This window comes from Veillonella sp. VA137, assembly GCF_003992015.1.
Taxonomy (GTDB): Bacteria; Bacillota; Negativicutes; order Veillonellales; family Veillonellaceae; genus F0422.
In genome coordinates, this window is the sequence record NZ_RQVK01000002.1 from 1 (window position 1) to 57,671 (window position 57,671).

The following is a 57,671-nucleotide window of genomic DNA, read 5'->3' on the forward strand; positions in this document are numbered from 1 at the left end:
ACGAACTGGATACCAAAAGAGTTATCTGTAAGTTAGAACTTGCATAAGTTTATCAATTACGAGAGGTAAAATATGGCACCGACGAAAGAAGAATTCTGAAAATTAAGCAATGAAGACAAGTTGAAATGTATTCAAATATAGAGGAGACAAATGAAATGGGTGAAACACAAACGAAATTAAAATACGCAAAGATTACCATAGAGGACATTCTAAATATTGAGGAGTCTTGGGATATCTGTGATCCCATGTTCAATATGATTAAGGGTTATGAAGGATATGATAAATATTTAAAAACGTCAGAGAGATTTACTTTAGAACAAAGATATTTATGTGCTATTCATTGGTATTTTGGAGAAGTAATGAACGGGGGGCATCATCAATTTTTCTACAACTCTACAGGAATTGTTTGGGAAGATGTGTTAAATGGTTTTAAATATTTTGAAATGCTAGAGCTTGCAGCTAATTTCCAAAAAGTAATTAATTATTGTGGTGGAAAAATTTCCTTTGATAGAGAAGAACGATGGGATATGCTAGAAATGTTGGAAGAAAAATACGGAGAAGAATTTTTTAAGATATTGGATGAAGCCGATGATTTCATTTATGATTATACAGGTGAAGAAAACGAACTAAACTACATCAAATCTCATCCTGAAAAGTTTGTATTTGAAGGGGAATACGAGAGCTTTTACAATCGGCGTTAAAAAAGAAAAAGTAATGCTATTTTTGAGCGAGTGATTGGCGAGTTATTAGGCTTGAAAATATGGTATATTCCTGATGAAATTAAAATTTGGGACAGACGATTTGGCAGTTTATTTGAAACAAAATAATGGAATGAATGAAGTAGTATTTGAAAGAAAGATGAAAGAGTTATTTGAAATCAAGAAAACGTTTATGGAAATATAGAAACTTAATACAAAATTTGAAGTTTATGCGATCTACATGCATAGTGAAAAGGTAAAGTAGCAAACTGAGAAACAGGAGAAACTAAGTATGAGTTATGATTTAATGGTTTTTGAAAAAACAAAAGCACCTAATACAAAAAAACAATTTATGGTTTGGTATGATAAGCAAACAGAATGGGAAGAAGAACATGATTATGAAACGATAGGGGTATCTTCTTCTGATTTGCAAAATTGGTTTATGGAAATGAAAGAAAATTTTCCACCTATGAATGGAGAATATGCACCTAATTTTGATAATCTTGATGATGATGAAGCTGAAAAATTGGAAATGCGTATGGCTGATTACTGTATAGGATATGATGTAATTTATGTAGCTTTTCCTTGGTCTGTAGCAGACGAAGCGTATGAAGTTATGCGAGATTTAGCTAAAAAACATAATGTGGGATTTTTTGATGTGAGTGGAGAAAAAGGCGATATTATATTACCAGATGGCACTAGGATTAAGTAGTTATATTAATAAGCATTTCTTATTTAACTTCCTGAATGATAAATCGGAAACCACAGCGTGCAAGCATGAACTTTCTTGAGTGGCTTGATCTTATGTGTTAGTTAAATAGATAGTATAGAATCAAAATTGAACTTGAGTGGGGGGATTAAAATTGAAAAAATACAAACAAATGACATGGCAATTTGAAATTGCAGGTGTGGAAGGGAATGTAATTCTGTTTGATACAAATATTTTTGAGTATGACTGGCATGAAACAGGGGAATACGTATCAGTAACGGAGCCACTATATCATCAGAGTTGTAGGTTTCCTATTTATGTTGTGTATATTAACGATGAACTTCATAAATTTGCTGCTGGTGAATTTAGTAATAATGTATGGGGATTTTATATACTTAAGTATTAAAGTGATAATTTCAGTTTATTGGGAGATGGAAACAAATTTGAATTTGTGAGGGGATATGATGATGGAAGCTATAAATGAGAAGCTACTTTCCTTGGTAGAGGGCAGGGAAACCCCTGAAAGCTATCAAAATTGGTGGCTAAAACACGAACATGAATTAGAGAGGGTTTTAAATAGGGGAGAATTTTTAAGACTTAAGCCAAAAGACCATGATTTCCTCTGGGTGCCGATTTTAACAAGCCAAAAAGGAGCCATAGCCATACTGGAGAGGAAAGGGCTACCTTTTTCTAAAAGCAATCTGTATCAAGAGAAATATTTAGAGGAGCTGGATGTCTATTGTAAGGATAAGAAAAAAAGAGAGCAAGAAAAGAAAAAGAAGGTTAAAGAAGAGCATCCAAATTTGTTTGAGCATTATCCAAAGTTTACAAATGCTTTAGTGAAATCTCTTGATGAAAATGACGTTATAAAACAAGGTGCTACACAAGAGGAAATTCGGAAAGCAGAAGAAAAATTAAGTTTTGCCTTTCCTGAACAAGTACAAAGGTTTTTCTTAATCACAAGCGGCATTGATCTTTCAACTGGCATAAAAGTTGTGCTAAACGAAATGTTTTCAATGGAAATAAAAGAGAAGCAATATTTGGTTCTTGGAGAGTTTTGGAAAGAGGCAGACGGAGATCAGCTATTGCTTTGTCATGATGAAGAAACAATTTGGTACTATGCCCATGAACAGAATAAAGTAAAGAAGCTTTGCAATGATATGAATGAATTTCTTGAGAAGAAACTATCTAGGTATCTGAGCAGGTAAAGACAAATATGGAGGAATTTATGGAAATCGTAAGAGTAGGGTCTAAATCTAAACCAGTTAAAATCATTGATGTAGACTTTGATACACTCGTTGATATTAACAAGGACCATAGGTTTTATGATCAAGAGGAAAAGGCTATTTTGCATTATTGGTCTGATGGAAAAACAGTGTACTGGAGGCATAGACTTGTCTCTAAAGATGTAGAACATTTTCAAGTGTTTAATGGCACATTTGCAAAAGATAGTAAATCTTGTTATCTATATGATACCAAACTACGCGGTGCTAACAATGAGACATTTAAAGCCTTGAACTATAGCTATGCTTTTGATGGAAAGACTGTATGGACTATATCTGGCCGTTTTGAACCAGCAGATCCTAAAACTTTTGATGTGTGCGACGATGGTTTTTGGCTATCTGAAATTAAAATTACATTGACTGATGGCAAGGAATATACTGAAATTCTTCATATTCCTTATGGCTTTGCGAAAGACAGCAAGCAGGTTTATTACGAAAACTATGAAGGTAAGATTAAAATTTTAAAGAAAGCTGATCCTGAAAGTTTTGTGTCTAATAAGGATGGATATTTTGGTTGGGACAAAAGCAATGTCTATTATGGGAAAAATCTTTTGCCAGGGGCTTCGCCAAAGAACTGGCGGGTCATTGATGATAAGAGAAAGATTTCAACTGATGGAAAGTATTTTTATAGATTGAATAAAAAGATTTCTGAGGAAGAGGCCTATGAGTGGATAAATAATCCACGTTTGTGAAATCATGATTTGAAAAGGATAAGAGAAAGAGATGTAAAACAGGTTTAGAATATCGTTCAAAAGTTGAAATATCACCGGATGATGTAGAGACTATTTGGGAGGAATTTAATACATTTTTTGAAAAAACATATACGGCAGATATTGAGCGTATTTCGACTAATGAAGAAATAGGACGATATGAATTTATGGCGACAAATTCTAAGGGGGATAGAATTCAATGTATGATTTATTTATCTGGTGAATGGAATATACCTTTGGTGTATCTTTCGGCTTTTGTTACAGCCAGATATAAAAATGTGGATTATGTATGATAAATCTCAGCTTGTTGAGCAGATAGCAAAGCCAGCCGAGCCAGTCAATGGCAATCTGAAAAATCCAAATCCACAGCGGGGACGGAAGTAAAGAACAATACGGTAAAATATGGAGGAAAAATAAATGGGATTGATTGCAAATTATCAGTCAACTACTGACATTGAATTAGAAAAATGTATGTGTCTTGATGATGTGGAAGAAGCACAGGATAATGAGAACTTAGAAATATGTGATATAGATAAAATGTGGGACGCACTTCATTTTTTGTTGACAGGAAAATCTGCCGGCGAACCGATTAAAGATAATTTAATCAGCGAAGCGATTGTAGGCCAGTTCAATATTTCTGGGGAAGAAATTGAAGAATTTATATCTGGAACGAAAACTGATAGAGTGAAAGAAATTGCAAAGGCATTGCAAGAGCTTGATTTTGAAACATATATTGATAAATTTGATATGAATGCGTTTCACCAAAACGATATTTACCCTAATATTTGGGAATACGAAGATGAAGCAGATGAAATTAAAGATGATTTAAGAACCTCATTTGAAAGTTTGAAAAAATTTTATGAGAAAATGGCGGCACAAGAGAGCGCCGTTTTAGTGTCAATCTATTAACTGTTCAACTTAGAAAAATTTGTATAGGGAGGGAGTTGCAATGTTTGAAAACAGCAAAGACAGGTAATGTAAATGTAAGAATCCATGAGCATATCAAACAACAAGCGGAACAAATTTTAGAGACTATAGGCATTTCTCGTGCGGCCGCTATTGATATGTTTTATAGACAAATTATTTTAAATAATGGTATTCCGTTTCCCTTAACAATACCTAAAGAGTTACCGATACATGAGAATATGGATGAAAGTACATTTAATGCTTTAATGAAAACAGGGTACTCCCAGGCACTACGAGGGGAAACGTATTCTGTTGCAGAAGTATTTGAAGAGCTAGAACGAGGACTATAATGGAAACGTATAGAAGTGGTTATCATCGCTGTAGTTTATGTAAGAATGGATCAGCTGAAATAGTTAGAAAAATAGAACTTGATAATTAGTTGTGGTAGATATACGATTTAGTCATGAAACTAGTTCAGGAAACATTTGAGGCTTTGGGTATCTGAGACATTCTGTAGAAATGATGACGTATTTAATAACGCTATGATAATTAAGCGAGCAAACAAAGTGAGAGTACCAACTTATATTAAAGAAGAAAATTACAATATAATAAATATAGATGATACATTTACAAGTATTAGTATTTGCAACAACTTAGAAAGTGGAGATACCAACGAACTGTATGAAATTTATTTTTATGGTTCACTTTTTGAAGAACATATGATTTGTGGTATGTATGATGAAAAAAATGAGATTAGCGATCCTTGCATGATAGTAGCAAAATGTATACATACAGGAAAAGAAATTTTACTCTATGATGGAGGTAAATATGGATACAACCCTATGTTCTGTGATGAGATACATTTAGAAGATATCAAAAAACGTTCACTTTCTAAATTAGAAATTCCAAACTCTAACATTGAAATAGATTTTGCCTATAGCATTGACTTTGATGAAGAGAAAGAAGATTTTGAATTTGATGAAGATGACTTTACAGAAACTATTAACGGAGAAAAAATTTCTTTTGAAGAAGTGAAGAGAAATGGATTTGATTATATAAAAATTACTGCTATAGACGAACTGGATACCAAAAGAGTTATCTGTAAGTTAGAACTTGCATAAGTTTATCAATTACGAGAGGTAAAATATGAAACCTCCTATTTTAACAGAGAAATATTTTGAATATATTAATTAAGAAAATGAAAATATAGAGGAGACAAATGAATGGGCGAAACAGAAAAGAAATTAAAATACGCAAAGCTTACCATAGAAAATATTAAAAGTTTAGATGAAAACTCTTATTATGATGTTGTTGATCCAATGTGGGAAACAATTAATATTTATGATGGATATGATGAGTATATTCAATCAGCGCAGACTTTCACTTTAGAGCAAAGATATTTATTAGCCATTACTTGGTATTTTGTAGAAGTAAATAATGGAGGTCATCATCAGTTTTTATATAATCCTACAGGGATAGTTTGGGAAGATGCAATAAAAGGTTTCAAACATTTTGGAATGAACGAATATGCAGGTAATTTTCAAAAAGTTGTAGACTATTGTGGTGGGACAATATCGTTTGGTAGAGAAGAAAGATATCATATGCTAGAAATGTTGGAAGAAAAATACGGAGAAGAATTTTTTAAGATATTAGATGAAGCCGATGATTTCATTTATGATTATGAAGGTGAAGAAAACGAACTAAACTACATCAAATCTCACCCTGAAAAGTTTGTATTTGAAGGAGAATACGAGAGCTTTTACAATCGGCGGTAAAAAAGAAAAAGTAATCTTCTAAAAAGTTGAGAGAATGGCGCTTGAATGAAGAATCTTAGCGTGTGAAAAAGAGAAATAATGAGAGAAATGCTTGATGGAGGAAGTGGATAAACGATATGGATGAAGTATTTGAATGGTTAACAGTACATTACCAGTATGTCTTGATAGCAGGTGGATTACTATTTTTAATCGGTGCTATACGAGATTGGAAATGGGTGTATCAAGCTACAGTCGGAGATAAGGCAAGGCACGCATTTATTTTTGAAGTGTGGGGTGAGAAAGGATATAGAGTCTTTATAGGAATATGTGGATTGTTGCTTGTCATTTGTGGGGTTATATTTTTAATGTTGGATAAACGATAAAAAGCGGAGGTAACTTAACATGAAATGGAACTCAGAAAATCGTGAAGAATTTTTTGCGTATATAGAAAAGCTTACAGATGAAGATTCATATACGGAATGTATGACAGCATTGGAAAGCATCCCTATGGAAGAACGGGATTACCAAGTATGGTATCAGCTTGCTCGTGCGTATCAAAACTTTGCGATTATCGGAAATGATGATCAAGGAACACCTAGTTTTATTGGCGATAAATTTTTATTAAAATCGATAGATATTTTGAATTCAGTTAGAGATGAGGGGCAAGATAAAGCTGAATGGAATATGCGTATGGCATATGCCTATCAATATTTAACTCATGAGGAAGAAAAAGCGATTCCTTATGCCTTGCGTTGGGCGGAGTTAGATCCTGAGGATGAAAATGCATTGGAAGTAGTAAAAGAGTGTAAAGAAGAAATAGAAAAAAGAGTAAATGTGGCTACGGAGAAAGTGATCGTTCAAGAAACTGCTGACATTGATGAAGACTGGGGCGTTTATCTATGCAACGCATTTGCTTACAACTTGCCGGCTGTGATTAGAGTCAATTTAGCTCTTAGGGATTTTGAATATACTGCAAACTATCCTAAAAGATTACATTTACAAATATTATATAAGAATGCTGATGACAGCGGGTTTCCTACAAGAGAAGAAGGGGAATATGTATATCATATAGAAGACGCTGTAGAAGAGATTGTTGAACAACATGGAGATATGTTAGTAGGCGTTGTGAAATGCGATGAACGAGCACATATTTTTGCGTATGCTAAGAATGAGTTGGGGTACGACAATGCAATTTCTAAGATGATGTCAGAAAACTTCCCTGACTATGCCTATACATTGGCAGTCGTTGAAGATGAGGACTGGGAACTGTATTTTAATGGACTGTATCCTGACAGATATGAATATCAAAGCATTATGAATATGAGGCTCATTGAGGATATTAAAAATGATGGTGATAGTATGGTGCCGAGAGTGCTTGAACATTGCCTACTCTTTAAAACAGAAGAAAATGGAGAAGCCTTTTTAGCCAAAGTAATGGAAGACGGTTTTATAAAACTTTCATCAGAAGATCTGAGCAACAATGAAGTTATAGATAAGGAACATCCATATGTACTTGTCATTGGTAGGGAAGAGGCTTTTGAAAATATCGATGGAATTGTCTGGTATCTTATGGATCTAGCAGAAGAGTTTGACGGAGAATATAGTGGCTGGGGATGCCATATTGTGAAGTAATCTATTGTCACAAATGTTTGACTACCGTAGAGATATTGCCATGAAAGTATAGCTATTTCCTTGTAAAATCCTAAAATAAAGTATATAATAGACTGTCGTAGTACGATTTGTACAAATGTTAGGAATATCCTACTTAAGTAGATAAAGGAGTATAGAATGATTCGTGAAAATCTTCGCAATGTGGCGATTATCGCCCACGTTGACCATGGTAAAACAACATTGGTAGACGCATTGCTTAAACAAAGCCATATTTTCCGTGATAATGAAAAAGTTGCTGAGCGTGTAATGGACTCTAATGACCTAGAACGTGAAAGAGGGATTACGATCCTTTCCAAAAACACAGCAGTTATGCATAACGATGTAAAAATCAACATCGTGGACACACCGGGCCATGCTGACTTCGGTGGTGAAGTAGAACGTGTATTGAACATGGTTGACGGCGTATTGTTATTGGTGGACTCTTTTGAAGGCCCAATGCCACAAACTAAATATGTATTGCGCAAAGCTTTGGAACAAGGTTTGAAACCAATCGTGGTTATCAATAAAATTGACCGTCCTGACCAACGTGTTCATGAAGTTGAAGACGAAGTATTAGAATTGTTCATGGAATTGGAAGCAGACGATGATCAATTGGACTTCCCAGTGGTATACGCATCTGCTCGTGATGGCATTGCGAAAGCATCCATGGAAGATGATTCCACAGATATGACTGCATTATTCGATGTATTGATCAAAGAAATTCCTGCTCCACAAGGCGACATCGATGGTCCATTGCAATTCATGGTAACTACCCTTGACTATGATGATTTCGTAGGTAAAATTGCAGTAGGTCGTATCGTTCGTGGCCGTATGAAAACTAATCAACAAGTGGTGTTGATGAATGGTGAAAGTACTCGTAAAGGTAAAATCGGCCGTGTGTACACATACAATGGCTTAAATCGTGTAGAAACAGATGAAGCAGGCATGGGCGACATTATCGCTTTTGTAGGTATCGATGACATCAATATCGGTGAGACTGTAGCGGATGCAGAAAATCCAGAAGCACTACCAACAATCTCTATCGACGAGCCAACATTGTCCATGATGTTCTCTGTTAATAACTCTCCATTCGCAGGCCGTGAAGGTGATTATGTAACAAGCCGTCATTTACGTGACCGTTTGTTCAAAGAAGTAGAAACTAACGTATCCATGCGTGTAGAAGAAACAGATTCTCCGGACTCTTTCAAAGTATCTGGCCGTGGCGAATTGCATTTGGCAGTATTGATTGAAACGATGCGCCGTGAAGGTTATGAATTACAAGTGGGTAAACCTCGTGTAATTTTCAAAGAGATCAATGGTCAAAAATGTGAACCATTGGAGCATTTAACTATTGACGTGCCACAAGAATTTATGGGTGCTGTAATGGAAAACTTAGGTGTTCGTAAAGCGGAGTTGATCAACATGGTTGAATTAGCTGGTTACTTACGTATGGAATTCGTAGTCCCTGCTCGTGGTTTGATTGGTTTCCGTGCACAATTCTTAACAGCTACAAAAGGTAATGGTATCATGAATCATGTATTCCATGGCTATGCACCATACAAAGGGGATATCCCAGGCCGTACTCGTGGTGCCTTGGTAGCTTTTGAAGATGGTGAAACTACACCATATGGCTTGAACTCTGTACAAGACCGTGGTACTTTATTCTTAGGTGCTAACGTACCAGTATATACGGGTCAAGTTATTGGCGAAAATGCTCGTGAAAATGACATGGACGTAAACCCTAACAAAAAGAAACATGTTACTAACATGCGTTCTAGCTCCTCTGATGAGGCAGTTCGTTTAACACCTCCACGTATCTTCAGTTTGGAACAAGCTCTAGAGTGGATCAACGATGACGAATTGGTAGAAGTAACACCAGAAAATATCCGTATGCGTAAAGCTATTTTGGATCGTTCTGCTCGTGCGAAAGCAGCAAAAGCAGCAAAATAATTACATATACTAGACTAGGAATAGTCTATGTACATAGAAATAGAGAAAGTAGTGGGATACCATGGCTTTCTCTATTTTGTTGTGTTTTATAGGGGTGAAAGCCTATAATAGATATATAAGTAATACATTAGTAATGATATAGGAACTACAGGAGATAGGATGAAAGAACTTCGCACACTGCCAGATGGCAGCATTACTTATGAACTGCATAGAAAACGCGTGAAGAACATGAATCTTCGTGTCACCACCAGTGGTGTGGTGCGAGTGTCTGCCTCTCCTCGTGTCCCCTTAGGAATGATTGAAGAATTTATCTGTCGTCATCGAGCTTTCATTGAAAAAGCACTGCAAAATCGAAAGGACAGAGGTGGACATCCGATGGTACCAGATTTAGATACAGAAATCATTGTGATGGGTAAGATGTATCGAGTAGTACTAGAAAAGCCTCACACAGTATCTGCCTACTTGGAAACATCTTCGCAGGATGGTCAATTAAGTGATACTCCGTCAGATTCTCCATTGAAAGGTAGTTCATCAAAAAGGAAGGGCGCACAAGGAAGCCTATCACAAAGAAAACTGTCGAGAGGGAACGCCTCTACCTATGCAGTAACGGTGGTAGACGACATATTGTTGGTACGCTACCCAAGTAATCACGAGACCTTGGATGCTAGCAAAGTAGAACGGATGTGGCTTAATTTTTGGAAATCTATAGGTCAGGACTTTATGGAGAAGTTATCGCAACAAGTACATGGTGAATTTCAACAAGCGGGCTATACCGTGCCGATACCGACCTTACGATTGCGGTACATGACAAGCCGCTGGGGCTCTTGTATGCCTGTAAAAGAAGTTATCACCATGAATACACGATTGCTCTTAGGCCCTACAGAGTTTGCTCACTATGTGATGGTTCATGAATTTGCCCATTTTATCGAGGCGAACCATTCGTCACGCTTTTACAAGGTTATGAGCGATGTGTTGCCAACGTGGCAGCAAGTGAAAGCGGAGATGAAGGCATATTATACATAAGCAGAGTTAGGTAATGTACAATTATAGAGATAAAGAGGTTCCTATGAAATATTTTAGATATGCCATTGATAGAGGTTTATTGCAGGTTAAAAGTCACATATATCGTATTTCTACCTATCATTATAATTGGCATAATCATATTGAGTTATTATGGGTATTAAAGGGAGCTTTAGAAGTGTGTGTAGAGGGGCAGACCTATACATTACAACGAGATGACATGATTTTGTATTCATCACAATGTGGGCATGCTACATTGGCTTTAGAAGAGGATACGATTGCTCTCGTCTTTCATGTAGAACCACAATGGTTTTTGCAGTATGATCAGGATTTTATGAAGTATCGATTTGTGTCAGTCTCCACACAAGATATAAATATTGCTGAAAGGTATAAAGAGCTTCGCCAATCGTTAGCGTATATTATGAATCATCATACTGCAGAAATAAGCATTAGTGCGCTAGAAACCATGAAGGTAGATGGTGTTATATATACAGTGTTGTCAAATGTGTATGAGATTATACTGGCTAGTCGATACGAGAATCAATTATCCACTAAGATATTGCATCAAGAAGAAAATTTTGAACGGATGGTTCATTTTATCGATGAACATTTTCGCGACCGTCTTGAGTTAGCAACGATTGCTGATGTAGGCGGATATACTGAAAGCTACACCTCTCAACTATTTAAACGGCAGCTGGGGATTACTTTTTTAGAATATGTGTCACGTATGCGATTGCGTGAGGCAGCGATACGATTGGTAAATACGGATGATATGGTTATTCATATTGCAAGTTATTGTGGGTTCCCTGACGTAAAAGCTTTTAATAGTGCATTTAAAAAGCATTTTAAACTAACTCCTTCTGCCTATCGTGAACGGGCAAAGAGAATTGAGCGTCATACAGTGTTAGAAGATTGGAAAGAATATATTAGCTCTGATGATACAGAAATTAAGGGGATATTAACAATGTATGGAAGCTGCCTTGCTAAGGAAAATATGAAGTATGAGGAAAATGAATATACGAAACAAAGCCTTGTTAGTAAGGTTCAGAGGGTTAAAGAAGAATTACAGCAGCTATTGCAGACACTAGAATGAGGTAGGTATACTTTGCTTGCATATATGCAATAATATGTATGTAGGTATATTTTTATATAATAAAAATAATGTAAATATATTAAATGATGAAAAACACTGTATTATTACATGTAATAACATGGTGTTTTTTTATATATTCTATGCTTAAAACTATAAAAATATAAGAAAAATCTACAGTTTTATAGTTTTGTATGATGATGAATATTGGATAGAGAGGAGTTGTGTAAATAGCTATAATGAGGGCATACATTGATACGGTACTAGAGATTCAGGAGGAATGGAATGGATGCAGTTAGTATTACGTTATGTTATTTAGTGTTTGCCATAGTCATGTTTGTATGGGAGAAGATACCTTTATCGATTACGGCGATGTTAGTATCAGTTGGTCTAGTCTTATCTGGAGTTTTATCTCCTAAAGAGGCCTTTGCAGGCTTTGTAGATGGTAATGTTCTTTTATTTATGGCTATGTTTATCGTGGGTGCAGCATTCTTTGAAACTGGTGTGGCACAAGTGGTAGGTAGTGTAGTTACAAAAATGGCTAGCACTGAAAAAATGCTCATTGTTGCAGTTATGCTAATTACAGGATTATTATCTGGCTTCTTGTCTAATACGGGAACTGCAGCGGTATTGATTCCTGTTGCCATTGGGATTGCACAAAAATCAGGATTTAATCAATCAAAATTTTTAATCCCCTTAGTATTGGCATCGGCTATGGGTGGTAATCTTAGTTTAATTGGAGCTCCAGGGAATATGATCGCACAAGCAGGATTAGAAAAAATTGGCTTATCCTTTGGATTCTTTGATTATGCTTTAATTGGTGGGCCAATTTTGCTGGTAGGTATTATTTACTTCTTGTTATTGGGATATAAATTATTGCCAGACAAACCAAGTCGTGCTGTAGATTCTACCTGTGATACAGTGGAAGATTATAGCCATGTACCAAAATGGAAACAATGGATGGCGACATTGGTATTGGTAGGTACTATCTTAGCAATGATTTTTGAATCTCAAATTGGTGTTAAGCTGTATGTATCTGCATGGATTGGGGCACTTATTTTAGTGGCTACGAATGTGGTGACTGAAACAGAGGCGGTAAAATCTATTGATATGAAAACAATATTTTTGTTCGTTGGTTCCTTATCTATTGCTACAGCTCTTGTGAAAACAGGTGCGGGTTCTGTAGTAGCAAATACAATTATGGGGTTATTAGGTAGCAATCCAAGCCCATACATTGTGATGGCAGTGATTTTTATCTTATCCGCTGTGTTAACAAACTTTATGTCTAATACGGCAGCCACAGCACTGTTGGTGCCTATCGGTTTGCAATTAGCACAGTCTATGGGAGCAGATCCCAAAGCGGTGTTGATGGCTACTGTTATCGGTGCATCTTGTGCATATGCAACACCAATTGGTATGCCTGCCAATACCATGGTGTACAACATTGGAGGATATAGTTTTATGGACTACGTGAAAGTAGGGGTTCCTCTCATTGTGATAGTGACAATCGTGTCATTAATTATTTTGCCAATATTCTTTCCCTTTTACCCATAATTTAGGAGGTTTCTATGAATAAAGAAGAACAAGTGTTACGAATGACAAAGATCGTTAGTGATTTTGTAGGCCATGTTGCTAAAGTATTACCTGACGATGTGCAAGAAAAAATTACAGAATTAGCAAATGATGAACGAAATCCGCTAGCGAAAACAATTTATGCGACTATGAAAGAAAATATGAAGTTAGCAAAAGAGTTAAGTCGCCCATCCTGCCAAGATACAGGGGTATTGCAATATTGGGTGAAAGTAGGTGCTAATTATCCATTGCTTGGTGAATTGGAAAGTATCTTGAGAAATGCAACGTATCAAGCAACACAGGAAACTCCGCTTCGACATAATTGCGTAGAAACATTTGATGAATATAATACTGGAAAAAACATTGGTACTTTAGCACCTTATATTTTATGGGATATCGTGCCAGATCGAGATGATGTTGAAATTTTTCCTTATATGGCAGGTGGTGGGTGTTCCTTGCCAGGTAGTGGTAAAACGTTGATGCCTGGAGAAGGCTATGAGGGAGTAGCAAAGTTTGTCTTAGATTTGATGACATCCTACGGATTAAATGCGTGCCCACCATTGTTAATTGGTGTCGGTGTGGCTACGTCTATTGATACAGCGGCATTACTTTCAAAAAAAGCGTTAATGAGACCAGTAAGTTCCGTAGCACCTAATGAACGAGCAGCAAAAATGGAACAATTGCTAGAAGATGGGATTAATTCCTTGCATATTGGCCCACAAGGTATGGGTGGAGATAAGTGCTTGCTAGGCGTCAATATTGAGCATGGGGCTCGTCATCCATCGGTTATTTCTGTTGCAGTTAATGTGGGATGTTGGAATCACCGCAGAGGTCATATGGTATTTGATAAAGATGGACAATGTACAATTCTATCGCATAGTGGGGTGACATATTAATGGAAAAGAAAGTATTAACAACGCCGATTCAGCGGAAAGATTTAGAAGGTATTAAAGCAGGGGACATCATTTATTTAACAGGTCATATTACGACCTGTCGTGACGTAGCGCATCGTCGGTTGATTGAATTAGGCCGTGAATTGCCTGTGGATGTACGGGATGGCGCCATCTTACATGCGGGGCCTATCGTCCGAGATCTGGGAGATGACACATTTGAAATGGTGTCTGTAGGACCTACTACAAGTATGCGTATGGAAAAATTTGAGTATGACTTTGTAAAAGAGACCGGTGTACGCCTTATTGTTGGTAAAGGTGGTATGGGACCGAATACAGAACGTGCTTGTAAAGAGTTTGGAGCCTTGCATCTAGTATTTCCTGCGGGCAATGCTGTACTAGCGGCTACAGAAGTGGAAGAAATTGAAAGTGCTAACTGGCGAGAGCTAGGTATGCCAGAAACACTTTGGACATGTCGTGTGAAAGAGTTTGGTCCTTTAATTGTATCCATTGATACAGAAGGCAATAACTGGTTTGAACAGAAAAAAGTAGAGTATAATGCGAAAAAAGAAGAAGTATTAGAATCTATCTACCAAGAAGTAAAGTTTATTAAATAATGTAAAGCCTATGTAGTTTGTTATACAGATTACATAGGCATTTTTATTTTGTAAGTATCCATGGATTGATAGATGACAAACGCTTTCACGGTACACTGAAATATGCAAATTATGATATAATAAAGGGAATGAAAGCATACCGTGTTACGTTAGTAAGGAGGGCCCATGAGACCATTTGTACATCTGCATAGTCATAGTGAATATAGCCTCATTGATGGCATTAGCCGATTGCCACAAATGGTGAGTCGTGCGAAAGAACTTAATATGCCTGCCCTAGCGTTAACGGACCATGGTAATATGTATGGTGCTATTTATTTTTATAAAGAGGCTATAGCACAAGGTATCAAACCCATCTTAGGATGCGAAGTATATGTGACCGAAGGCAGTCGTTTTGACCGCCCTGAAGGTAAGACCTATGAACGATTAAAGCATTTAATTCTCTTAGCAGAAACCATGGAAGGATACGAAAATATTGTAAAAATCGTGTCTAAGTCTTCTACAGAAGGGTTCTACCGCAAACCTCGTGCAGATAGAGAATTATTGGCAACATATAACAAAGGAATTATTGCCTTAAGTGCTTGTATTGCAGGAGAAATTCCGCAACTGATTTTACAGGACAACATTGAGGGCGCTCATCGAGCCCTCGAATGGTATATTGAGACTTATGGGAAAGAGAACTTTTTCTTAGAAGTTCAGAATCATGGAGACCCAAAAGAATTGCGTGTCCAAGATGTGCTAGTAGAGATGGCGGAGCAATATGGTGTAGGTCTAGTATGCTCCAATGACTTTCACTATGTCTATGCAGACGATGCGGAAGCTCATGATATTAAGGTATGTATTGCTACGGGTGCAAGGCGGAATGATGTAGATCGCATGAAGTTTTTCAGTAATGAGTTTTACATGAAAAGCGGCGATGAAATGGAAGAACTCTTTGGTCATATTCCAGAAGCTTTGGATAATACTTTGAAGATTGCGGAACGTTGCCATGTAGAGTTCAATTTTGATGCGCACCATTTGCCGAAATTTGATGTACCAGAAGGGGAAACAGCACATTCTTACTTGCGTAAAGTGTGTGAGTCCTATATTCCTCAATTCTATCCGGAGGTAACACCGGTATTACAAGAGCGACTCGATTATGAGTTAGGTGTTATTAGTCGCATGGGTTTTGAAGATTACTTCCTCATCGTTTGGGACTATGTTAAATATGCACGTGAACATGGGGTACTAGTAGGCCCAGGCCGTGGTAGTGCAGCAGGGTCTGTAGTAGCTTATTTATTAGGGATTACAGGTTTAGATCCTATTAAATACGATTTGCTCTTTGAACGGTTCTTGAACCCAGAGCGGGTAAGCATGCCCGATATCGATATCGACTTCTGCTATGAAACTCGTAATAAGGTTATCGACTATGTGACAGAAAAATATGGACAAGAGCGAGTGGCTCAAATTATTACTTTCGGTACCGAAGCGGCTCGTGCTGTTATCCGTGACGTAGGTCGTGTATTAGATATGCCTTTACCAGAGGTGAATCGATTAGCTAAGATGATTCCTAATGAATTGGGCATTACATTAAAAAAAGCCTTAGAAGTAAAAGAACTCAAAGACTTGTATGATACAGACGAATCCGTAAAAGAATTATTTGACCTTTGCTTGCGTTTAGAAGGAATTGCTAGAAACTCCTCTACCCATGCAGCGGGGGTTGTAATTTCAGCAGCACCATTAGATGAGTATGTGCCGGTACAAAATTCCAATGAAGATGGATTTGTGACACAATATGATAAAGATAATATCGAAGAACTAGGCCTATTGAAGATGGACTTTTTGGGACTTCGCACGTTGACTGTAATGGGCGAGGCACTGCGCTTGATTAAAGAAAATCACGGTATCGACTTAGACTTGGATGCCATCCCATTAGATGACAAGGCTTCCTGTGAAATCTTATGTAAAGGTGAAACCGCAGGGGTCTTCCAGTTAGAGTCAGAAGGGATTACAAAATTAGTAATGGATTTGAAGCCAGAACATTTTGAAGATTTAATTCCTTTAGTGGCCCTCTATCGGCCGGGACCGTTGGGATCGGGCATGGTAGAAGATTTTATCAAGCGCCGTCATAAAGAAAAAGAAGTGACCTACTTGCATCCTATATTAGAGCCTATTTTAGAGGATACATTTGGGGTTATCCTATACCAAGAACAAGTTATGCAGATTGCCTCCGCCATGGGCGGATTCTCCTTGGGACAAGCGGATTTAATGCGCCGTGCCATGGGTAAGAAAAAGGAATCTGTACTAAAAGCACAACGAGACTCCTTTGTGACTGGTTCTGTGAATAATGGTATCGATGAGAAATTGGCTAACGAAGTATTTGATCTCTTGCTATATTTCGCAGGTTATGGATTTAATAAATCCCACTCTGCTGCTTATGCCTATATTGCGTATCAAACGGCGTATCTGAAAGCCCATTATTTCCCAGAGTTTATGGCAGCTACTATGACTAGCTTTATGGGTAATATGGATAAAATGACGAATTACATCAATGTGTGTAAAGCGAAACAAGTGGCTGTATTAGGACCAGATATTAACCATTCAGAGCGTATGTTTACCGTACAAAATGGACAAATTCGTTTTGGTTTAGGTGGTATCAAACATGTAGGTGATAATGCGATCGAAGAATTACTAGCAGAACGTAAGGCAAATGGGCAATTTACATCCATTGTTGATTTCTGCGAACGTATACCATACCGTGTGGTCAATAAGCGTTTGTTGGAAAGTTTAATTCGATGCGGGGCTATGGATTCTTTCAAAGAAAATCGAAATCAGCTGTTACAGATTTATGAACAAGCCCAAGGAATTGGTTCTAAAGGGCAAAAAAATAGTGCTTTAGGGGCGGTGAGTCTCTTTGCGGAGGTAGAGGAAATGGAAACCATCCATGTTCCAGACTTGCCAGACTTGCCTAAAGAACTAAAGCTGAAAGATGAAAAGGAATATACTGGTTTTTATATTACGGGCCATCCTTTAGATGCCTATCGTGATGAATTGGAAGGACTATTTCAATTAGGTCGGTTAGCAGAAAATCCAGAGGATTTTGATGGCAAAACTGTTACGATTGGTGGATTGATTACAGAAAAAGTGGATCGATTAACGAAGGCGAAACAGGAAAAAATGTGCACTTTAACCTTGGAAGATTTCACAGGCACCGTACAAGTAGTAGTATTCCCACAAGGGTATCAAAAAAGTCATATGCTATTGCAACGAGATGGTGTGGTAGCTATTGAGGGACGCATTGATGCAGATGAAAAAGGTGTGCAATGCATTGCTAGTTCCGTACAGTTATTGAAAGTAGAATATGATAAAGTACGACAGATTCGTATTCATATTGATACAGCTCATGATACACCGCAAGTGAGCCAACAATTACAAAAGCTGTTGCAAGAATTACAAGGAGATATACCAGTTACTCTATTCTTGCAACGTCAAAAGCGCAGCTTAGCGGTGAACCGTAGTTTTTATTTCACCCCATCGAAAGAGTCTATTGGGCGTGTGCAAGCCTTACTAGGGGCCAATGCAGTAGAGTTACTATAAGGAGATAGAAATGAATAAAAAGACAAAGATTGTTTGTACCATGGGACCCAGTACAGATAGTTTAGAAATGGTAGAATCCTTATTGCGAGCAGGTATGAACGTAGCACGTTTTAACTTCTCTCATGGTTCTCATGAAGAGCAAGCAAAACGTATGGAGCTCGTTCGCTTAGCCTCTACTAGAACGGGGATTCCAGTGGCATTAATGCTAGATACAAAGGGACCTGAAATTCGCCTTGGCTTATTTAAAGAAGGCAAAGTGTGCCTAGAAGAAGGACAAGCTTTCACGTTGACGACAAGAGATGTGGAAGGAACGAAGGAGATTTGCTCCGTGAATCATGCAGGATTGCCAGAAGATGTGAAAGAGGCAAAACAAATTCTCTTATCTGATGGATTAGTGACATTGCGTATTGATTCTATCGAGGGTACGGAGATTCATACGACTGTTATGAATACAGGTATGATGAGCAATCGCAAACGAGTGGCTGTGCCAGGAGTATCCTTATCCTTGCCGCCAGTGTCGGAACAAGATGAAAAAGATTTGGTATTTGGTTGTGAAATGGGTGTGGACTATGTAGCAGCTTCTTTCATGCAACGGGCCAGTGATGTAGTGGCAATTCGTCGTATTTTGGAATCCAAAGGGGCAGATGTTCGAATCATTTCTAAAATCGAAAATGAAGAAGGGCTTAATAATTTAGACGACATTTTAGAAGTCTCTGATGGATTAATGGTGGCTCGTGGTGACTTGGGTGTAGAAATTCCAGCCGAAGAAGTACCTGTATTGCAAAAAATGATGATTCAAAAATGTAATGCCGCCTCCAAGCCTGTTATTACAGCGACTCAGATGTTAGAGTCCATGGTAACCAATCCAAGACCGACAAGAGCAGAAGCTAGTGACGTTGCGAATGCCATATTAGATGGTACGGATGCGGTCATGTTATCTGGGGAAACTGCAGGTGGGGACTATCCATTGGAAGCGGTGACCACTATGGCTCGTATTGCTAAAGTAACAGAAACATCTGATTTATATGTGAATAGTAATCATACAGTACCGTTAGAAGAAGCGAAAACCACAGATGCTATTTGTTCTGCTACTGTTGAAGTGGGACGTTCTTTGGGAGCTGGTGCTATCATTACTTGCACTGAATCTGGCATTACAGCCATGAGCATTTCCCGTCATCGTCCAAACTGCCAAATCATTGCGGTAACACCACATGAGAGCGCCTTACGCCGTATGCAGTTATATTGGGGTGTAACAGCTATCCAAGGACCATCTCACTCCAATTCAGATGAAATGGTACACTGCGCTATGAGTGCCGCTTTAGGAGAGGGATTGATTCAATCTGGTGATTTAGTAGTTGTGACAGCTGGTGTGCCATCTGGCTTATCTGGCACAACGAATATGATTCGTGTTCATGTCACAGGTAATGTATTGATTAAAGGTCGCGGAGTTGGTAAACTATCTGTAACAGGACCAATCCATCACGCTGACTCTAAAGAGCCTATGGTAGATGGAAGTATTCTAGTAGTTCGTGATTTAGAACCAGAATATATGGAACTAGCAAAACGAGCTGGTGCTATTATTACAGCAGAAGAAGGATACACATCGACAGCAGCGATTGCAGGTATTCAGTTTGGTATTCCTGTTATTTTAGGTGCTCATGATCAATCGCAATTGACAAATGGTCAAGTGGTAACAGTAGATGGCATTCGTGGTAATGTCTATGAAGGTATTGCAAACGCAAGATAGGAGGTAATTATGGAGTATCGTATTCCTACACAAGCAGATACAGTGGTAGTAGAAGAAATTGTAAATCGTAAATTACGCAATTCTATGCTTTGGATGGTATGGGGGTTATTGACTACAGCCATCATTGGATTTATGGCGTTGACGAACTCTAGTTGGTTGCGCTTTGCCCATTCCAACTTTAATATCATTTTGTTAGCCGAAGTGGCGGTGGTGTTCTTATTTTCCTTCCGTCAATACACAGCGTCTAACACATTTTTGAAAGCTATGTTTTTCCTCTATTCCATCATGAATGGATTGACCTTGACCGCCATCGCGTTACACTATTCTTTTGAGGCGGTAGTATATGCTTTAACAGGGGCTGTAGCGGTGTTTGGTAGTTTTGCCTTTTTAGGTGTAGTGGTAAAAAAAGATTTGTCTGGATTAGGCACATTTTTAATGGGTGCAGTGATTGCGCTACTCATTGCTAGTTTGATTATGATGTTCTTCGGTGCTAGCGACTTTGGATTATTAGTATACAGCTATATAGCCGTAGGGATTTTCTCCTTATTTACCATGTATGATGTATATCGCATTAAATGGACCATAATGGAAGTAGCTTATGAAGATGAAAGTGTCTTGGAACGTGTTGAATTGATTGGTGCTTTAGGTTTATATCTAGATTTTATCAATATTTTCATCAATCTACTTCGCATTTTCGGTCGTCGATAATGTATCGTTAATTTGTGAGTGCACATTTATATAAGGGGGGAGCTATCAGCTCTCCCTTTTAGTATGCAAATCTTTCGATATATGAGATAATATATAATAGAATAACACAAGTAAGGAGGTTGTATATGGAAGCAAAAGAATGGCAAACCTTCGTCACAGTGGTGGAAGAAGGCAATATTACGAAAGCAGCAGAAAAATTATTTCTTTCACAGCCTGCACTAAGCTACCGATTAAAACAAGTAGAAGATATCTTAGGGCGCCCCTTATTAATTCGTGCTAATGATGGCATTGCGTTAACTGCAGAAGGTGAGCTGTATTACGATTATTGTCGACGTATGATTCGGTCACGGGAGGAATTGCGACAAAATATTGGAAAGGTGACAGGAAAAATACAAGGCACCTTAAAAATTGCTGCATCCATTAATTTTGCGGACTACGAGTTGCCTCATTTACTCAATAATTTTACAAAACAGTATCCCAAGATTCGCATCGAAGTGAAGACAGGTTATAGTTCTCACGTGAATAAAATGTTTAATTCTGGAGAAGTGATGATTGCTTTTGCCAGAGGAGAGTATAATCATGTGCCCAATGGTGTGCGTCTTTTTGATGAACCCTATTGTTTAGTGTATAAACATCCTGTGGATTACAAGGAATTACGGGATATTCCGATGATTAACTATCGCACGGATGGATCCATTGCGACAGTGGTAGAAAATTGGAAGAAAGAACATAGCGTGGGAGATGTGAGACCAGCCATGGAACTGGACTCTATGGTGACTTGTCGTCACTTCGTACGAGAAGGACTAGGTTGGGCTATTTTGCCGTATTTAGGATTAGGTAGTTGCCGTGAACATGGTATTTATGTAGAACCTTTACGGATGAAAGATGATCGTCCATTGGTACGTTCTACCTATTTGTTCCATGATGAAGTAAGCACAAAGCTAATTGCAGTGAAAACTTTCATTGATTATGTAACAGAGTATTACGAAAATCACCAAATCGTTACATTACCGGGATATACAAGCTAAAGGGGGAGGATCAAAATCTCCCCTTTTAGTATGTCCGAATGTTTTGCAATGGACAGATTGTTCTAACAGCAATTTTGATTAGTTTAGAATACTATTAACGCACCGTTAATGTATATGAAAGTAGCAATTATCATAGATATATATCATGAAAATAGGAACAATTTAGTAGGAATAATATAAAAACCGCATGATACCTATGTTTACAATGTATTCTCTAAATGCATACATGAAGACTTTTTGAGGATAATAAAATTTTTATAAGCCTTATAAAGGATTTTTATTTTTACCTTCTGAAATGATTGGATATAATGAGAGCGTAAAAAGACCTAGACATTTGCACGTTCTAGTATTCTAGTAAGTGGTGAACCGCCCTTATATACATTCATATATATATATTAAGTTTCACGTTTATAGAAAGTAAGAGTGCAAGCAACATAGGCAATGTATTTATATCTTATGTAGTAAGGAGACACAAGATGAACAAAAAAGTAATCAATGCTTTGATTATGTTGTTAATCCCAATCGTGATCTGGTATAGCCCAGCTCCAGAAGGATTAGCAGATGGTGCTTGGAAACTATTTGGTTTCTATTTAGCAGCTATCGTAGGCTTAATTTTGAAGCCATTTCCAGCTCCTGTTGTAGTATTATCCGCTATCGCAGGTTCTGCATTATTTTTAGGTAACACAAAAGCAGTTCTTTCTGGTTATGCAACAACAACAGCATGGTTGGTATTCTCTGCATTTGCTTTATCTGTAGCATTTGTAAAGACTGGCTTAGGTCGTCGTATTGCCTACCATCTAATCAATGCATTTGGTGGTACAGTACTTCGTTTAGGCTATGTAACAGCATTGCTTGACTTTGTTGTATCCCCTGCAACACCATCTAATACAGCTCGTTGTGGTGGTATCGTATTCCCAATTATGAATGCAGTGGCAAAATCCTTAGGTTCTGAACCAGGTGAAACAGCTAATAAAGCTGGTCGTTTCTTAATGGTTAATACGTACATGGTAACAAAAGTTACGTCCTTAATGTTCTTAACAGCCATGGCACCTAATGCATTGGCGGGTGACTTCATGGCTAAAATGTTAGGTGTACATTTAGATTGGGGCTTATGGGCTCTAGCGATGATTGTACCAGGTATTGCTATGTTATTAGTAGTTCCATACATCACGTACTTGTTTAACAAACCAACTATGACAACAGTAGACAATAAAAAAATTGCTGCTGAAGGGTTAGCGGAATTAGGACCTATGTCCCGATCTGAAAAAACATTGGTTGGTATCTTTATCTTCGCTTTATTAGGGTGGGCATTGCCTTCCATTTTGGCAGCATTCGGCATTAAATTCAAAATTGATGCTACAGCTGTGGCAATTGTATCCATGGTAGCTTCCTTCTGCTTGGGTGCTATTAAATGGGATGATATGGTTGCTAATAAAGGTGGCTGGAACACATTGATGTGGTTCGGTGGTATCATCGGTTTATCTGATGCATTAGCTAAAGCTAAATTCTTCGAATGGTTAGCAGATGTAATGCAAACACATCTTCATTTTGGAGACAATGGATTTGTAGCACTTGTTATTATCGGAATTATTTCCGTAGCAATTCGTTACTTATTCGCATCTGGTTCTGCTTATGTAGTAGCAATGCTTCCAGTATTCTTGGCAGTAGGCCCTGCAGCTGGTGTAAACCCTATGGCATTAGCATTAGTATTGTGCGCATCTAATTCCTATGGTGGTGCATTAACACATTACGGCGGCGCGGCAGCACCTATCGTATTTGGCGCAGGCTATAACGATGTAAAAGATTGGTGGATCACTGGCGGTGTAGTAGCAGTCATTTGCTTAGTGCATACATTCGTAATTGGTTATCCATGGTGGGGTATGTTAGGTATCCTATAATATAAATTGGATCATGTGAGTCAGGATCTACAGGGGTATTTCCTGCGGACCTGGCTTTTCATGATGTTGTTATGCATAGAAAGGATTAACTATGAAACATCTAGTGAAAGCAGCTATGGCTGGCTTTGATGAAAAAAATGATGTATTGGTGACAGTGGAACCAATTGCATCTGGTATCGAAGTAGAATTAAAATCAAAAGTTGAGCGTGCCTACGGTAAGCATATTCGTGCTTTCATTGAAGCCACTGTAAAAGAAGCAGGCTTCGATGGCGTGAAAGTAACAGCTATCGATAAAGCAGCTTGGGATTATACGATTAAAGCCCGTGTATTGGGTGCATTAGAAAGAGGGAGCGAAGCATAATGAGCCAATTAACTGAATTAGCAAAAAAACGTTTATCTCGTTCCATGATGTTCGTGCCTGGTAACACGCCTAAAATGATCAACAGCGCTGATATCCACGGTGCAGACTCCATCATGTTTGACATTGAAGACTCCGTAGCAGTCACTGAAAAAGATACAGCTCGTTTACTAACAGCAGAAGCTTTGAAAACTTTAAAATTCAAAGGTGAAACAGTGGTTCGTATCAACCATCCAACACAAACTCCATATGGTTATGCTGACCTTGATGTCATCGTACCAGCAAAACCTGACTTGATTCGTCTTCCAAAAACAGAAGATGTATCTGAAGTAGAAATTGTTGCTAAGAAAATTGAAGAAGTAGAAAAAGCGAACGGTTGGGAAGAAGGTACTATCAACATTATCGTAGCTATCGAATCCGTAAAAGGTCTATACAATGTACGTGAAATCGCACAAGGTCCTCGTGTAGTAGCGATTGCTCTTGGTGCAGAAGATTACCGTGCTGACCTTCGTACAGGTAAACATAAACCAGCTCATGAATTGTTATTTGCTCGTCAAACCATCCTTCATGCAGCTCGTGAAGCAGGTATCCGTGTACTTGACACAGTATTCTCCGATGTGAAAGACCCACAAGGCTTCCGTGAAGAAGTAGAATTCATTAAAGCCCTTGGTTACGATGGAAAATCTTGCATTCACCCAAGCCAAATCAAAATTATCCATGAAGTGTTTACGCCAGATGAAAAAGAAATTGCGCATTCTGTAAAAGTATTGAACTCCTATGCAGAAGCACTTCGCAACAATAAAGGCGTTATCGCTGTAGATGGTAAAATGATTGACGGTCCTATCGTAGTACGTGCACAACGCGTGGTAGATAAAGCCCGTGCAGCAGGTATCAAGGTAGAACTTGAGGAAGGAGCAGAAATCGATGTTAAATAAAATTGGTCGCGACATTCCTATGGAATTAGAATGCCTTCAAGGTCGTCGTGTATATGAAGGTCAATTCGCTATGACAGAAACTGGTACACGTGCAGGTAAACCAGTGAAACTTCACACTCCAGGTGAAAATAAATTACTAGGATCCATCGATGAAGCTATTGAAAAAGTAGGCTTGAAAGATGGGATGTCCATTTCCTTCCACCATCATTTACGTAATGGTGACTATGTAATGAAACTTGTAATGGACCGTGTACAAGCCAAAGGAATCAAAGATATTACAATCCTTAACTCTTCCTTGGCTCCTTGTCATGAGTTCTTAATCGATATGATTAAAGATGGCACAGTAACAGCCATCGAAACATCTGGTCTTCGTGATGCATTGGGTAAATTCTTAAGCTTGAACCCAGGCGTATTAAAACGCCCAGTAGTGATTCGTTCCCATGGTGGACGTGCTCGTGCCGTTTGCACTGGGGAAGCTCATATTGACGTAGCTTTCATGGGCGTACCTGCTTGTGATCGCCGTGGTAATGCCACAGGCCGTAAAGGTAAATCTGCTTGCGGTGCTTTAGGCTATGCTATGGTTGACTCTCATTATGCAGATCAAACTGTATTGTTAACAGATAATTTAATTGACAATGTATACCCAATCTCCATCCCTCAAACAGATGTAGATTACATCGTAGAAGTAGAGGCTATTGGTGATCCAGAAGGTATCGCATCTGGTGCTGTGGGAATTACGAAAAACCCTGTACAAATTAAAATTGCGGAAATGGCAGCAGAATTCCTTGATGAAGCTGGTATTATCCAAGAAGGTTTCTCTTTCCAATTGGGCGCTGGTGGAGCTCCATTGGCAGTAGCTAAATTTATCGGCGAAAAATTAGAGAAAAAAGGCGTTGTTGGTGGATTCGGTGTTGGCGGTGCTACAGGCGTACTAGTAAGCATGCTTGAAAAAGGTCACATCAAAGCGATTTATGATACACAAACATTTGATACAACAGCAGCGGCATCTTTGGATACAAATCCAAATCATATCGAAATGAGCGCATCCATGTACGCAGACCCTACAACAGACTGCATGACAAACTACTTAGATGTAGTATTCTTGGGCGCTACAGAAATCGATACAGATTTCAACGTAAACTGTATGACTGACTCCAACGGTATCTTGATGGGTGCTTCTGGCGGTCACTCCGATACAGCGGCAGGTGCAAAAGTAACTGTTATCACTTGCCCATTAATTCGTGGTCGCTTACCAATGATTCGTGAACGTGTGGAAACAGTTATCACTCCAGGTGAAAGTATCGACGTGTTGGTAACAGAACGTGGTATTGCAATCAATCCAAATCGCCAAGATTTGATCGAACGATTCAAAGATTCTAACTTACCAATTTATACAATTGAAGAGTTACAACAAATGGCGTACGACATGGTTGGTAAACCAGAAGGTATTGAAGTATCTCAAGACCCTAAAGATGTAGTAGCCATCATCGAATATCGTGATGGTTCTATCATTGACGTAGTACGTAAACCATTGCTATAAACTGCATAAACAAGTACATGAAAAAGACTAGGCTTTCGAGCTTAGTCTTTTTTAGTATTGCCTAAATATGATATAGTGAAAGTATAGGACATATCAGGTTTTGGGATGTGGTCATTATGTAATAGGGGTATTGCTATGAAAAAAGAAAGAAGAAAGAAGGAAGAAAGAAGTTTTTACTTATAAAACAACCTATGATGTGGTATATAAAATTGATGAAATTATTTTTATTGGGTGATGAAGAATGCGAAAAGTGTATGTATGGTTTTTAATAATTATGTCTTTAATGGGTACATTTTATCTATATATCAATATTCATCGGTATATGACTACAAAAACTTTTTTTCGATATGAAATAACCTATCTTTATGAATTGAGAGATTACTTTAATAATCTAACTATAGAAAATGATATGTATACGTATATTGTAAAAGGTGATAATTTATATACTTATGGATTATCAGGATATACAAAAATAAAATTGGGATTAGATATACATATTATTAAAATCTTAAATGGTGAATATGAAAAAAATTATATTACTGATGTAGAAGGAAGAGGCTCATTTTATTCGAGTATTGAGGAATTAAGATATGGGTATTTAGATGATATTACTCTTTTAACAAATTTTGAAGATATAGATGATGAAGATATAAATACCTTTTATTTGTTGTATAAAAGAAGACCAGATATTGAAGTCTTTTTATCTTCTATAGAAAAATCTCGTTTCTCCTATAAAGATGGAAAAAAAGTAGCACAAGGTCTTCGGGAATTAAATGATTCCTTAATTAAAGAATATATGAAGAGGAATGGAGAAATAAACGATATCTCTAAATAATAGTGAAAATCTAGATATTATGTAGAAATTCATGAGTATCTTCTAAACAATCTACTACTGAAACAGCAAGCTCTACTACAAACACAACAAACTTAGCTGATAGTCCAGATGTTTATCGGAATGGTGAGCAATATAAACCGGGAGTGAAAACAAGAGAATTAAAAGAGAATATTGTATATGAGAGCAAAGGGTATTATTACCAAACGGATGAATTGGGTCGTATAAAGGCTGCCCAAGGTGATTTGCGATTAGAAGATGGTGTACGAAATAACGGAGATCAATTAAAAGCAGGTTATGAAGACCGATTACCAAACGACCATGGTGGACATCTGATAGCTAAAATCTTTGGAGGATCAGGAGAGTTAGATAATCTAGTTGCTATGGATAAGATTGTGAACACTGTAGAATATAGAGAATTAGAAAGGGTTTGGTATAAAAGATTAAATGAAGGTAAAAAAGTAGAAGTTACAATTGATGTTAAATACGAAGAAGTTAATAAGCGACCAACGGGATTTGATGTTATATATAAAGTAGATGACAATCCTGAGGTTATTCAGTTTCTTCCTAATGGAGGATGAATATATGTTTGTAAAAGAAATGAAAGATGAAGTAGCAATTAAGTTGACTGACTTACTAAAAGCTAGATTAAATATTTTGTTACAAGATAATTGGGAAAGTTTAGTTTTTTTTGGACAGTGCTGGAGGTCAAGTTTAGCACCAAGATACATAATTACTTTTGAGGATGGAACATATATCATGGAGGGAGAGCTATTTTGTTTTTCCTCTGAACGTATTGGAGATAGGTCATTTTTTAATATATTAGTGGATAATTTTCTCAAAGTATATAAGTTTAAGAATAAGGATAATGTGCACACTCTTAATATACTGAATATTGAGATTGGAAAAAATGGAGATTCTAGATATACATATAGCGAAGATTTGTATGGTAACTATGAATATCCACATACACCGTATATTTTATGGTCATATGTAGAGGTAGGAAATACAAAGGGATTTATAAGGGAGGAGGAAATAGAAGCAGAAAAGTATATTGATAAGTACAGTTTACAACCTAAGAGGACATTACAACGTAGAATAAAGACTCTTAAAATATCTGCTTTACTAGAGAACTTACTTTATAAACAAATTATGTATATTAATGGGTATTTGCCTACTAAAACTAGAAAGATATACTTTCATTTAGATGTGCTAGATAAAAAATGGAAACTTAGTCTTTACATTAATACTGCAGATAATAAATGGATAAGAATTAGAAACATACAATCTACTTATAATAGATGTATATATCAAGAGTTAATTGTCACATTAAAAGGTTGTATTGATGAAATTGATGAATTACATCGCATTTGCAGTAAAAAATATACAGCTATAGACTATGTCTACGATATTTCCACAGGCGAACTCTCGTATGTATATGACAATATAACAGAAGATAATTTTACTGACGAATTGGCCTTAGTAAATGCTTGGGAAGAACGGTATTTTTCCAAAGATGGGGAACCACTGCTTACGCATGCAGTAGCACCTCATGAGGGATGTATCACAGGGACTATGCACATAGATATGTCTCAGTTTATTGAAGAGGAGGAAGAAGAAATGGTTAGTGTAGATCCAGCTATAGAATTTACAGGGGAAGATATTCACGAGTTGATTCCACAATATCTTCAAAATAGTTACGATATTTTGTATTCTATCTTGCCAGGTACATATCATCGGGTATACCTATATGTAGAGAATGATGGAACAGTATGCCGTCAACTAGGGTATATCATTGTCGACGGTGAATACCTTACTTTTGAGGAGATGATAGACCATAAGGTGGTTTCTAAGGCTACTTATGATGCTACGATGGAACAACTAGCGCTGTGGTCGAATTACATGCGAAATGCATTTATTGCATGTCATCTTGAACCGTGGACGGTGTTCTCCTATATGTTAGATGAAGAACTGCATATTTCCAATAACTTTGGTTATGATGTATTAGCGGATCAATCTTATGACAATGAACTCTTTGACCTATGGTCTTATGAAAAATTAGGAATTAAGAGTCCTAACTTACCTGAGGATAAGATAACAACTATTGTACCAGAGAATGAATATACAAAATTTTAATAAGAAGGAAAATGGGATTGATAGTGAATAAAGTAAGTCCATCTTTTAAGTATAGTATACAGATTAATACAGTGGTGTATCGATAAAAAAGGAAGGTATAGATATGATTGGATATATTAAGAAATATGGTGTAGAAATTATTTTAATACTTGCCTATATAGGCATTATGTCATTAGTGACAATAGTAATGTATACACCAGATAACCCTCCATCCTTAAATGTTAAAAAAAATACGATAACTGGAAAATATGTAGCTGTCATGGAATCTGGAAATTATTCAAGAGTGATAGACCCTTATGTGAAGGCACAGTATTTTACTAGAAGTTTTCAATATACGTACGGATCAATTGGATTTATGAGTCAATTCGTATTTAATGGCGATACTACCGTGGTATTAAATAAAAGTATGACAGATGAGGAAAAAGAAAAGCTAATCCAATTCCTAAAGGATATACGGAAGGATAAAGAATTAGGTCATCCTAGAATTTCTATTATTGAAGAAAAAGATTTGGATGAACGTAAGTATGAAATTATGAAAAAATTAGAAATGGAGGCACGAGAGAAGCCATTAGAAAATCGTTCCGAGAGATATAATAGATTGTGATGTGAAGGAGTCTAGGATTGACAGCACATAAAATATTTGTAGGTCTCTTTACTAGCGATGATCTACGGTGGAAGCATGTAGTACATAGGAATAGCCAACAGATTACAGAATTAGTGTAAGGTCTTACACATAAGACAAGGAATTCTTATGCTGGCATTTATTTTTAAGTAAAATAATAGAGGAACGTTGAGTGTTAGATATCAACGTTCCTCTATTTTAGTCTATATTATTTTTTATATACGAAATAAATGTTTGAACAGCTCTACGTTGTAGTGCATTTGCTTGATAATAAAGCTTTGTTTCTCGCAATAGAGGTGTACCATCTTCCCATAGTAAAGGTTCAAAGGTAAATTCATCAGAGAACCTTCCCAATCCTGTTTCTGGGAGAACAGACCATCCTAAATTTTTTCTGATGAATTGTCGACATGTAGCCATGGTATCAACTTTTATACTATCGTTGGGAGGGACTTGGTAATGCTGTTTCCACCATTTATCGATGATAGTATATAAATCATGGGCTGTTGCATATCGTATAAATGGCAAAGTTAAGATGTCTTCTCTGGGCATAGGTTTAGAAGGTAAGGATGTATTGGTTACTAAACCAATGCGATCTGTGTGAATTAACAATGATTCACTATCAATGGATTGAGGGCCGCGAATAATGGCGACATCTACCTCATTAGATTGAAATAATTGAGCAATTTTAGAACTAATACCAGTATAAACCTCTAACTTTACCTTTGGATAGGCTCGGGTAAATCCTGATAAAATATCAGGTAACATATAATTGGCATAGATGCTAGAGACGCCAAGCCGTAATGTCCCCGTTATTTCTTCACTATAATTGGATAGAGTGTTTTCAAATTCACGTTTTCTATGTAGCATATCTAAGGCATAGTGATAATATAATTCCCCTGTTTCTGTTAAGGTAACACCACGAGATGTACGTATAAATAAAGGTTTATTGAACTGTTTTTCTAGTTGCTGTAGACGATACGATAACGCAGGCTGAGAGATATATAAACGATTGGCTGCCTTTGTCATATTTCCTTCTTCTGCAATAGCAATAAAAAAATGCCAATCTTTTTCCATAGTTTCCCTCCTTTTATAAAAATATTTTATCATATAAGATAAATGTAATCTATTTTATTTATTTCCTCACAACATATATACTTAAACTATAAGAGCCTTCAAGTAAGGTAAAACCGTAGTTAGTCATAAGTAGGAGGACTAAGATGGCAGGAAAAAGTTTAATCTATAAAATATTAGAAACTCATTTAGTAGAGGGAACACTGGTTGCAGGTGAAGATATTGCAATCAGCATTGACCAAACTTTAACACAAGATGCCACAGGGACTATGGCATATTTAGAATTTGAATCTTTAGGGTTAGACAGAGTAAAGACCCTATCTGTATCCTATGTAGATCATAATACATTACAAGATGGATTTGAAAATGCAGATGATCATAAATATTTACAAGATGTAGCAAGTAAATATGGTATTTATTATTCGAAAGCAGGTAATGGGATTTGCCATCAAGTACATTTAGAACGATTCGCTAGGCCAGGTCAAACCTTAGTAGGTGCAGATAGTCATACTCCAACTGCTGGAGGTTTAGGGATGTTTGCTGTCGGTGTTGGGGGTATGGACGTGGCAGCATCTATGGCAGGAAAGCCATTCCATTTAACTTGTCCTAAAGTTACTAATATAAAATTAAATGGGCGTTTACAACCTTGGTGTGCAGCAAAAGATATCGTGCTAAAAGTATTAAGTATTTTAACCACTAAAGGAAATGTTGGAACAGCCATCGAGTATACAGGTGAAGGTGTGGCATCTTTAACAGTACCAGAGAGAGCAACCATCACGAATATGGGTGCAGAAATGGGAATTACTACATCGATTTTCCCAAGTGATGCAAAAACAAAAGAGTTTTTACGCGCTCAAGGTCGTGAAGATGTATGGGTAGAATTACAGACAGATGAAGATGCACAGTATGATGAAGTCATTGAAATTGATCTAAATACATTAGTGCCTATGATTGCATGTCCACACTCTCCAGATAATGTAAAAACAGTAGCAGAATTAAAAGATGTTGTAGTAGACCAAGTACTAGTAGGAAGCTGCACCAATTCCAGTTATCGAGACTTAATGATGGTGGCATCTATGTTGAAAGGACGTAAAATTCATCCAGATGTGAGTTTTGGGGTAGCTCCTGGATCCAAGCAAGCATTAGCTATGATTACAAAAAATGGAGCCTTAGCAGATATCATTGCTTCTGGAGCACGTCTGTTTGAAAGTGCTTGTGGATTCTGTGTAGGTTGCGGACAAGCGCCACGAACAAAGTCTATTTCTTTGCGTACGAATAACCGTAACTATGAAGGTCGTAGTGGTACCAAAGATGCCTTAGTGCATTTAGTTTCAGTAGAAACAGCGGTAGCCTCTGCTTTAACGGGAACGATTACGGATCCTCGTGAAATAGGCTTAGAAGTACCAACAATTGAGCTTCCTGAGGTGTATGAAATTGATGATTCCTTGATTGTTGCACCAAAATGCGATGTAAACCAATCTATTTTACGAGGTCCTAATATTGGAGAGCCTCCTAGCAATATTGCCTTACCAGAAACAATTTCTGCTAAAGTGACGATTAAAGTAGAAGATAAAATTACAACAGATCATATTATGCCAGCTGGACCATATTTGAAATTTAGATCCAATGTACCTAAATATAGTCAATATGTATTCAGCCCTGTAAAACCAGATTTTGCAGAAGAATGTAAAGAAAATGTTGAGCATGGATACTATAATGTGATTGTAGCTCGTGAAAGTTATGGACAAGGATCTTCTCGTGAACATGCCGCACTTTGCCCAATGTATTTAGGAGTAAAAGCAGTGATTGCAAAATCTATTGAACGGATTCATATGGATAATCTTGTTAACTTTGGTATTTTGCCTTTATTATTTGAAAATGATGCAGATTATGAGAGTATTCAAGAAGGTGATGAATTATTCTATCATTGTGATGATGCTTCCTTTGCAGCTGGTGTATTTACCGTAGAAAATAAAACAAAATCTACGACCTACACATTAAGAACACCATTAAATGAACGACAATTAGAAATTGTTCGAGCAGGAGGTAAATTGAACTTCTTGCGTAATGGTGGACAATAATTAGGAATAATAGTTAATAGATACAGTAGGAGATGGCACAGTGGAGACTGTGTCATCCTCTATATGCGAGGTATATGATGAAAGATTATATGAAATTACCCGTATTATATATGCGTGGCGGAACTAGTAAAGGAGCTTATTTATATGCTCCAGACTTGCCAACAGATCCAACAGAACGAGATGCAATGATCCTATCCCTCTATGGGAGTCCAGATGTACGACAAATTGATGGGATTGGAGGAGCAGACCCTTTAACGAGTAAACTGGCTATTGTGGGACCTGCTTCGGTGGAAGGATGTGATGTAGACTATACATTTGCTTACGTAGGTATCGATACGGCAGTTGTCGATTATGAAGGTAATTGTGGTAACATTTCATCTGGAGTTGGCATTTTTGCTATGTTGCGTGGTTTGGTGGAACCAGTAGAGCCAATAACTGTAGTTCGCATACATAATACGAATACCCATAAAATCATAGAAGCGCATATACCTGTACAAGATGGATTACCAGTGGTAACAGGGGACTTTGCCATCGATGGAGTTCCTGGTACAGGGGCACAAATTATGCTCTACTTTCAATCCCCTAGTGGGGCTAAAACGGGGAAATTACTGCCAACGGGGAATGCGCGAGATACCATCACTTTGGAAGTGGGAAATGCGCATACAGCGAAGAATAATCATAGGATAGACGTAAGTTTTGTGGACTCTGCCACACCGGGTGTATTTGTGAAAGCAAAAGATTTAGGATATACAGGAACAGAAATGCCAAGTGATATCGAAGCAGATGCAGAGGGTCTATTAGATATATTAGAGGATATTCGTAGGACTGCCGCTGTCAGAATGGGATTAGCTACATCAAAAGAAAGCGCTAGTCCAGCCATTCCAAAGGTATGTATGGTGGGTACTGCTTCTACGTATACCGATATACAGGGTCGTGTGATTGAAGGTGCCTCCATAGATATAGTAGCACGCACAAAAGCATTACAAGTGATTCATAAGGCCTATGCAGTCACTGGCGGTATTGCTACTGCAACAGCAGCACTTATTCCAGGGACGATTGTCAATGATGTAGTCAGTGAAGCAGCTAAGTGTACAAAAACAGTAACATTAGGTCACCCAAGTGGGACTTTCACATTTAATATTGATATAGATACAGAGAGTTTATGTGTTACCAAAGCAGGGGTAGCAAGAACTGCTCGCCCGATTATGGATGGCATTGCCTATGTTAAGGTTGGTACATACTAATAGAATATAGTAGAAACAAGTTATTGTAACAGATATAACCTGATATATGGAGGAAAGCCCATCTATAGTATGGACTTTCCTCTAATTTTATTTTTGTAGTATGGCGGGAATCAAAAAAATATCTATTTTTGTGAATAGATGTATGTACACCTTGTAATGAAGGATAAATTATTTTATTATATAGCTATATATACTCTGTATTTTTAAGGAGAGGTGTTACTTATGAAACAACCATTAATCGGTATCTCAGGTTCTCATATGATTGACCAAGGCGGTCCATTTCCGGGATATAAACGATCCTATGTGAATGATGATTATGTGCAGTCTGTATTAGAAGCAGGCGGCATTCCTGTGATTATTCCATTCCAAGAAGATGAAGCAACATTGAAAGCATTGGTAGAACGATTAGATGGTCTCATTCTTTCAGGTGGTCATGACATTGCCCCACAATTTTATGGAGAAGAGCCAGAGCGTGGATTAGGTGCTATATGGCCAGAACGCGATATCTTTGATATGCGTTTATTAGCTTTCGCAAAAGAATGCAAGCTTCCTATCATGGGGATTTGCCGTGGACATCAAATTATCAACGTTGCTCATAAAGGATCCTTATATCAAGACTTACCTGCCTTTGCTACGATTAAGCATTCGCAAAACCAAACAGCAGGATTGCCAACGCACTCTATGGTGATTGAAAAGGATTCTAAACTATTTGGTATCTTAGACTCTGAAACAGTGATGGTTAACTCTCATCACCACCAAATTGTGAAAGAAGTAGGAGAAGGCTTGCGTGTAGTAGGCCGTGCTAAAGATACTGTAGTAGAAGCTATGGAAGGCACAGACTACCCATACCTACGTACGTACCAATTCCATCCGGAAATGATGCGTCATACAGAGTTGAATGCAGCGATTTTCAAAGACTTTGTAGAGGCAGCTAAGAAAGAGGCCTAATATGGAACAAAAAGATAGTAAATTTGGCTTTTGGAGTATCGTTCTCCTCGGCATTAACGCTATTGTAGGAACAGGGATTTTCTTATTGCCGAATAAAGCATATGCTCTTATGGGGCCAGCGAGTTTAGGGGTGCTGTTATTTGATGCATTCCTTGCCATTTGTATTGCCTTATGCTTTGCTGAAGTAGCGGGATTCTTCACTCGTAATGGAGGACCCTATTTATACGCAAAGCATTCCTTAGGTGACTTTTGGGGATTTGAAGTAGGTGTTCTTAAATGGATTGTTGTGCTCATCGCTTGGGCAGTTATGGCAGTAGGATTTGCGACAGCCTTGGGGGCAGCCATTCCGGCGCTATCTGGGGATTTTATGAAAGATGTCATCGCCACGATCATCATCGTCTTATTAACGGTGATTAATATTATTGGCGTTAATATGACTAAAATTCTGAATAATTTGATTACCGTATCTAAATTAGTGCCTTTATTTGCATTCATTGTCATCGGGTTGTTTGCCATTAATGGAACAAACTTTACACCGTTTGTACCAGATTTTGTGGAACTTTCAGATGGAGGCGTATCGGGAGCATTCGCAGCCACTGCGATATTGCTATTCTTTGCGTATACCGGATTTGAAGCCATTGCAGTAGCCGCAGAAGATATGGAAAATCCTAAAAAGAATTTGCCTCGTGCCATCATTACGGTCATGATCATCGTATCTGTGTTATATATGTTGGTATTGGCAGTATGTATCGGTATTATGGGTGATAGCCTTGCTAATGATAAAGCACCATTGCAAACGGCATTTGGTCAAATTATGGGACCATGGGGCATGTACTTCGTGCTAGCCGGTACGTTGTTATCTATGGGTGGTATTAACATTGCTCAGTCATTCCTAGGACCTCGTATTGCAACGTCTCTGGCAGAAGATGGTATGTTACCAAGTATCCTAGCCAAACGTACTAGTTGGGGCACGCCAGTTGTAGCATGTATTGTGACAGGTGTATTTAGCTTATTACTAGCATGGAGCGGTAGCTTTGTTCAATTGGCAGCCATCAGCGCCGTATCTCGGTTTACGCAGTATTTACCAACTTGTGTTTCTGTCATTATTTTCCGTAAAAAATGGGCTCATAAAGAGCGTCCGTACAAAATTCCAGGAGGTATTATTATACCTGTGATTGCCATCATTACATCTCTTTGGATGTTGGCACAAGCAAAACCAAATCAATTGATTTGGGGTCTTGGTGGTTGTATTATTATCTTGCCACTGTATTTCTTATATCTAAATAAGAAAAAACGAGGCTTAATCAAAGAAACAGAAGAATTATAATTGGATATGAAAAAAGGGTCCTTCGGGACCCTTTTGTATTACTATATTATTCTCCACCAGAATGTGCTTTATAGAACTCTAAAAACTGTTGTGCCACCATGGACAAAGGTTGTCCTTTGATGGTGATAAAGGCTTTATAGAATGTATTTGTTAGCTCTGAAAGTCTAATGCGTGTCATATCTGGATGGGATACGGTTTCCTGTCCGTCCATTGGGATAATCGCTATGGTACGCCCAGATTGAGCCCATTCAATAGCGGAGCTCTTCGTAGTCGTTACAGAAATGACATTAAGAGAAGAGAAGTCGTTGTGGTGAGCTTGCATGAGCATACGTACAGAACCACCAGATAAGCTGAGAGGACATTTGGAAATATCTTTCCAAGAAATACTTTCCAAGTCACGGTCTGTCCAAAATAAATCTTTTCGGAACAGCGCATATAAGTCCTCTGTTTGCGTGTAGAGAACATCAAATTTGTTGGTATCTACCATTTGCTCATTGCATAGACCAATTTCAGCGCTACCATTTAATAAGGATTCCGTTACATCTGTCATTAATCCTTCATAAATTTCATAACGCACTACAGGGTATTGGCGGGAAAAGAAATGCAAATATTGCTGAATTAAGGCGGTAGACCTTGAGGCAGAAGAGGCAATGCGTAAGGTGCCTTCTACTTCAGAACTAAGACGTTTTACATCAGCGTAGGTAGACTCTTCAATGGAACACAATTGCTGTGCTTTTTCATAGAAAATACGGCCAGCTTCGGTCAGATGAAAACTAGCTCCACGTTGACCGCGTTTGATGACTAATAGGGGGGTACCAAATTCTGCTTCTAAGTACTTGAGTTGCTTACTTAAAGCTGGTTGTGTAATATGCAGTATCTCTGCTGCTTGCGTCATATTCCCCGTTTGTACTAAGATGATAAAATTATAATAGTAAGATGTATCCATGGTATCCTCCTAAACATACGTAGTCAGATGTCATGTTAGTTCGTTTCTATTCATGGGCGCACATCATCGTACAATAGATCTCTTATTGTTAACCTTTACTATTCTATTGTACTATAAATTTTATAATTCGTCTTCTATATTTATTGGTTAATGGTATTAAATTATAGTATTTTTCATGCTTATAACTCATGAATATAACCCTATATAATATGTAGGATATAGACAAAGGTATATTGAGAATGATATAATAAAGCGTATTGTTGCCTGTATAGTACAGGGACGTAAAAGTAAATTGGACTATAGTTTAGTCTGGAAAGGAAGGAGAATTTGTATGGATATGCCATTTTTTACACAATTTCTCATGATTAGCGATCCTATGACGATAGGTATACTCGTGTTATTCGTTATCGCCTTAGGATATGTGTATTTTCTTCAGAAAAGAAATATTCACTTCGGTACATTAGTAATGGTTGCCACTGGAGTAGGTGCTGTACTAGGGGTTGCGGTGCAACTGATTGCAGGATTCCCTAACAATCCGATGGATGTGGTATTCATCAAGGAAAGCACGAAGTGGTTCTCTCTTATCGGGGGAGGATTCATTGATTTAATTCGTATGCTCGTTATTCCTGTGGTATTTATTTCCATTGTTCATGTTATCTTACATATGGATACGAATGCGAACTTAAAGCGTCTTGTATCCTCCACAGGTGTGGTAGCCTTAGTCATGGTTGGTATTGCTGCTATCGTAGGCTTAGTGCTAGGTACAGTAACTGGATTAGGGGAAGGTACCTTAGCAGTGGCTGGTGATTCCAAAATGCGTGAAGTAAAACCAGTAGTAGACACATTGCGTGCCTTGATTCCTTCCAATCCTGTGAATGCTATGGCGCAAACGAATGTTATTGCTATTGTAGTATTCGGCGTTATCATCGGCGGTATTGCTAGACTGGTTAAACAACATGGTGCCAGTGATTTAGAAGTGATGACAAAACTATTTGATGAAGCCTATACCGTGATTTTCTGGGTAGCTGATTTCATCATTGGTTTGATGCCATATGGTGTTGTTGCATTGTTGGCTACTACATTAGCGCAAAAAGGCTTTGGCGCTATTGCTGATATGGCATTGTTCATCATCTTGATCTATGTAGGCGTAGTGATTATGTTACTTGTACAAGCCGTATTATTAACAGTATTCGGTGTGAGCCCTATTATGTACTTCCGTAAAGCAAAAGAGGCATTAATCTTAGCTTTCACATCTCGTTCTAGTATGGGTGTGTTACCATTGACGGTAGAAACATTGACTAAAAAATTAGGTGTTAATCCTGCCACTGCGAATACAGTAGCAAGTTTTGGTACCACAGCAGGTATGCAAGGTTGTGCAGGTATCTTCCCAGCGTTATGTATCATCTATATTGCTCGAGTATCTGGTGTGCCATTAGACTTTACAATGTATGTAATGAGCGTTATCGTTATCGCTTTAGGCTCCTTGGGAATTGCTGGTGTACCTGGTACAGCGACGATGGCAGCCTCTGTTTCCTTGTCTGGTACTGGTATGGGTGCTTTCTTCGGCTCCATTTCTCCAATTTTAGCAGTAGATCCTATCGTTGATATGGGACGTACAATGTTAAATGTAAGTGGTTCTATGACAAATGCTATCGTAGTAGATCGGTTGCAAGGAACTTTCGACCAAGAAGCATTTAACGACACAAAAACAATTCGATAAGGTATAAGTAATGTATTAGATGCATCATGTATCTATGATGAAAGTATTAAAAGATATACGGCTGCAACCTACAGATATAGGGTAGGTTGCAGCTTTTTTCTATCATAGAGTTGAAGAAAATAGGCTATTCCTTGAGTGTGCCATGACAGATGTAAAATAAGGACCTCTATCGGGGAATAGAGGTCCTTATTTGTGTGGGGTATATGTTGATATAGGGAAGGGAATATAAAAGAATATAGGTAAGGGTAATATAAGGGTGTTTAAGGGTATATATAGGAAACCTTACCAGCGATCAACGCCAAGGTGTTTTTCCATGCGGCGCATCATGCGTGCGAAGGCATCATCTTCCTCTTTTTTCTGGGATTTTGTCTCCTCAGCTGCAGGAATGATATTATCAGATGTGATAATCACTGTATCTCCGAAAGAATGATAGGTATGACCACCTACACGTTTAGTTTGGGAGTAACTTTCATCATAGGAGTAAGGCTCAACACGGTCTTTGTGGAAAAAATCATCCTTGTTATATTCGCGTACACCGGCATTGTAAGTATCGATAGCAGCACGTTTTTTAGTAATCAACATTTGAATCACTGCATCTGTATCAGCTAGATAATTTTCTAAGTCATTTGTATAAGCTTTCATCTCTTCCGTAGATGCCATTTTAAAGGATACCGGTTTATGGTCTCCTTGGAAACTAGGGTAGTTAATGGATGAAGCAAAAGCGGAAGAACCGATAGTCATGGCTAGTGTCGTTAATAGTAATGTGCGTTTCATAAGTGTCTCCTTCGTATTATCTAGTTTATAAACGTTAATTAGGTACACCCTATTAGTAGCTTACCACATAGCGTATTATATGCTGTTTCAAGGCTTTTATAGGGAGAAACTATGAATTAAGCATATAGTTAGAAGTATAAGAGTTAAAACTAATGTAGTGTACCCTGTTATCTGTATCTAAAGTATATCTTACGAATATGAAGAGAAGATGATGAATACTACAAGATAGTTATATCGGTTAGGTAGATGATAGTCATAAGCTTGTATAGGTTAATATGCAAAAAAGCGACTGTTTTCACAGTCGCTTTAGTATACTTATACTAGATCTAACCCACTTGGGATAACGTATATGTAATTTGACCCACTTGGGTAGACATCATTACTACTTAGTATATTATTTGTTTCGGGTACATACCCTTAGAACTACTTAGTTCTTAATGTAGGTTGTTTGTATCACTTGATACAATGTTATAGTACTTATCTAAGAAACCACTCGGTTTACTAATTAGATAAGAGTTTCTCCGTGTTGAGAGAAGAATGCTTGTGGATGAGCACATACTGGGCAAAGTTTTGGAGCTTCTTCGCCGATGTGGATGTAACCACAGTTAGCACAGATCCAAGCAACTGGTTGTTCACGTTTGAACACTGTACCGCCTTCAACAGCTGTTACAAGGTCAAGGTAACGTTCTTCGTGACGAGCTTCGATAACACCAACTTGTTCGAATAAGTAAGCGATTTTAGCGAAACCTTCTTCTTTTGCAACTTTAGCAAATTCTGGGTACATTACAGTGTGTTCGTAGTGTTCGCCAGCAGCAGCATCTTTTAAGTTGATTGCTACGTCAGCGTTTACATCGCCACCGTGTAACAATTTGAACCATACTTTAGCATGAGCGGATTCGTTGATTGCTGTTTCTTCGAAGTAATCAGCGATTTTGTTCATACCAGCTTTACGAGCTGCACTTGCATAGTATGTATATTTACGGTTAGCTTGAGATTCACCAGCGAATGCTGCTTGAAGATTTTTTTCTGTTTGAGTACCTTTTAATTCTGGCATTTTCTTTCCTCCATGTACTTTACATTGTTGTAATAAAATAAATACTTATTTGTATATGGGGATCACTCACTTGAGTGATTCCCTATCGATTTCGTTACTTAACGAATAATCATTGTTGATTACATTATAGACTATGAAAATGAGAAATGCAAGTCTTTTTTTAGAAAAATTTAAAAATTTTTTATAAATGATAAAGTCTCTCAATCGGCTATAATATCGCATTTATAGCTATTTAATTCCCTATAAAAACAAGGGGATTACACAGAAAAGGAAATTGAGAATCGAACTCAAGAGATAAAGCTGTAATGATAATACATAGAAATCCCTCTATTTATAGGTTTTCTTAGTTATGAAATAGAAAAGGGTAGTTGTCAGTTGCTAACAAGTGATAGCAGTCATCAGTACTGATGAGAGGGTTAACAGACTTAGTGCAAACTTTTAGTAATACCTATACGGCCCTATAGAGAAATATAAAGTTAGATGATATACTATAAACATAATCATGGAAATAGGAGGTGCCTATGGGATTTATAAAATACCAAGTAGGTGATGTGGTACAAATGAAGAAACCCCATCCTTGTGGTAGTCAGAATTGGGAGATTAAACGAACTGGCGTTGATTTCGTAACAGTCTGTGAAGGCTGTGGGCATCAAGTGATGATACCACGACCTAAGTTTGAAAAAAATGTAAAAAAGATAGTATCCAGAAAAGAAGCAAGAGAAGGATAAGCAGTGATTCGTACATCATGATAGTTTTCTAGGAGAGGGATACCTATGGTTGATTTAACGAAATATGCAGCCAAGGGCGGTTGCGCCTGTAAAATTGGGCCGCACATCTTAGAGGATGTGTTACAGCATATGAAGATGCCCACACATCCAGCTGTATTGACTGATGCATCTGGTATGGAAGATGCAGGGGTGTATCAAATTAATGAAAGTCAAGCCATTGTACAGACGGTGGATTTTTTTACACCTCCAGTGGCAGATCCGAGACTCTTTGGTCGTGTGGCAGCTTGTAATAGTTTAAGTGATATATACGCCATGGGGGGCACGCCTATATCGGCATTGAATATTGTAGGTTTTCCTGTGCCTTTAGTGAAAGAAGGTGTCCTTCGTGACGTTTTAGAGGGGGCTAATGAGGTTTTACTGGAGACGGGAGTGGCTCTTCTTGGTGGTCACAGTATCGAAAATGAAGTGCCTATTTTTGGAATGGCTGTGACGGGTCTCATTGATCCACGTCATATTTGGACCAATGGAGATGCTCAAGTGGGTGATGTCTTAATTCTATCTAAACCGATTGGAACGGGCATTATGAACACGGCTGCAAAAGGTGGCGTATTCCCTGAAGGCGTGCAGGAAGCTGTGCACAGTATGGGAACGATTAATAAAGGAGCTCGAGATGTGGCTGCGCAGTTTACCATTCATGGTTGCACAGATATTACGGGATTCAGTCTGATTGGTCATGTATCTGAAATGGCAAAAGCTAGTGGAACATCTGTGGAACTCTATGCGGAGCAAATTCCTCTCTTTACCGATGTATTAGAAGCTGCTCGTATGGGCCTAGTCCCAGCGGCTACCTATGGGAATCGTAAGGCATTAGGCGATCAAGCTGAGTTTGCTGACCATTTAGATCCAGTATGGAGCGATATTTGCTTTGATCCACAAACATCGGGTGGTTTATTATTTGCTTGTTCTGAAAGTGAAGGAAAGCAGTTACTTTCAGAGTTACAAGCAAAGGGTTTACAGGCCGCACAGATTGGCCGTGTTATTCAGGAAGGAAGGAGACAAGTTTATGTCAAATAAAGAAGTAACGATAGATATGCGAGGCCAAGTATGCCCAGCACCTGTGATTGAAGCAAAGAAGGCTATGGATGCGGATGCAAATACGTATGTAAAAGTCATTGTCGATAATGATGTGAGCCGTGACAATGTGGTGAAATTAGGGGAATACCGAGGCTATGAAAACCATGTATTAGAACAAGAGGGAAATTATATCGTTGTATTGATTCCTCCTACAGCGGTGAAAGCGGAAGTGGCTACAGCTAGTGCTGCCAACATTCAAACGTCGAATGATTTAGAGGACCTAGATTTGGAAGCTATTTTTGAAAATGAATTTGCCGCACCTTTAGGAAAGGTTGTGACGAATACAACGATTGCCGGTGGAGAGGCCCCATTTTATATGACAAATGGAACAGGTAGTTTGGAACGTAGTATCGCAGCTTATGAAAAAACAAAAGCAGAAAAAGCTGCAATGGGTGCGCCGATTAGTCAAGATACAGTTCCCCTTGAATTGATGGGCGCTGTAGTACCATCTGTGCCAACCTCTTCTATGGGTGGCAAAGTACTACTATTCACGAAGGATTATTTAGGCGAAGGTAGTGAAGAGTTAGGCCGTAACTTGATGAAAACGTTCATCTATGTATTGACGGAAACAGATGTGAAACCCAAAGCCATCTATTGCATTAATAGTGCTGTAAAAATGCTCGTAGAAGGGTCTGAACATATTGAAAACTTCAAAGCCTTAGAAGCAGCAGGGGTAACTGTTAGTGGCTGTGGCATTTGCTTAGACTTTTATGAAGTAAAAGACAAAGTGCAAGTAGGCACTATTACGAATCTGTATGCCATTACCGAAAGTATGATGCAAGAACCCTTTGTTACATTGTAATTAGATACGTGGTAACATTGGCAGATAGAACTGGAAAGATTGCATGAGGGGAGACAGACATGAATGTTTTTGAGGTAGATAGCAAGAAACTAGACGTATGTAGAGATAAGGAACTACAAAAAATTCTTATTCTATTTAGTTCTTACTATTTTGCAGATAAAGCAGATAAAATGTTAGGGCAATATAAAGTGCCTCATCAGTTGATGCCAGTTCCACCAGAGCTATCTAGCGCTTGTGGGCTCTCTATTGGTGTGCAAGAAGAATACATAGAAGAAGTGTTGCGTATCTTTGAAGTGGAAAAAATAACCCCTTCTCATATGTATTATTATGAAAAGGGAAAAGAACCGATAGAATACAAGCATTGATGTTATTAACATAGGTGCTGAGAAATATTTTTGACATAGGTATATATAGAAAAGCTAGGCGCACTCAAAGAAGTGTACCTAGCTTTTTGCTATGGATAGCGTCGTGGATATGTAAGAATTTTATAATAGCTAAGCAGATTATGTGAAATAGCATATAAGGTGTTGCATCTAAAAAGGCATATACAGGTGTATTCTGATCAGGGGAATACTGTATATGCCTTATGTGTTAGTATGGTAATTATACGTTGAAACGGAAATGTGTTACATCGCCGTCTTTCATGATATAGTCTTTACCTTCTAGGCGAACAAGACCTTTTTCTTTGGCAGCATTTTGACTACCGCAAGCTTCTAAATCATCAAAGGATACGATTTCTGCGCGAATGAAGCCTTTTTCGATGTCAGAATGGATTTTACCAGCTGCTTGAGGGGCTTTTGTGCCTTCTACAATAGTCCAAGCGCGAGCCTCCATTTCGCCAGCTGTGAAGTAGTTAATTAGACCCAATAAGGAATAACTAGCTTTGATTAATTTTGTTAAGCCACTTTCTTCTAACCCAAGGTCAGCTAAGAAAGCCGTTGCTTCTTCGTCGGATAATTCAGCGATTTCAGATTCAATGCGAGCAGATACTACAACTACGCCAGAGCCTTCTTTGGCTGCGTATGCTTCTACTTGCTTTACAAATTCGTTGCCAGAGTAATCGGATACTTCGTCTTCTCCTACGTTGGCTACATATAAAGATTTTTTTGCTGTCAATAGTGTTAAATCTTTTAAAATATCTAATTCATCTTCTGTTAAGCCTTGGGCACGAACAGGGATGGCATCTCCTAATGCAGCAGATACTTTTTCTAAAATCGGAGCTTCCACACGAGCATCTTTGTCGCCAGATTTTGCTAATTTAGCAATACGTTGTAAGCGTTTGTCTACGCTTTCAAGGTCAGCTAAGCAAAGTTCAGTGTTGATAATTTCAATATCACGAACAGGATCTACAGAGCCTGCCACATGTGTGATGTTAGGGTCATCAAAACAACGGATAACTTGGGCGATGGCATCAACTTGGCGGATATGGCTCAGGAATTTGTTGCCCAAACCCTCCCCTTTGGAAGCGCCAGCTACTAAGCCTGCAATGTCTACAAATCGCATGGCAGCAGGTAAGATGCGTTTAGAACCGAACATCTCGGCCAACACAGCTAATCGAGCATCTGGTACGTCAACAACACCTACATTTGGTTCAATCGTACAGAATGGATAGTTCGCCGCTTCTGCGCCAGCTTTTGTAATAGCGTTAAACAATGTACTTTTTCCGACATTTGGAAGGCCTACAATGCCTACTTCTAAATTTGTGCTCATTGGTGGGTAACTCCTTTTATGATTGCAATAAATTATCAAAATAATATAAATGCCTAACGATATAAGGTTTCGCGTACCTTAACACGTTAGGCATTTCGATTTTTGATACGTTTCGAGATGAGCTTAACGCCTAGTACACGTTATGGGCTCTCTTTTTTACAGTCCTAGTATACCATAATTGCATACTACCTGCCAATAGATTTATAGAAAATATAAAAATAGAGGAACGTTGATAGTATTTGACCAACGTTCCTCTATTTTATTTTGGCTAATGTATTACAGCCTCGTGTATCTCATGAACGAAGATACTATTATCAAACGTATATCTTATAGATAATGTGCACGTAATTCTTCAGCAGATTTTGGAGATAACCAAGCTGGTGCGATGTCGAATACTGTGAAAGCACCACGGCCACCATGTGCTGCTAAGCGGTGTACGCCACGAGCGAAGGCTACCAATACAGCACCAGTAAATTCAGGGTTAGAATCTAGTTGTAAACCGAATTCGTAGATGTGTTTTGTACCTGTTGTAGTTTCGCCGCTGCGAATCACAAGACCACCATGTGGGATGCCTTTGTGATTAGCATCTAATTCTTCTTGGGAGATGAATGTTACAGCTGTCTCATAGCCAACGAAGTAGTTAGGCATTGTTTTAATTTCGTTTTCGATGCGAGCTGCGTCAGCGCCTTCTTCAAGGACCACATAGCATTCACGAAGGTGAGAAGAAGTAGCTGTCACTTCTGGTGTTTCACCATTGCGGATAGCGGAGATGATTTCTTGTTTAGGCACAGTGTATTGGCGAGCATCTGCTACGCCTTCGATGCGACGGATAGCATCGGAATGACCTTGGGATACGCCGCGGCCCCAGAATGTGTAAGAATCGCCTTGCGGTAAGATACTTTCAGCATACACACGTTGCAAAGAGAACATGCCAGGGTCCCATCCACAAGAAATAAGAGCAGCAGTGCCAGCTTCTTGTGCTACTTTGCGCACGTTTTCGAAATGTTCAGGGATGCGAGCATGTGTGTCGAAGCTGTCGATCACATTGAAATGCGCTGCAATAGCAGGAGTTTGGTCGATTAGGTCTGTCGCACTACCGCCGCATAATACCATGACATCGATTTTGCCTTTGAAAGATTCTACTTCTTCCATTGTGTAGCTAGGTACGCCACTAACAGTTTGTAAACCAGAACGGCGAGAGAATACGCCTACCAATTCCATATCTGGTTGTAATGCTACAGCCGCTTCTACACCGCGGCCAAGGTTACCGTATCCAACGATACCAATACGAATGTTGCTCATGTTACTTCCTTTCGTGAAAGTTGATACTTTCAATACGATTACTATTATACGAACTGTAATGAGAAATTACAGTATATGATGACATAAAATAGGGCACTGTGTCCGCTATTTTCGCATGTACCATTATAGCGAAAAATTCTCATAGAGAAAAGGGGGGGATATTAAAATTGTAATGTTTTAATGCGATCGACTGCACGAATGGTGTTTTCTCGGCTGCCGAATGCAGTGAGACGTAAATAGCCTTCGCCTTCTGGACCAAAGCCAGAACCAGGAGTGCTTACAATGTGTACCTTTTCTAATAAGGTATCGAATAAGTCCCAGCTAGTCATGCCTTTTGGTGCTTGAATCCAAATGTATGGAGCATCAACACCACCAAATACAGTTAGGCCAATGGCTTCTAAGCCTTCACGGATAATGCGAGCATTTTCCATGTAGTAAGCGATGTGTTCTTTAATTTGTGCACGACCTTCTGGTGTGTAAACAGCAGCAGCACCACGTTGAATGATGTAAGGAACACCATTGAATTTTGTGGTTTGGCGACGATTCCACATAGGATTTAGAGGAACTCGGTTACCCTCTGCATTTTTAGCAGTTACTTCATGAGGAACGACTGTATAAGCGCAACGAGTACCAGTGAAACCTGCCGTTTTAGAGAAAGAACGGAATTCGATAGCCACTTCACGAGCACCTTTGATTTCATAAATAGAACGAACTGTATCCGTAGAAGTGATGAAAGCTTCATAAGCAGAGTCAAACATCAAGATTGCTTCGTTATCTTTACACCATTGCACCCATTCTGCTAAGCGAGCACGGCTTAATACAGTACCAGTTGGATTATTAGGGCAGCAAAGATATACGATATCTACTCGTTCTTTTGGGAATGCCGGAGAAAAATCATTTTCCGCATTGGTTGGTAAATATACCACTTTTTCATAGATGCCGTCGATAGCTTTACCAGTGCGACCACTCATCACATTAGAATCTAAATATACAGGGTATACAGGATCAGTAATAGCGATGATGTTGTCTTCGGAGAAAATTTCTTGGATGTTACCCACATCAGATTTTGCGCCATCAGATACGAAGATTTCGTCGGCTTGAATGGTGATGCCTAGGGGAGCATAATCTCCTTCAGCAATAGCATTGCGCAAGAAATCGTAGCCTTGCTCAGGACCATAACCTCGGAATGTATCGGCAGAACCCATTTCTTCCACAGCGGCGTGCATAGCTTCAATGACAGCTGGCACAAGAGGGCGAGTCACATCGCCGATACCAAGGCGAATGATGTCTGCCTCAGGATGACTTTCTTTGAAAGCTTCTACTTTACGAGCAATATTAGCGAATAAATAAGAACCTTGTAGGTTTTCATAATTTGGATTTACAGTAGCCATAGGAGCTCCTTCTTTTACAAAATAATAAAGATACATGTATATAAAGACATCGAAGCGGTATGTATATTTCAGCATAATAGATATGTGTATATGCCGTGAGTTGGTTATGCAGACACGCAAGACGAGGAACATTTATATATAGATGTAATAATAATTAATGAATATAAAAGGGGGTTGAATAGATCCCTTAAATTACATTTCTATATTCTATAGTATTTATAACAATATGTCAAAAGCAAAATGGAGGTATAGCGTGCTTGTTATACTAGTCAATTTACCTATCGAGGTTTCGGTTGGTGCTATATGTTTTGTGCCAATGGTTGTGTCTAATTACCTGTGTATGTCGTTATCACATAAAAACGAGGCTGTTCATGGAACGCCTCGTCATTTAAAAGGTTTAGTTTTAATTAATGACTTTAGAATGACATGTTCAGTACATTGCGCTGGACTTTACGTAATCGATACATATAGCAGAGTGCAGCCGAAGACGTGCTTGATAATAATCCAATCCAAACGGAGTAAGGCCCGAAGTCTGTGAATAGGTAGCAAAGGTATGCAACGGGTACGGTCACGCCCCAATAGGTGCCGATGGTAATAATAGAAACGCTAGTTACATCACGATAGGCTCGGAGAACTCCTTGTAAAGGGGTGCCTACAGCATCGATAATTGTGAAAAATACGGCGTAAGAAATGAAACTTTCAATAAGTGGAATCATGTGTTCTTCCTTGGTATATAGGCTGGCTAAGAAGTCGATATGAGTGAAAGAATAGGTTCCAATGCAAAGTGCTATGAAAGCTGCTACGCCACGAGTAATCCATGTGTAAGTAATAGCATTTTGATATCGTTTAGCTCCTAACTCATAGGCGATGACGATGGTGGATGCCATACTTAAGCTGAGGGGGAAAGAAAATGTTAATCCAAGGAAACTAGACGCTGCTTGATGGGCCGCTATAATTTCTGCGCCGAACTTAGTCATAGCAATCCCAGCAGCACTAAAAATGCTGATTTCTGCAAAGATAGATAAGCCAATAGGAATCCCTAGAGCTAATTGATCTCGAATGAGTATCCAACTAGGACCAGTGAAAGAAGACCAAAATCGATACTGTTTGAAGTGTTTATGGATTGTAATGAGCCCGAGAAAACATAACATCATATACCAATAGGCGATGGCCGTTGAAATACCGGCACCAAAGCCCCCAAGAGCGGGGATGGGGCCATAACCTTGTATGAATAGTACATTGAAAATAGACTGAAATAACACACTACTGCCAATGATGTATAAAGAGTAGCGAGTATTTCCGTGAGCGTCGACAATGTAGCGGAATCCAGACATAATCATCATAGCTGGAAAGGCGACGCACATGGCGTTCATATATTGGATGCAAACAAATTTTGCCGCCGGTTCTAATCCCAATAGATCTAACAAAGGAGATAAACCAAATAGGGTGGCAAGTATGAGAACTGTTGCAAATGCAAGCCCTAAATAGATATTTTGCCACATAGTAGCAGCTACCGATTCAGTTTTTTTAGCCCCTAAGGCATGAGAAATAATCGGGGTCACACCAAGGAGAATTCCTGATAGACCAAAAAAAGCGGCGACCCATAAGTTGTACCCCACACCAATAGCTGCTAAATCTATAGTACTGTATTGCCCCGTTAATGTGACTGCTATAAAACTACCAACAATGATAGAAAATTGTGTAGCAATGACGGGGGCAGCTACAAGTAGGAAATGTTTAATCATAGAAACTAAAGACATACTACCTCCCAAAACTAACTTACCCATACAATATGATGTTTAATAACTTTTAATTTTACCACTATATATACTATATGTCTATAGCTACTAGGGGCTATTGTCTCTTAAAAGAACATGGTGTATAATGATGACAATTCAGTTATATCAATGGATATGACATAGTATATTGCGAGAAAAACTACTAAAGTATATAATTTTTGCATATATGGGAGACTGCTCTTGCGTGGGTGGTCTCCTTATTTGTTATGGACGCTAAAAAAAAGAACCTGCCCGCCGGCAGGTTCTTTTTAGGATGATGATGTACGCCCATACAAAATCATGACAACTATATCAACACTTTGAGTGCTAATACCATAAGGTAATTGTACTTGACCAGATAAGGCAATCATCAATATGTGACGTATCCCATACAACGCATATTGTAATAATAAAAAATCCTTTTTCTTGTGTTTTGGAGTATCAGAAAAAGGCCTTTGATTCTCCTCCCTATCTCTCGTAGGTCAAGTGGTGAATGATGAATAGGCAGTTCTCCTGACTCAGCTTCAACGCGCCTCCAGCCTTCCCAGTTTCCCAGTGACATAATTTGGATTTGCTCTGCTTTACAGTGGCGGGACCGTGCCAGACTTTAACTGGCTTCTCTATTATGCTTTCGCACCTATTCCCGAATGTTTGATTGTATGTGTGTATTGTACTCTTTTGGTTTTTCAATGTCAAGAACAAGATGAATAAGTATGACTATTTTGTAATTAGAACGGCATAATTGTGACTTTTATTACTAATTGTCATGATTGAGATCGGAGTACTCCTTTTCTTGCTAAATGGATAGCATTAATTTATAATGAATGAAGATAATACAATATATTGTGAAACATAAAGGATGAAAGAATGAAGTATACAAGTACGCGCAGTCATGAAACGGTAAGTGAGACCTTTGCATTGCTCCATGGATTGGCGAGTGATGGTGGTTTATATGTGCCGGCAGAGTTTCCGGAACAATGTTTGTCCTACCGCGATGTGGCAGACAAAAGCTATGAAGAAATTGCACTGGTGGTATTGAGTAAGTTATTTACGACTTTCACAGAAGCAGAATTAGAAACGATGATTCGCAGTGCCTATAATACAGTGAACTTTGATACTCCAGATATGGCACCAATGCATTCCTTGTTAGAGTGCGTGTCAGTGTTGGAGTTGTTCCACGGTCGCACTCAAGCCTTTAAAGATATGGCATTATCCTTGTTCCCATACTTACTAGTGGCAGCAAAGGAAGCGGAAAAAGAAACAAAAGAAGTGTTGATATTGACGGCTACCTCTGGTGATACTGGAAAAGCCGCTTTAGAAGGCTTTAAAGATGTGCCAGGAACGCACATTCAAGTGTTCTTCCCTACAGACGGCGTTAGCCCAATGCAACAAGAACAAATGCAAAAGCAAGAAGGGGCGAATGTCAATGTAACAGCTATCGAAGGTAACTTTGATGATGCGCAACAATTCTTGAAACGTCTCTTTGTGGATGCAGAGGTAGCAAAGGAAGTGGCAGACAAAGGCGTGAAGTTCTCGTCTGCTAACTCTATTAATATCGGCCGTCTAGCGCCACAAGTAGTATACTATGTGGCAGCCTATGCTGAATTGGTAAATACAGGGGCTATCCACGAAGACGAAGCGTTCAATGTGGTAGTACCAACAGGTAATTTTGGAAATATTTTGGCTGCTTACTATGCAAAACGCATGGGTATTCCGGTTGGTAAATTAATTTGTGCATCCAATCAAAACAATGTGCTCGCAGATTTCTTCAGCACTGGTACCTATGATATGAATCGTCCATTCTATACGACTATATCTCCGTCCATGGATATTTTGGAAAGTTCTAACTTTGAACGCTTTATCTATTATGTGAGCGGTGAAAATGCAGAATTGACAGCTGAGCGCATGAAAGCGCTGAAAGCAGATGGTAAATTCTCTGTCACTCCAGAAGAACTACAAGCGGTGCAAAAAGAATTTGCTGGCGCCTACGTAGACGATGACATGACAAAGGCTGTCATCGAGCAAGTGTACAACTCCTATGGCTATGTAATGGATCCGCACACAGCGGTGGCGATGGGTGCTTACATGAAAGAATTGGAAACTCATCCAGAAGATGGTCATCGTCACACGATAATTGCCTCCACGGCACATCCTTTCAAATTCCCAACACCGATTTGTGAAGCTTTGGATATCAAAGTAGGGGCAACTCCTTATGAAAGCTTAGACAATATTTCCGCTGTCACAGGCGTAGGTTGCCCAAAACAATTGGCGGAGTTGCAACATAAACCATTGCGTTTCACTAAAGTGATTCCAAAAGAATCTATGAAAGAAGAAATTCTATCCTTTGTGGATACGTTCAAACAGTAGGTGGCCTATGGTACAAGCATTTTTCTTTTCCCTCATGTCCTCCTTCGCCTTCAGTATTATGAATTTATTTGTGAAACTCTTAGGTGATGGTATGCCGGCGGCAGAGGTGACATTTTTTAGAGGATTGATAGGAACAATTGCCGTACTCATAGTGATGCGACAAAAAGGAATTTCTTTTTCTACAGAACATCGAGGGTTATTAACCTTACGTGGTATCTTTGGTGGACTAGGGAATTTGAGTAATTTCGTGGCCCTCGTGTATATGTCCATGGCAGATGCATCTATTTTATTCCAACTGTCGGGCATATTCGTGCTGATTTTCAGCAACATTGTATTGAAAGAAAAATTACCCAATGGATCTGCTAAATGGCTTGGGTTAATTTTCATAGCCGTTGTGTATATGATTCAGCCTTGGAATTTATCAGGCTTACATTGGTATTCTTTTATTGCCATTGCAGGCGCAGCCTTATCGGCAGCGGCCTATACAACGATTCGCACCATTAGCTTAAAAGGTGGTCACAGTTCCTATGAAATCATGTTTTATTTCTTAGTCACCACCATGCTAGTAGGCGGTATCGTGATGATACCAGACTTTGTGTGGCCGAATGCAACGCAAACGCTCTACTTAGGGGTTATTGGTGCCATTTCCGTAGTGGCACAATTCTTCCTAACTGGTGCATTTGTGGCGACGAATGCGGTGGTGGCACAATTTATGCAATATGTAGGGGTATTTTTTAACTCCTTCTGGGGATTTATCGTCTTCGGAGAAAACCTAGCTTTGGCGACCGTCATAGCAGGTATTATTATGTTTAGTTCATCAGTGATGTTGGCTCGTTTGAAAGAAGAACAAGCTCACACACGGTAGTCAATCAAGAAAGAGGTATGACGATGAGTGAAAAATTATATCAATTTGGTCTAGTTGGTTTGGCTGTTATGGGACAAAACTTGGCCCGCAACATTGCCCGTCATGGATTCAGCATTGCTGTGTACAACCGTACACCACAAAAAACAGACGATTTTGTAGCCAATTATAGCCACGAAGGAACCATCGGTGGGGCTCATACACCAGAAGAGTTTGTAGCGATGTTAGAAAAACCTCGCAAAATCATGTTCTTGGTAAAAGCAGGCCAACCTGTGGACGACATGATTGAAGCATTTTTGCCATATTTAGACCAAGGAGATACATTAATCGATGGCGGTAACTCCCATTACCCAGATACGATCCGTCGTACAAAATACTTAGAATCCAAAGGTTTCCGTTTCTTAGGCGTTGGCGTATCTGGCGGTGAAGAAGGTGCCTTGAATGGCCCAAGCTTGATGCCAGGCGGCAATGAAGCATCTTATAACGAATTGGCGCCAATCTTCACATCCATTGCAGCCCAAGTGGCAGATGGCCCTTGCTGCACATATGTAGGCGATAATGGTGCAGGTCACTACGTAAAAATGGTGCATAATGGCATCGAATACGGTGATATGCAATTAATCTCCGAAGCTTACTTCATGATGAAAGAATTACTTCGCATGAGCGATGATGAAATCGGCGATGTATTTGCGAAATGGAATACAGGATTATTAGATTCCTACCTTATTGAAATTACTTCCAAAATTATGAAAGTCAAAGATACTGATGGAACTCCATTAGTAGAAAAAATCTTGGACAAAGCAGGTCAAAAAGGTACTGGTAAATGGACTAGCCAAGAAGGTTTAGACCTTGGCGTGCCAATCCCAACTATTGCTGAAGCGGTATTTGCTCGTGCTATGTCTGCTTATAAATCTGAACGAGTGTTGGCAGAGCCAGTGCTAGCAGGCCCTACAGAAGTCTTTGAAGGCAATAAAGAAGCACTAGTAGATGCTATCCATTCTGCGTTATATGCGTCTAAAATCTGTTCCTATGCACAAGGTTTTGCGTTGATTAAAGCGGCTGCAAAAGAATATAAATGGAATATCAACTTCGGTGACATGGCATTGTTGTGGCGTGGTGGTTGCATTATCCGTGCAGCTTTCTTAGAAGATATTAAACAAGCGTTCACGAATAACCCAGAGTTGAACAACTTGATGTTGGATCCATTCTTTGCAGAAGCATTGCAAACACACCAAGCAAAATGGCGTGAAGCCATCATTGCTGCGAAACGTTATGGTATCCCAACACCAGCATTTAGTGCATCCTTAGATTACTTCGATTCCTATCGTCGTGGCGTATTACCAGCGAACCTAATCCAAGGACAACGTGACTTCTTCGGCGCTCATACATACGAACGTACAGACAAAGAAGGCACATTCCATACAGAGTGGGCGGAAGCGTAGGAAATATATAGCTAGATTCTGTGAAATAAATATATAGCAAACATCCCTAGGTGGAGGTCTAGGGATGTTGACTTTTACAGTACAATGATTTACTATATACATAAGAAGAGCAATTGATGTCTAACAGCGTCAAGCTCATCTCGGCTAACAAGATGAGGCCTAACGTGCAGAGTACTAGGAATACTCTACATATACGTTAGGCCTTAATACTTATATATTACTTGATCAATGTAATGATCATGACAATACATGTGATTAAAAGTACCACTAAGGTACATGAAGTTAATGCGATCATTAAAGCTTCAAATACAGTCATGGCACTCACCTCCTTTCGAGGGGGATTTAACAAGTAAATCCGAAGTCTACTAAGAGATGAGCCAAACGCATATCGCCCCTAGGGGCAACATCAATTGCTCTACGTTTAGTATAGCACTTTATAACTGGATAATACATAGCGAAACGACTACTTCTTACAGGTAACTGTGAGGGGTGGTCGCTTTTTACTTTGGCGATTATATATTCTTGCTTTAGTGTTGACTTTATGTAAATTTGTTTTTTATAATTATGCATAGGTTCAGCAATATAGAGGATAGATTTTTATATTGTGAAGATGGTTTACAGTAAGGGGGACGTGTTATGAGTGTTTTTTTCTTTTTTCTTGTTTTGTGGATTATTCTTTGGCTATTTACGGATAGTCCGTGGACATATTTGTTGTATTTTATAGGCGGGAGTATTGGGCTATTTATAGTATGGGAAATTTTACAAAAACTCTATTATTACACTAAACAAGTGGTTGTTTTCACGTATAGATATTTATTGTTGCCAGCAATAGTTATAGGGACTCTAATTTATTTTTGGGATGAAGTTTTCGAAGGACTGATGTTTATTCATCAAAGTATAATGGATCAACCTTATAATTATGGATTTATTGCTATCTTAGGTGGTATATACTATTTATTTAAACCAAATGAGGGGTCAGTAAATAAATATATTTCTAGTAAAACGATATCTCAAGTAAATATGTTGTGGATGTTTCTAGGTATAACCATTCTAAATTATGCCGTAGTTAGTATACTTACTTTGGATGTGATAACTGTTACATTTAATGATTTTATATCTGTTCTACATGTTGGTAGTATAGATAAAAGATTTGCTATATTAAGGCATTTGGCAAATGATTTTAGCGTTTTATTTGTGAAAGAATACATTAAAGTAGGGACGCTTTTTATATTGTCAGGCATATTCTTTTATAAATTGTTGATACGTGCTCAGTATGATTCGACCTTAGAAGATACTGGATATATCACAAAACTAAAAGAAACTAGATGTGCAAATGTTCTTAGTGCAAGTATAATGTATTTAATTTTTAACGTCTTGGATATTCCAATATTAGCTGAAAATATTGCGTTTTCTATAGCAAGTATATTATTGGCTATAATACCACCAATGAAAAAACCAGATAAAATATTACAGTTAATTTTAGTTAAGTTAGCTATGGATACAAGAAGCACAGTTGATGAGATTCATAACTATCTGGTTTCTAAAAATATAGAGCTTTTAAAGAGTGAGTTAGAAGTATTTTTAGAAATATTGATATTAGAAGGTGGAATTATAAATTTATATGGGAATCTGTATCATGTAAATACAATATCTAATGTGCTTAAGAAATTAGAAGAAGAGTATGACTGTGTCGGGTTACAAAAGGTATTAGAACGGCTAAATATCACTAGTGTTTATGGTAGTGATATAGATAAAAATAAGGTGCCTGAAGATAACAGTAATATTGATGCACTTGCATGTTTGCTTATTTCAGATAATTTTGCAGGTGGATATATAAAGAATAGTGCTCAGTTCACTTTAGTAAATACGGCGGGAGCATATAGTGTATGTGAGTACTGCGAAACAGCATATAAAAAAGAGGAAAGATCTGATAATTACTGTTGTGATGCGTGTGCTACGGCTGATAAGAATGAAAAGAATCTTGCAATAACTTTATCGAATGATATAAGTAGAAAGCATATTAGTAGTGCAGGGTATCAAATACCAGCTGAGGTTCATGATGTGTATTTAGAGGAAGAGTCTAAAATTCCCGATAATGGTGGTGTATATGCGACGGTGGTAGAGGAAGTTGATCGTACACGCCATATGCTTTCAACGCCTCAGGGACATGGATTTGCTGCAGAAGAGGCGAACACTCTTATTGATACGGTGACAGGAAATGATGCTCAAGTTGTAGGATATGATAATGCTAAATCTGGTGCAGATAGATGTGTTGACGGAATGTTGATTCAAACTAAATACTATAAAACAGTGAGTGGTAGTATAGGAGCGTGTTTTGAAAATGGTGCATATAAATATCTAAAACCTAATGGAAAACCAATGCAAGTTGAGATTCCAGCCGACCAATATGAAAAAGGCGTAAGATTAATGCAAGAACGCATCAAAAATGGTGAAGTTCCAGGAATAAAAGATCCTAGATATGCACGCCGACTTGTTAGAAAAGGGCATGTTAGTTATGCTCAAGCTAAAGCAGCAGCTCAATTTGGTACAATTGAATCCTTATCTATGGACTTAACTAGCGGTGCTATTCAGGCAACAAATACGATGGGGATTACGGTCGCTATGGAACTAGCTAATTCTTTGTGGAGAGGAGAATCAGTAGATAAAGCATTGGAACGGGCATGCTCAAGTTTGGTATCAGTAGGTGGACGTACATTAGCAATTTCTACTATAAGTAGTCAAATATTAAGAACATCAGCTGGAT

The 57,671-nt window shown here is 38.4% G+C and carries 52 protein-coding genes and 1 riboswitch (1 of these 53 running past the window's edge); of the genes, 43 read left to right on the top strand and 9 right to left on the bottom strand.

From position 1 onward, the window contains the following. Positions 1–155 precede the first annotated feature (155 nt). From EO116_RS01180 to EO116_RS01320, 30 genes are all read left to right on the top strand, one after another. On the top strand, positions 156–701 hold the full coding sequence (locus tag EO116_RS01180) for a DMP19 family protein (protein WP_206168306.1): 546 nt from the start codon (positions 156–158) through the stop codon (positions 699–701). A gap of 73 nt (positions 702–774) precedes the next feature. Then, positions 775–903, top strand: coding sequence for a hypothetical protein (locus EO116_RS08695; protein WP_255416480.1), 129 nt, complete (start codon positions 775–777; stop codon positions 901–903). Between the two features lie 87 nt (positions 904–990). Beyond that, positions 991–1,410, top strand: coding sequence for a hypothetical protein (locus tag EO116_RS01185; protein WP_127160296.1), 420 nt, complete (start codon positions 991–993; stop codon positions 1,408–1,410). Between the two features lie 136 nt (positions 1,411–1,546). Continuing rightward, the gene (locus EO116_RS01190) at positions 1,547–1,813 is read left to right on the top strand and encodes a hypothetical protein (RefSeq protein WP_240629089.1); all 267 of its coding nucleotides are present in this window, start codon (positions 1,547–1,549) and stop codon (positions 1,811–1,813) included. A 55-nt stretch (positions 1,814–1,868) separates the two neighbouring features. Further along, positions 1,869–2,615, top strand: a complete 747-nt coding sequence (locus tag EO116_RS01195) for an SMI1/KNR4 family protein (RefSeq protein WP_127160298.1) — start codon at positions 1,869–1,871, stop codon at positions 2,613–2,615. A gap of 20 nt (positions 2,616–2,635) precedes the next feature. Further along, positions 2,636–3,382, top strand: a complete 747-nt coding sequence (locus tag EO116_RS01200) for a DKNYY domain-containing protein (protein WP_164726025.1) — start codon at positions 2,636–2,638, stop codon at positions 3,380–3,382. 435 nt (positions 3,383–3,817) lie between these two features. Next, the gene (locus EO116_RS01205; protein ID WP_127160300.1) at positions 3,818–4,309 is read left to right on the top strand and encodes a YfbM family protein; all 492 of its coding nucleotides are present in this window, start codon (positions 3,818–3,820) and stop codon (positions 4,307–4,309) included. A gap of 44 nt (positions 4,310–4,353) precedes the next feature. Further along, entirely contained in the window at positions 4,354–4,656 is a 303-nt protein-coding gene (locus EO116_RS01210; RefSeq protein ID WP_127160301.1) for a type II toxin-antitoxin system RelB/DinJ family antitoxin, read from the top strand. Between the two features lie 192 nt (positions 4,657–4,848). Next, positions 4,849–5,427, top strand: coding sequence for a hypothetical protein (locus EO116_RS01215; RefSeq protein ID WP_206168307.1), 579 nt, complete (start codon positions 4,849–4,851; stop codon positions 5,425–5,427). Positions 5,428–5,529: 102 nt separating this feature from the next. Then, positions 5,530–6,081 (top strand): DMP19 family protein, encoded by a 552-nt coding sequence (locus tag EO116_RS01220; RefSeq protein WP_127160302.1) that lies wholly within the window; start codon positions 5,530–5,532, stop codon positions 6,079–6,081. A 116-nt stretch (positions 6,082–6,197) separates the two neighbouring features. Then, complete coding sequence (locus EO116_RS01225; protein ID WP_127160303.1) at positions 6,198–6,443, top strand: immunity 17 family protein; 246 nt, start codon at positions 6,198–6,200, stop codon at positions 6,441–6,443. Positions 6,444–6,462: 19 nt separating this feature from the next. Further along, complete coding sequence (locus tag EO116_RS01230) at positions 6,463–7,692, top strand: DUF695 domain-containing protein (RefSeq protein ID WP_127160304.1); 1,230 nt, start codon at positions 6,463–6,465, stop codon at positions 7,690–7,692. 156 nt (positions 7,693–7,848) lie between these two features. Further along, the gene (gene typA / locus EO116_RS01235) at positions 7,849–9,660 is read left to right on the top strand and encodes a translational GTPase TypA (protein WP_127160305.1); all 1,812 of its coding nucleotides are present in this window, start codon (positions 7,849–7,851) and stop codon (positions 9,658–9,660) included. Between the two features lie 159 nt (positions 9,661–9,819). Beyond that, complete coding sequence (locus EO116_RS01240) at positions 9,820–10,683, top strand: M48 family metallopeptidase (protein ID WP_127160306.1); 864 nt, start codon at positions 9,820–9,822, stop codon at positions 10,681–10,683. A 43-nt stretch (positions 10,684–10,726) separates the two neighbouring features. Next, positions 10,727–11,773 carry an AraC family transcriptional regulator gene (locus EO116_RS01245; protein WP_164726026.1) on the top strand — a complete coding sequence of 349 codons (1,047 nt, stop codon included), beginning with the start codon at positions 10,727–10,729 and terminating at the stop codon, positions 11,771–11,773. A gap of 282 nt (positions 11,774–12,055) precedes the next feature. Beyond that, positions 12,056–13,324 (top strand): SLC13 family permease, encoded by a 1,269-nt coding sequence (locus EO116_RS01250; RefSeq protein ID WP_127160308.1) that lies wholly within the window; start codon positions 12,056–12,058, stop codon positions 13,322–13,324. A gap of 14 nt (positions 13,325–13,338) precedes the next feature. Beyond that, positions 13,339–14,238, top strand: coding sequence for a L(+)-tartrate dehydratase subunit alpha (gene ttdA / locus EO116_RS01255; RefSeq protein WP_009352839.1), 900 nt, complete (start codon positions 13,339–13,341; stop codon positions 14,236–14,238). Continuing rightward, positions 14,238–14,849 (top strand): L(+)-tartrate dehydratase subunit beta, encoded by a 612-nt coding sequence (gene ttdB, locus EO116_RS01260; protein WP_009352944.1) that lies wholly within the window; start codon positions 14,238–14,240, stop codon positions 14,847–14,849. The genes ttdA and ttdB overlap by 1 nt, the downstream gene beginning before the upstream one ends. 165 nt (positions 14,850–15,014) lie before the next feature. Then, positions 15,015–18,422 carry a DNA polymerase III subunit alpha gene (locus EO116_RS01265; RefSeq protein ID WP_127160309.1) on the top strand — a complete coding sequence of 1,136 codons (3,408 nt, stop codon included), beginning with the start codon at positions 15,015–15,017 and terminating at the stop codon, positions 18,420–18,422. A gap of 10 nt (positions 18,423–18,432) precedes the next feature. Then, positions 18,433–20,169, top strand: coding sequence for a pyruvate kinase (gene pyk / locus EO116_RS01270; protein ID WP_127160310.1), 1,737 nt, complete (start codon positions 18,433–18,435; stop codon positions 20,167–20,169). Positions 20,170–20,178: 9 nt separating this feature from the next. Then, entirely contained in the window at positions 20,179–20,877 is a 699-nt protein-coding gene (locus tag EO116_RS01275) for a Bax inhibitor-1/YccA family protein (protein WP_127160311.1), read from the top strand. Between the two features lie 125 nt (positions 20,878–21,002). Then, on the top strand, positions 21,003–21,905 hold the full coding sequence (locus EO116_RS01280; RefSeq protein ID WP_127160312.1) for a LysR family transcriptional regulator: 903 nt from the start codon (positions 21,003–21,005) through the stop codon (positions 21,903–21,905). Between the two features lie 476 nt (positions 21,906–22,381). Then, positions 22,382–23,803, top strand: a complete 1,422-nt coding sequence (locus tag EO116_RS01285; RefSeq protein WP_127160313.1) for an anion permease — start codon at positions 22,382–22,384, stop codon at positions 23,801–23,803. Positions 23,804–23,894: 91 nt separating this feature from the next. Further along, positions 23,895–24,164: a citrate lyase ACP gene (locus EO116_RS01290; protein ID WP_009352869.1), complete on the top strand. Its 270-nt coding sequence runs from the start codon at positions 23,895–23,897 to the stop codon at positions 24,162–24,164. Further along, a complete protein-coding gene (locus tag EO116_RS01295) occupies positions 24,164–25,096 on the top strand; it encodes a CoA ester lyase (RefSeq protein ID WP_009352816.1) in 933 nt (310 codons plus the stop codon). The genes EO116_RS01290 and EO116_RS01295 overlap by 1 nt, the downstream gene beginning before the upstream one ends. Next, entirely contained in the window at positions 25,086–26,636 is a 1,551-nt protein-coding gene (citF, locus tag EO116_RS01300; protein ID WP_127160314.1) for a citrate lyase subunit alpha, read from the top strand. Before EO116_RS01295 ends, citF begins: the two co-directional genes overlap by 11 nt. A 322-nt stretch (positions 26,637–26,958) precedes the next feature. Further along, on the top strand, positions 26,959–27,471 hold the full coding sequence (locus tag EO116_RS01305) for a hypothetical protein (RefSeq protein ID WP_127160315.1): 513 nt from the start codon (positions 26,959–26,961) through the stop codon (positions 27,469–27,471). A gap of 143 nt (positions 27,472–27,614) precedes the next feature. After that, entirely contained in the window at positions 27,615–28,049 is a 435-nt protein-coding gene (locus tag EO116_RS01310; RefSeq protein ID WP_127160316.1) for a DNA/RNA non-specific endonuclease, read from the top strand. Positions 28,050–28,053: 4 nt separating this feature from the next. Then, entirely contained in the window at positions 28,054–29,604 is a 1,551-nt protein-coding gene (locus EO116_RS01315; RefSeq protein WP_164726027.1) for an immunity protein YezG family protein, read from the top strand. 103 nt (positions 29,605–29,707) lie between these two features. Beyond that, on the top strand, positions 29,708–30,208 hold the full coding sequence (locus EO116_RS01320; protein ID WP_127160318.1) for a hypothetical protein: 501 nt from the start codon (positions 29,708–29,710) through the stop codon (positions 30,206–30,208). A gap of 216 nt (positions 30,209–30,424) precedes the next feature. Here EO116_RS01320 and EO116_RS01325 read toward each other — a convergent pair whose 3' ends face one another. Beyond that, the gene (locus EO116_RS01325) at positions 30,425–31,300 is read right to left on the bottom strand and encodes a LysR family transcriptional regulator (RefSeq protein WP_164726028.1); all 876 of its coding nucleotides are present in this window, start codon (positions 31,298–31,300) and stop codon (positions 30,425–30,427) included. A 143-nt stretch (positions 31,301–31,443) separates the two neighbouring features. Between EO116_RS01325 and EO116_RS01330 the strand changes: the two genes are divergently transcribed. The 4 genes from EO116_RS01330 (at position 31,444) to EO116_RS01345 (ending at position 36,897) form a co-directional block, all read left to right on the top strand. Next, the gene (locus tag EO116_RS01330; RefSeq protein ID WP_127160320.1) at positions 31,444–33,378 is read left to right on the top strand and encodes an aconitate hydratase; all 1,935 of its coding nucleotides are present in this window, start codon (positions 31,444–31,446) and stop codon (positions 33,376–33,378) included. A 74-nt stretch (positions 33,379–33,452) separates the two neighbouring features. Continuing rightward, complete coding sequence (locus tag EO116_RS01335; RefSeq protein WP_240629090.1) at positions 33,453–34,622, top strand: 2-methylaconitate cis-trans isomerase PrpF family protein; 1,170 nt, start codon at positions 33,453–33,455, stop codon at positions 34,620–34,622. 222 nt (positions 34,623–34,844) lie between these two features. Next, entirely contained in the window at positions 34,845–35,570 is a 726-nt protein-coding gene (locus tag EO116_RS01340; RefSeq protein WP_127160321.1) for a gamma-glutamyl-gamma-aminobutyrate hydrolase family protein, read from the top strand. Position 35,571: 1 nt separating this feature from the next. Then, positions 35,572–36,897: an APC family permease gene (locus EO116_RS01345; RefSeq protein ID WP_127160322.1), complete on the top strand. Its 1,326-nt coding sequence runs from the start codon at positions 35,572–35,574 to the stop codon at positions 36,895–36,897. A gap of 46 nt (positions 36,898–36,943) precedes the next feature. Here EO116_RS01345 and EO116_RS01350 read toward each other — a convergent pair whose 3' ends face one another. Continuing rightward, complete coding sequence (locus tag EO116_RS01350) at positions 36,944–37,843, bottom strand: LysR family transcriptional regulator (protein WP_127160323.1); 900 nt, start codon at positions 37,841–37,843, stop codon at positions 36,944–36,946. Between the two features lie 331 nt (positions 37,844–38,174). Here EO116_RS01350 and EO116_RS01355 point away from each other — a divergent pair, with 331 nt between their 5' ends. Then, positions 38,175–39,563: a cation:dicarboxylate symporter family transporter gene (locus EO116_RS01355; RefSeq protein ID WP_127160324.1), complete on the top strand. Its 1,389-nt coding sequence runs from the start codon at positions 38,175–38,177 to the stop codon at positions 39,561–39,563. Between the two features lie 282 nt (positions 39,564–39,845). Here EO116_RS01355 and EO116_RS01360 read toward each other — a convergent pair whose 3' ends face one another. Together EO116_RS01360 and rbr are read right to left on the bottom strand one after the other, a co-directional pair. Next, positions 39,846–40,337 carry a hypothetical protein gene (locus EO116_RS01360; protein WP_127160325.1) on the bottom strand — a complete coding sequence of 164 codons (492 nt, stop codon included), beginning with the start codon at positions 40,335–40,337 and terminating at the stop codon, positions 39,846–39,848. A 505-nt stretch (positions 40,338–40,842) separates the two neighbouring features. Beyond that, entirely contained in the window at positions 40,843–41,391 is a 549-nt protein-coding gene (gene rbr, locus EO116_RS01365) for a rubrerythrin (RefSeq protein ID WP_127067947.1), read from the bottom strand. A gap of 521 nt (positions 41,392–41,912) precedes the next feature. Between rbr and EO116_RS01370 the strand changes: the two genes are divergently transcribed. The 4 genes from EO116_RS01370 to EO116_RS01390 are packed head-to-tail and all read left to right on the top strand — an operon-like array spanning position 41,913 to position 44,420. Next, complete coding sequence (locus EO116_RS01370; RefSeq protein ID WP_127160326.1) at positions 41,913–42,119, top strand: DUF951 domain-containing protein; 207 nt, start codon at positions 41,913–41,915, stop codon at positions 42,117–42,119. A gap of 45 nt (positions 42,120–42,164) precedes the next feature. Continuing rightward, positions 42,165–43,193: a selenide, water dikinase SelD gene (gene selD / locus EO116_RS01375; protein WP_127160327.1), complete on the top strand. Its 1,029-nt coding sequence runs from the start codon at positions 42,165–42,167 to the stop codon at positions 43,191–43,193. Beyond that, positions 43,183–44,055 (top strand): sulfurtransferase-like selenium metabolism protein YedF, encoded by an 873-nt coding sequence (gene yedF, locus EO116_RS08560; protein ID WP_240629091.1) that lies wholly within the window; start codon positions 43,183–43,185, stop codon positions 44,053–44,055. The genes selD and yedF overlap by 11 nt, the downstream gene beginning before the upstream one ends. A gap of 59 nt (positions 44,056–44,114) precedes the next feature. Beyond that, the gene (locus EO116_RS01390) at positions 44,115–44,420 is read left to right on the top strand and encodes a DUF3343 domain-containing protein (protein WP_127160328.1); all 306 of its coding nucleotides are present in this window, start codon (positions 44,115–44,117) and stop codon (positions 44,418–44,420) included. Positions 44,421–44,658: 238 nt separating this feature from the next. Here the strand turns inward: EO116_RS01390 and ychF are convergent, their stop codons facing one another. From ychF to EO116_RS01410, 4 genes are all read right to left on the bottom strand, one after another. Continuing rightward, complete coding sequence (gene ychF, locus EO116_RS01395) at positions 44,659–45,765, bottom strand: redox-regulated ATPase YchF (RefSeq protein ID WP_127160329.1); 1,107 nt, start codon at positions 45,763–45,765, stop codon at positions 44,659–44,661. A 327-nt stretch (positions 45,766–46,092) separates the two neighbouring features. After that, the gene (locus tag EO116_RS01400; RefSeq protein WP_127160330.1) at positions 46,093–47,067 is read right to left on the bottom strand and encodes a diaminopimelate dehydrogenase; all 975 of its coding nucleotides are present in this window, start codon (positions 47,065–47,067) and stop codon (positions 46,093–46,095) included. Positions 47,068–47,228: 161 nt separating this feature from the next. Beyond that, entirely contained in the window at positions 47,229–48,458 is a 1,230-nt protein-coding gene (locus EO116_RS01405) for an LL-diaminopimelate aminotransferase (RefSeq protein WP_127160331.1), read from the bottom strand. Between the two features lie 416 nt (positions 48,459–48,874). After that, positions 48,875–50,218, bottom strand: a complete 1,344-nt coding sequence (locus EO116_RS01410) for an MATE family efflux transporter (RefSeq protein ID WP_164726029.1) — start codon at positions 50,216–50,218, stop codon at positions 48,875–48,877. A 503-nt stretch (positions 50,219–50,721) separates the two neighbouring features. Beyond that, positions 50,722–50,892, bottom strand: a riboswitch (cobalamin riboswitch). Between the two features lie 211 nt (positions 50,893–51,103). Between EO116_RS01410 and thrC the strand changes: the two genes are divergently transcribed. Genes thrC through gnd form a run of 3 tightly spaced genes read left to right on the top strand, consistent with a single transcriptional unit; the run spans position 51,104 to position 54,907 of the window. Continuing rightward, positions 51,104–52,603: a threonine synthase gene (thrC, locus tag EO116_RS01415; protein WP_127160333.1), complete on the top strand. Its 1,500-nt coding sequence runs from the start codon at positions 51,104–51,106 to the stop codon at positions 52,601–52,603. Between the two features lie 7 nt (positions 52,604–52,610). After that, positions 52,611–53,468, top strand: a complete 858-nt coding sequence (locus tag EO116_RS01420) for a DMT family transporter (RefSeq protein ID WP_127160334.1) — start codon at positions 52,611–52,613, stop codon at positions 53,466–53,468. A gap of 23 nt (positions 53,469–53,491) precedes the next feature. Next, on the top strand, positions 53,492–54,907 hold the full coding sequence (gene gnd, locus EO116_RS01425; RefSeq protein WP_127160335.1) for a decarboxylating NADP(+)-dependent phosphogluconate dehydrogenase: 1,416 nt from the start codon (positions 53,492–53,494) through the stop codon (positions 54,905–54,907). A gap of 217 nt (positions 54,908–55,124) precedes the next feature. Here gnd and EO116_RS08565 read toward each other — a convergent pair whose 3' ends face one another. After that, the gene (locus EO116_RS08565; protein WP_240626942.1) at positions 55,125–55,223 is read right to left on the bottom strand and encodes a putative holin-like toxin; all 99 of its coding nucleotides are present in this window, start codon (positions 55,221–55,223) and stop codon (positions 55,125–55,127) included. 320 nt (positions 55,224–55,543) lie between these two features. Here EO116_RS08565 and EO116_RS01430 point away from each other — a divergent pair, with 320 nt between their 5' ends. Continuing rightward, positions 55,544–57,671 carry the 5' portion of a hypothetical protein gene (locus EO116_RS01430; protein WP_127160336.1) on the top strand. The gene runs 749 nt beyond the window's last position, so the window shows 2,128 of its 2,877 coding nt (coding positions 1–2,128); its start codon is at positions 55,544–55,546; its stop codon lies beyond the right edge, outside the window.

Excerpts from the sequence above, each read along its gene's own strand:
- EO116_RS01180 (WP_206168306.1), top strand. The coding sequence starts at position 156 with ATGGGTGAAACACAAACGAAATTAAAATACGCAAAGATTACCATAGAG.
- EO116_RS08695 (WP_255416480.1), top strand. The coding sequence starts at position 775 with ATGAAATTAAAATTTGGGACAGACGATTTGGCAGTTTATTTGAAACAA.
- EO116_RS01185 (WP_127160296.1), top strand. The coding sequence starts at position 991 with ATGAGTTATGATTTAATGGTTTTTGAAAAAACAAAAGCACCTAATACA.
- EO116_RS01195 (WP_127160298.1), top strand. The coding sequence starts at position 1,869 with ATGATGATGGAAGCTATAAATGAGAAGCTACTTTCCTTGGTAGAGGGC.
- EO116_RS01200 (WP_164726025.1), top strand. The coding sequence starts at position 2,636 with ATGGAAATCGTAAGAGTAGGGTCTAAATCTAAACCAGTTAAAATCATT.
- EO116_RS01205 (WP_127160300.1), top strand. The coding sequence starts at position 3,818 with ATGGGATTGATTGCAAATTATCAGTCAACTACTGACATTGAATTAGAA.
- EO116_RS01215 (WP_206168307.1), top strand. The coding sequence starts at position 4,849 with ATGATAATTAAGCGAGCAAACAAAGTGAGAGTACCAACTTATATTAAA.
- EO116_RS01220 (WP_127160302.1), top strand. The coding sequence starts at position 5,530 with ATGGGCGAAACAGAAAAGAAATTAAAATACGCAAAGCTTACCATAGAA.
- EO116_RS01225 (WP_127160303.1), top strand. The coding sequence starts at position 6,198 with ATGGATGAAGTATTTGAATGGTTAACAGTACATTACCAGTATGTCTTG.
- EO116_RS01230 (WP_127160304.1), top strand. The coding sequence starts at position 6,463 with ATGAAATGGAACTCAGAAAATCGTGAAGAATTTTTTGCGTATATAGAA.
- typA (WP_127160305.1), top strand. The coding sequence starts at position 7,849 with ATGATTCGTGAAAATCTTCGCAATGTGGCGATTATCGCCCACGTTGAC.
- EO116_RS01240 (WP_127160306.1), top strand. The coding sequence starts at position 9,820 with ATGAAAGAACTTCGCACACTGCCAGATGGCAGCATTACTTATGAACTG.
- EO116_RS01245 (WP_164726026.1), top strand. The coding sequence starts at position 10,727 with ATGAAATATTTTAGATATGCCATTGATAGAGGTTTATTGCAGGTTAAA.
- EO116_RS01250 (WP_127160308.1), top strand. The coding sequence starts at position 12,056 with ATGGATGCAGTTAGTATTACGTTATGTTATTTAGTGTTTGCCATAGTC.
- ttdA (WP_009352839.1), top strand. The coding sequence starts at position 13,339 with ATGAATAAAGAAGAACAAGTGTTACGAATGACAAAGATCGTTAGTGAT.
- ttdB (WP_009352944.1), top strand. The coding sequence starts at position 14,238 with ATGGAAAAGAAAGTATTAACAACGCCGATTCAGCGGAAAGATTTAGAA.
- EO116_RS01265 (WP_127160309.1), top strand. The coding sequence starts at position 15,015 with ATGAGACCATTTGTACATCTGCATAGTCATAGTGAATATAGCCTCATT.
- pyk (WP_127160310.1), top strand. The coding sequence starts at position 18,433 with ATGAATAAAAAGACAAAGATTGTTTGTACCATGGGACCCAGTACAGAT.
- EO116_RS01275 (WP_127160311.1), top strand. The coding sequence starts at position 20,179 with ATGGAGTATCGTATTCCTACACAAGCAGATACAGTGGTAGTAGAAGAA.
- EO116_RS01280 (WP_127160312.1), top strand. The coding sequence starts at position 21,003 with ATGGAAGCAAAAGAATGGCAAACCTTCGTCACAGTGGTGGAAGAAGGC.
- EO116_RS01285 (WP_127160313.1), top strand. The coding sequence starts at position 22,382 with ATGAACAAAAAAGTAATCAATGCTTTGATTATGTTGTTAATCCCAATC.
- EO116_RS01290 (WP_009352869.1), top strand. The coding sequence starts at position 23,895 with ATGAAACATCTAGTGAAAGCAGCTATGGCTGGCTTTGATGAAAAAAAT.
- EO116_RS01295 (WP_009352816.1), top strand. The coding sequence starts at position 24,164 with ATGAGCCAATTAACTGAATTAGCAAAAAAACGTTTATCTCGTTCCATG.
- citF (WP_127160314.1), top strand. The coding sequence starts at position 25,086 with ATGTTAAATAAAATTGGTCGCGACATTCCTATGGAATTAGAATGCCTT.
- EO116_RS01305 (WP_127160315.1), top strand. The coding sequence starts at position 26,959 with ATGACTACAAAAACTTTTTTTCGATATGAAATAACCTATCTTTATGAA.
- EO116_RS01315 (WP_164726027.1), top strand. The coding sequence starts at position 28,054 with ATGTTTGTAAAAGAAATGAAAGATGAAGTAGCAATTAAGTTGACTGAC.
- EO116_RS01320 (WP_127160318.1), top strand. The coding sequence starts at position 29,708 with ATGATTGGATATATTAAGAAATATGGTGTAGAAATTATTTTAATACTT.
- EO116_RS01325 (WP_164726028.1), bottom strand. The coding sequence starts at position 31,300 with ATGGAAAAAGATTGGCATTTTTTTATTGCTATTGCAGAAGAAGGAAAT.
- EO116_RS01330 (WP_127160320.1), top strand. The coding sequence starts at position 31,444 with ATGGCAGGAAAAAGTTTAATCTATAAAATATTAGAAACTCATTTAGTA.
- EO116_RS01335 (WP_240629090.1), top strand. The coding sequence starts at position 33,453 with ATGATGAAAGATTATATGAAATTACCCGTATTATATATGCGTGGCGGA.
- EO116_RS01340 (WP_127160321.1), top strand. The coding sequence starts at position 34,845 with ATGAAACAACCATTAATCGGTATCTCAGGTTCTCATATGATTGACCAA.
- EO116_RS01345 (WP_127160322.1), top strand. The coding sequence starts at position 35,572 with ATGGAACAAAAAGATAGTAAATTTGGCTTTTGGAGTATCGTTCTCCTC.
- EO116_RS01350 (WP_127160323.1), bottom strand. The coding sequence starts at position 37,843 with ATGGATACATCTTACTATTATAATTTTATCATCTTAGTACAAACGGGG.
- EO116_RS01355 (WP_127160324.1), top strand. The coding sequence starts at position 38,175 with ATGGATATGCCATTTTTTACACAATTTCTCATGATTAGCGATCCTATG.
- EO116_RS01360 (WP_127160325.1), bottom strand. The coding sequence starts at position 40,337 with ATGAAACGCACATTACTATTAACGACACTAGCCATGACTATCGGTTCT.
- rbr (WP_127067947.1), bottom strand. The coding sequence starts at position 41,391 with ATGCCAGAATTAAAAGGTACTCAAACAGAAAAAAATCTTCAAGCAGCA.
- EO116_RS01370 (WP_127160326.1), top strand. The coding sequence starts at position 41,913 with ATGGGATTTATAAAATACCAAGTAGGTGATGTGGTACAAATGAAGAAA.
- selD (WP_127160327.1), top strand. The coding sequence starts at position 42,165 with ATGGTTGATTTAACGAAATATGCAGCCAAGGGCGGTTGCGCCTGTAAA.
- yedF (WP_240629091.1), top strand. The coding sequence starts at position 43,183 with ATGTCAAATAAAGAAGTAACGATAGATATGCGAGGCCAAGTATGCCCA.
- EO116_RS01390 (WP_127160328.1), top strand. The coding sequence starts at position 44,115 with ATGAATGTTTTTGAGGTAGATAGCAAGAAACTAGACGTATGTAGAGAT.
- ychF (WP_127160329.1), bottom strand. The coding sequence starts at position 45,765 with ATGAGCACAAATTTAGAAGTAGGCATTGTAGGCCTTCCAAATGTCGGA.
- EO116_RS01400 (WP_127160330.1), bottom strand. The coding sequence starts at position 47,067 with ATGAGCAACATTCGTATTGGTATCGTTGGATACGGTAACCTTGGCCGC.
- EO116_RS01405 (WP_127160331.1), bottom strand. The coding sequence starts at position 48,458 with ATGGCTACTGTAAATCCAAATTATGAAAACCTACAAGGTTCTTATTTA.
- EO116_RS01410 (WP_164726029.1), bottom strand. The coding sequence starts at position 50,218 with ATGTCTTTAGTTTCTATGATTAAACATTTCCTACTTGTAGCTGCCCCC.
- thrC (WP_127160333.1), top strand. The coding sequence starts at position 51,104 with ATGAAGTATACAAGTACGCGCAGTCATGAAACGGTAAGTGAGACCTTT.
- EO116_RS01420 (WP_127160334.1), top strand. The coding sequence starts at position 52,611 with ATGGTACAAGCATTTTTCTTTTCCCTCATGTCCTCCTTCGCCTTCAGT.
- gnd (WP_127160335.1), top strand. The coding sequence starts at position 53,492 with ATGAGTGAAAAATTATATCAATTTGGTCTAGTTGGTTTGGCTGTTATG.
- EO116_RS08565 (WP_240626942.1), bottom strand. The coding sequence starts at position 55,223 with ATGACTGTATTTGAAGCTTTAATGATCGCATTAACTTCATGTACCTTA.